Below are 53616 nucleotides of genomic sequence, written 5' to 3' on the forward strand. Positions count from 1 at the left end.
CCAATATTGTTGGAGCACACGACCCACGTAATGAAAGCTTGATCACCGCGATTCAGCAACGGTTGCATGAACACAAAGGCGATGGCAAAAAAGCCTTTGCTGAACCACTCTATAAACCTTGTAAAGAAGGCAAAGAAGCCAATGCGCCGCAAGTGCGCAGTGTGCGTTTGCTGGATACACAGAAAAGTGGCTTACCCGTTCGGGGTGGGATTGCCAATAACGGTGATATGTTGCGGGCAGATATTTTTGAGAAGGGGGGAAAGTTTTTCGCTATTCCTCTGTATGTTTCTGATGTAGCAAAACGGGAATTACCGAATAAAGCCGTTACCCGTGACAAACCAGAGTCCGAATGGGTTGTCATGGACGAAACTTACAGATTCGTATTCAGTTTATATTCCAACGATTGGGTACGAGTAACGGTGAAAGGCAAGCCAATCATTGAAGGGTATTACTCTGCGGTGAGTCGATCTACTGGAGCATTGGATATTTGGGTTCATGATCGTAACCGCCGTATTGGACGTACTGGCAAAGAGGGATTAATTGAGGGCGTTGGTATTAAAACCGCTCTTTCCGTCGAAAAATTCCATGTCGATATGCTCGGCAATCTCTATCGGGCGCGGAACGAAACCCGTCAACCCTTGAAACCCAGCAAGAAACGGTGATGAATCATGACTTGGCGCAGTGTGGTGATTACCAAACCTGCCCGACTCAGCTTCAAGAATCGGGCATTGGTGGTGGAACAGGAAGGTGAAAAGGCTTCTGTTCCGCTGGAAGATATTGCGGTTTTGGTGCTTGATACACCACAGGTAGTGCTGACTTCACAATTATTGTCGGCGTGTGTGGAGGCTGGAATTGTGACCATTACCGTCAACGCGATGCACACCCCCAACGGCGTATTAATGCCTTACTTGTCGCATAGTCGGGCGATGAAAGTGATGCGCTTGCAAATGGCACTGAGTGTTCCGGCACAGAAACGTATTTGGCAAAGCATCGTGCAGCAAAAATTGCGAAATCAGGCGGCTGTCCTTGAATTCCGTGATAGCCAGATGCTGGCAAGGCAAGTGTTGAATTTGGTCGCGCAAGTACGGTCTGGCGACCCTGATAACTTCGAGTCCCAAGGGGCGGTGATTTATTTCCCCGCCCTTTTTTATGCGGGTTTCACACGAAGGTATGATTGCTTTTACAACGCGGCGTTGAATTACTGTTACAGCATTGTGCGATCTGCCATTGCGCGGTCACTGGTCAGTTACGGCTTTTTACCGGCGTTTGGCTTGCATCATCGCAATGAGTTAAATGCCTTTAATTTGGCAGATGACCTGATTGAACCTTACCGCCCGTTAGTGGATGCGTGGATTGTGAAAAATTATCCGTTGCAACCGGAACGTGAATTAACCCCACAGGATAAAGCAACCTTGGTCAGTATCCTGCATGTGGATGCGCCACGCTTACGAGGTGATGAGGTTGAGGGTAGTAGCACCGTGTTGGCTTTGATAGATGCTACTGTTATTAGCCTTTCGCAGCGGTTGCAGGATGCGAACGTTAATCTGGTGATGCCCGGATTACCGCGCCATGAGTAAGGAGACCCGTCGATTTATGCGCTTGATGGTATTTTTCGACTTGCCTACGCTGACAAAACTAGACAAACGTGCATACGTTCTGTTTCGGCGTTTTTTGCTGAAAGACGGTTATGACATGATTCAGTGGTCGGTTTATGGGCGTGTTGTCAATGGCTCGGATGATGCGGAAACGCACCTGAAACGGCTTGCCGCTAACCTGCCACCAACCGGCTCAGTTCGTTGCCTGCAAATCAGCGAAAAGCAGTTTGCCAACATCAAGTTGATGGTCGGCACGGCAAAACTTCAGGAAAAAAAGGTCAACGCAGCCCAGTTATTACTGTTTTGATACCGTTTTTTCTATGAAAAAACCCGCTGCAAGCTAAGCCTGTAGCGGGTTTCAGCGTAGGGTATTGTAGCATTCCGGGGTGAGAGTGGGAGCTACAACTAAGGTCTGGGAAGAGGTTCTAATTCAGGAATTGTAGCATTCCGGGGTGAGAGTGGGAGCTACAACTTCGGGATAAATGTCACGTGGGTCAACGCCATTGTAGCATTCCGGGGTGAGAGTGGGAGCTACAACATGATTTGTTGGTTGTATCCGCCGACTTCAATTGTAGCATTCCGGGGTGAGAGTGGGAGCTACAACCCCCCGTGCATTGCGTCCAGCTCACCCCATATTGTAGCATTCCGGGGTGAGAGTGGGAGCTACAACAGCATTGTTGGCACTGGTGATATTGCGGTTATTGTAGCATTCCGGGGTGAGAGTGGGAGCTACAACCGCTGGTTGATCGGTGAGCTGTACCACCGTATTGTAGCATTCCGGGGTGAGAGTGGGAGCTACAACAAAAATTCCGCCTTGCGTCTCGCGGGTGCTATTGTAGCATTCCGGGGTGAGAGTGGGAGCTACAACCCAACTGCTGACGGCTGATACGTTCGCCCAATTGTAGCATTCCGGGGTGAGAGTGGGAGCTACAACAAAAATTCCGCCTTGCGTCTCGCGGGTGCTATTGTAGCATTCCGGGGTGAGAGTGGGAGCTACAACCCAACTGCTGACGGCTGATACGTTCGCCCAATTGTAGCATTCCGGGGTGAGAGTGGGAGCTACAACGGTTGTAATGCCGCTGCATCAGCAGGCTCAATTGTAGCATTCCGGGGTGAGAGTGGGAGCTACAACGTAAACGATAGCACTGGCGCATACGAAGGCATTGTAGCATTCCGGGGTGAGAGTGGGAGCTACAACACTGTCCACGACCGCAACAACATTGCAATCATTGTAGCATTCCGGGGTGAGAGTGGGAGCTACAACGACTAGGGCGAGGATGGTTTCGCCGGTTGTATTGTAGCATTCCGGGGTGAGAGTGGGAGCTACAACTTCCGCCCGGCGCTTGATACCCTGTCCCGCATTGTAGCATTCCGGGGTGAGAGTGGGAGCTACAACCCATTGGGCCACAGTAATGTTCTGCCTTCGATTGTAGCATTCCGGGGTGAGAGTGGGAGCTACAACTGGTGGGACGGCAACACCGCCAGCGATGTGATTGTAGCATTCCGGGGTGAGAGTGGGAGCTACAACGGAAATTAACGGCATAAGCTCAAGTGTTGAATTGTAGCATTCCGGGGTGAGAGTGGGAGCTACAACGGAAATTAACGGCATAAGCTCAAGTGTTGAATTGTAGCATTCCGGGGTGAGAGTGGGAGCTACAACCAGTTATTTTACGACAGGGACATCACAGGAATTGTAGCATTCCGGGGTGAGAGTGGGAGCTACAACGCCGATCATACATTTACAGGCGCAGCTCTCATTGTAGCATTCCGGGGTGAGAGTGGGAGCTACAACTTGGAGTTCTTCGCCCATTTTTATGGTGATATTGTAGCATTCCGGGGTGAGAGTGGGAGCTACAACTTGGAGTTCTTCGCCCATTTTTATGGTGATATTGTAGCATTCCGGGGTGAGAGTGGGAGCTACAACCCCAACATCATAGGCCCCGAAATACTCAGCATTGTAGCATTCCGGGGTGAGAGTGGGAGCTACAACATTCTCGATAGCGTGGTGCATAACTTCGGAATTGTAGCATTCCGGGGTGAGAGTGGGAGCTACAACTATTGGGTCAACAGTCAGTCAAAGTGCAATATTGTAGCATTCCGGGGTGAGAGTGGGAGCTACAACATTCTTTGTGGCACTGAATGCCAAACTTGGATTGTAGCATTCCGGGGTGAGAGTGGGAGCTACAACCTCGACAACTACAAGCCGGACGTGTGGATGATTGTAGCATTCCGGGGTGAGAGTGGGAGCTACAACAAACGTTGTTACGGCTGATGTGCTGATGGAATTGTAGCATTCCGGGGTGAGAGTGGGAGCTACAACCGGAATGGCATCTGTGACCAGCCTTACTGAATTGTAGCATTCCGGGGTGAGAGTGGGAGCTACAACTTCGTGGTCGGTGGGTTCGAGGTTGTGGGTATTGTAGCATTCCGGGGTGAGAGTGGGAGCTACAACTGAATCCGCACCATTCGCCACTACCGGAATATTGTAACCTGAGTTCGGGATAAGGTAAGGCGCAGCCTTTCATGGGAGAATGTGAGTAACCACACACAACATTGACCCCACCAAAGGCTGCTACTGAGATGCTAACACGGTTATTCTGTGCCATTGACGATTTTTGTCAGGACTTTCATCCCGAATGGAACAAAACGTTATTGACCCCGAAAGGCGGGCATCGTCGTCGCCACAGTGGTCTTGGCGATAGTGAAATCATGACGATTTTGGTGCATTACCACCAAGTGGGGTATCGTACTTTCAAGTGGTATTATGAGCGTCATGTCAAAGTATTTCTTAAGGGTCATTTCCCGCAACTCCCTAGTTATCAACGTTTTATTGAGTTAATGCCGCGTGTTCTTTTGCCACTAACCCTGTTTATGCAGCAACGCTGTGAAACGGGGCGAGGTATTGCCTTCATAGACTCTACCCCTTGAAAGTCTGTGAAAATTTGCGTATTCCACGTCATCACACCTTTCGCAAAGACGCAGGGCGGGGTAAATCGTCAACAGGCTGGTTTTATGGGTTCAAACTTCATTTGGTCGTGGATGACTGCGGCAATATTTTATCGTTTGCCATTACTTCGGGTAATACCGATGACCGTAAGCCCGTTCCCACGTTGCTGAAAAAAGTGGTCGGCAAAGTCTTTGGTGATCGTGGCTACATTTCCAAGGCATTGACAGAATCGTTGGCAGAGCAAGGGGTTGAATGGATTACCTCGCTGAAGAAAAACATGAAACCCGTGGCGCGTGACACGTTCGATACACTGATGTTGCGTAAACGGAGCATCATCGAAACCATCAATGATCAGTTGAAAAATATTTCACAAATTGAGCATTCACGCCACCGTTCACTCACTAACTATATGATTAACATCATTGCTGGCTTGGTGTCATATGCCTATCAAGATAAAAAACCAGCACTGGATTTAAAAACATCAGCATTGGTTGTGATCTAAATTGAGGGATGGCTTATCCCGAACTCAGGTTATTGTAGCATTCCGGGGTGAGAGTGGGAGCTACAACTTTGGGCGCTAGATTTGCAACATGGGTTAGATTGTAGCATTCCGGGGTGAGAGTGGGAGCTACAACCAACGCTGGTCAGTTCATTTGCCAGTTTGAATTGTAGCATTCCGGGGTGAGAGTGGGAGCTACAACCCGTGCGCCTGAAAGTTCTTTGCTAACCTTATTGTAGCATTCCGGGGTGAGAGTGGGAGCTACAACCGTCTCGCGGGTGCTTTCGCCCGTAACAGCATTGTAGCATTCCGGGGTGAGAGTGGGAGCTACAACTGCGATACAGGCAACCGTTGACCGCCTGATATTGTAGCATTCCGGGGTGAGAGTGGGAGCTACAACCATCACGCCATCTGCATCACATCCGCACTGATTGTAGCATTCCGGGGTGAGAGTGGGAGCTACAACATGGCTTACGATAACCATTGGCGCTTCACCATTGTAGCATTCCGGGGTGAGAGTGGGAGCTACGGGGTGCGGAGGCGGCTTGGTGGGTATAGGGTGGTGGGATGAAACCTTACCCGTACAAAACAAATGCAGTCACATAAAAATAAAATTCCACTGATAAAGCACCAAAAACTAGTTAACTTTCAAAAAAGGCGTAGCCATTCCCAACAACTTTGCTGCCCGGTTCAAGCGCAAATCGAAACAGGCAAACTGAATGGGTAATTGCGTCACTTGTTGCACATGCCTAGCCGTCGCCAGTTGCACACTGTCATAACCGCGTAACGCAAACGTATCGGCAAATTCACCTGCCAATTCCACAATCGTTTGGCTTACATCCATCACCAAGAAATCAGACCAATCAGCTTTAATGGCTAACTTTGCCTGCTCCATGCTTGGCATATCGGCGGGAACTTCCCTGCTACGCCGCGCTAATGCCGCAAACGCTTCTGCCCACGCAATGCGGCTTACCGCAACGGCTTCCGCCTGCGCGGAAAGCTCCTTCACTGCCAAGCTTTCCGCCTCAACAATATACAATTTGATCAGTGCTGACGTATCACAAAACAGAATCATCCACGCATATCCAAAATGAGGTCAGACATGCTGTATTCAGTGTGGCTAACCACCAAATTTGCCCCCGCCGGTTTACGCCCTGACCAACTAGCTCCCTGAGCTAATAACGCCTGAATACCGGGGTTCTCTGCACCAGCGACACCTTGTAAGCGGGCAATAATACGCCGATGACTGGTGATGTCGATTGCCTCACCACCACGGGTTTGCTGCAAATAATGCGACAAATGTGTCTTCAATTCACGAATAGAAACCTGCATTTTGACCTCTTTCTTGCCAACTTATACCGAATTATAGTCGCAATCGACGGCGGATTTCCAGCATACTAATCGAGCCTTCTTTACTGTTGTATCAAAAAGTTGCAGAGTAATGGGCAAATACTAATAACGATAAACACCCCCAACCGAGGAGGAAAACATGAAAACCGTCAGCGATATTCTCGCCAAAAAAGGCACTGAAATACTCAGTATCAGCCCAACTGTCACCGTGATTGATGCCGTGAAAGCAATGGCGCAACAAAAAGTCGGCGCATTGCTGGTATTGGAAGCAGGCAAACTCAGAGGCATTGTGTCAGAGCAGGATTACACCCGCAAAGTGATTCTGACCTGCCTCAATGCCGAACACATGTTAGTGCAAGACATTATGACGCGGCAGGTCGTGGTCACGCGACCCGACCAGCCGGTTCAGGAAGTGATGGCAATCATGACCGAGCGCCGTATCCGCCATTTGCCGGTGATGCACAATGGCGAATTGGTCGGGCTGGTTTCCATTGGCGATTTGGTCAAGGAAATCATCTCGGAGCAGCAGTTCATTATTGCGCAACTGGAAAACTACATTCACGGGTAAAACCCAGCGCCCTGCTGGTTCTTACAGCGCTGCTAATGTCGGATAAACCTTGCGGTATGCCGTCAGCAAACGCTGGTGCGTCTCGCAGCCGTGCAATTCCAGCGTTGGCGCGGTAATGCCCCAGAAGCGCACGCTGCCATCCAGCAAGGCTTGCGCCTGTTGCAACGCGGTTTCACCGTACAATAAACCCACATTCGGCATATAACCCGCCACATCATCCATATCCAACAAGGCTTCGATGCAACGGTACACGCGGCGGCGCTCGTCATTGATTTGCTCGAAATGGCGAATCCACTGGCAACCTTCCCGAATCGCGTCTTCATCATCCATCGCCAATGCCAGCAAGGTTTTCAACTCGCCGACCCGCAAATCCGCCCACAGCGAACCCGCATCCGGCGCTAACCCAATCAGCGCTGCCACCGGCTGGTGATCATCCAAACCCAATTCTTCGATGGTATCGAACAGCTCGGTGCATTCCTCATCTTCCAAATCCGGCAAATGCAGAATCGCCTCGCGCACCGCATTACCCGTGCTGTTATTGTCCCACTCCAAATCTTCAGCCTGATAAATTTCCGACATTTCCGGCACAATAATGCGGCAGGCATACACGCCCAAATGCTCGAAATCCATAATATAGATGTCGAAATCATCCGCATGGATGCGTTCCATCAAATGCTGGCACTCTTCCTCGGTCGTGCCACTGAAATTCCAGTCGACAAATTCATAATCGGGTTCATTCCACAAAAAATCCCAATGCATCGGACCGCTGGAATCAATGAAATGCGTTTCCAGATTTTGCGGGGAAGCTACATCGTCCAGCTCAAAACTCGGCTCAGAAAAACCCGCCAAGCGATCCAATGCCCTGCCCTGCAACAATTCCGTGAGGGAACGTTCCAACGCCACTTCAAAACGCGGATGCGCCCCAAAACTGGCATACACACCCTGATCGTCCGGGTTCAGCAAGGTCACGCACATCACCGGGTATTGCCCGCCCAATGACGCATCTTTCACCAAAATGCCAAAACCGGCTGCGCGTAATTCAGCAATACCGGCCTGAATGTGCGGATAACGTGCAATAATCGCTTCCGGTACATCCGGCAGACAGATTCCTTCCGCAATAATGCGGAACTTGATGTGGCGCTCGAAAATTTCCGATAAGGCTTGAGTACGTGCCTCAGTGCGGGTATTGCCCGCCGACATGCCGTTACTGACGTACAAATTACCGATAATATTGACCGGAAACCACACGGTTGCGCCGTCACGCTGACGTACATAGGGCAAAGCACAAACGCCGCGCTCTTCGTTACCGGAATTAATATCGACTAATTTAACCGCATCCAAACTGGTTTCTGGATCGTAAAAACTCAAAGTATCTTCATCCAGCAAACCGGCGGGCAAGTTACCGGAGTCATCCAATGCGAACCATTTTTCATCAGGATGGTGCACAAAATTGCTCTGGGCAATGGTGTTACCCAAGTAAAAATCCGCCCAGAAATAATTGGTGCTGAGGCGCTCGAAGTATTCACCCAAAGCACTGGCAAGCGCCGCTTTCTGCGATGCGCCTTTGCCATTGGTGAACAACATCGGGCAATCACGATCGCGGATGTGGACTGACCACACATTGGCAATCGGGTTCAGCCAAGAGGCTTCCTCGATATGGAAACCAAGGCGCTGTAGCTTGTCCTGCATCACGGCGATAGAAGCTTCCAGTGCGGCATCTTTGCCGGGAATAAAGGTTTGTGCTGGCATGAGGGGAACTCGGTTGGTGGTCATTGTCAAACGTTAAGTGAACCATTTTAGCGCACTGCACCAACAGGTGTCGTGTTATTCGGTATAATCGAAGGGCATTGTTATGGCAATTTGTTGCAGTCCCGATATAAAAATAGGCAAAAAGGAAATGGATATGTCACGGAGTGGCACTTCTCGTCAAAATTGGTTCATCGTTTCCCTGTTACTCATGGCATTGCTGGCGGGGATATTATTGGCGTTGCCCCATTTACGAGACGTACACGCGGACACCTCTGCGGATGGCATGGCGGAATTACGTGAACAATTATTAGCAGACCCCACCAGCATTAGTGGTAGCTGGCTGCGCACGCTGAACCCTATCGTCAAAGATGTCCAAGGGGATTTGGTCTGGAATAGCACACAACAACAAGGGGTATTACGCATTCGTGATTTACCCGACCCTAAAGCCGGTCATTTTTATCAATTGTGGTTATACGATACGCATGGTAATACGACAGATGGGGTTTCAGGCGGGGTATTAACCCAAAGCATTGGTAGCGAAGAAGTGTTTATGCCGATTAAAACGGATACGCCTGTACAAGAACCGTATAAATTTGAGTTTAAACTGCAAAACGATCAAAACGAAAATGGACAAATATTACTAATGGTTCAACCCTAATAAGTTGAAATAACTAATGAACAATTACTGTGCGTTTATTGCAAGATAAAATGATATTAATACCAAATGCAAATACCACTAATACGCCCAGCATATTAACCACTTCAGGCACGGGCAACTGCAATACGCTTAAAGCATAAAATAAAATCAGCAACATAACCGCTGACGCATTGATCAAATTATTGACAACTGATCGCATTAATTTATTGAACTCGTAAATCATCGTATCAATACCTTTAGCTGTTCCCTGCCAAGTAAACCATATTATCTATTATTGCATAATTAACAGCCTAACCAAGTGTCGTTTAACCTTACCTTAATGTTTCAATGAATTATTGTATGGCAGCCATTAGGCTATTATGCTTGCACCATTTTGAATAATTAGGCATTCCCCATGAGCGATAGCACCCCAGTTGAATTTACCGCCAGCAATGATTCCCGCCAATTGCTGAAACAGGAACTTGCGCAACGTCAGGCACAACTGATGCAACTGACCCCAGCCAGCAATCCGTTGGAACGCGCTAACGTACAATACGAAATTGCGGAAATCATGCTGGAACTGGAAGAGCCAGGAATGCGCGAAGCCGCGTGGGGCATGACGCGCGAATCATTCGAGATTTACCGTGACCGTGAATATTGGGAAGATGCCGTGCGTTGCTGCGATGTGCTGTACCGCTGTGATTTACCTGCTTCTGTACCCGCTCTGGGTAATGGTTTGTGGCTGGCGGTCACTTACCCCATCAACCCGGAAGTGACGATTATCATGCTCAATCATCTGATTGATGCCACCCCACCCAAAGCGGACGGCGCTGCTGTTGCCGCTACCGTGGCGCACTACATTGCCGATTTACGTCTAGAAGGTGAAAAACGTGACAGCATGATGTTCCTGACCAGCGCCATGCTCGGCAAAGTTGCCGAACGCCACAGCAACGTCAATTCGCAGGAAGCCATGAATCTGTGGCTCAATCGCTTGGATTTACTTAACCCCAAAGTGTTTCTGCCACGTTTGGGGCAAGTGATTGATGCCATTGTGGAAGGTCAATGGTGGTATGACCGTGAAGCGCTACGTTCACGCTTACCCGTGCATTAAACCTAGGTGGGCTTAACCTTATTGGCGATTGCCCACGAATACCAGCACATCTCTGGCAGTACTGTTCAAGGTGACGCTGTACAGTTGCCTATTACTTGGGTCAAAGTAAGCGGAGCCGGTACTGCCAGAACTTCCCCCAGCATTTCTTTCGAGACAATTGTTGCCGTAAGCCAGCGATACGCTATAGGCATTACCTCGTGGACGTGGGAATACCGTGCCGGTAAATGTACACCCATCCACCCGACTCCCCGTCAGTTGCCCCCTGGCATCAATGCTAAACGCCGTATCTCGACTGCCATTGATTAAGCTGTTGCTAGACCCCGTGTAACGTCCGCTGAGCGTAGCAATGCTAGGAGCAAGATTGTAGTTGTTGTCGTGAGTCGCACTGATGGTCACGCTGCTACCAGGAATATCGGTATAAGTTAAGGCAGCCTGCAAACGTGCACGCGGGGTATAACTGCCTTGCAGTGCAAACGGCAGTAGTGCATTGGTTTCAAAGTTGAAATCCTTCCCATTATTGGAATTGACCGTACCATTGCCTGATAAACTGTTACCAACAATAACACCCACAATATTGCCATTATTACCGGCTGCTGAGTAAAGCATCCAATAAAAACCGTTGTCCAAAATCAAGCCAGTCAGCGTGCGGCCGGTATCGCTTGTACCACGCCAAACACCTTCCGCATTGACGATACTCGTGCCGACATTGTTATCATCCGTAGTGCCAGCCCCAGTGCCAGTGGATAAGGTGACGCCCCCGCTAGTACCCAGCAGACTGCTCGTCTGGCTATTGCCTGCCGTCGTATAACTGCCTAAACCCGTACCGCCACCGCAAGCGGATAAGCCGGTAACGAGTAATACCTGACAGACAACTCCACCGATTTTCATAACCATCCCGCCCCTATTGATTTGCACAAAAGCAAACAATAGTGCGGCTATGAATTCTCCGGGAGTTTTGACTGGTTGAAGTAGCGGTAATGCCCGATGACCGGCCAGTAGAACAGGGCATCTTCGATATTCGTGCCATAGGCGACGTTATGCCCAACCAAAGGTCGCCCTTCCGGCGTGACGTAATGGCTCACAATACCGATGTGTGCCTGCCCTTTGCCCAAATCCCACGCCACCACGTCGCCAGGTTGGTAGTTGGCGGGGTTTTGGGTAATTGGCAAAGATGCACCCTTGCGCTCGAAAAAACGCATCAGGTTGTAAACGCGGCGGTGGTCGATATTAGTGTCGGGGCGCTTCAGCCCCCACTTGCGCGGGTATTCGTGGAAGGCTTTGCGCATATCCTCATGCAACTCACGTTGTAGATCAACACCTTGGGCGCGAAATGCCCGTACCACCACGTCCGCGCACACGCCAGTGGATTCAGGCACATCACCACCTGGGTATTTCAGGTTCACATAAGCAGGATCATAAGAACGGGTGACTTTCACCTGTTGGTACACTGAATCCAGCAAAGACCTGACATGCGCCGGTGGTTTTGGCTCCAGCACCGGAGGCGGCACAGGGGGCGTAATCACCGGTGGTGGAATAATCGTGACGGGCGGTGGAATCACCAATGGAGGCGGTTTAATAAAACGCTGATAAGCTTCCCATCCCAGATACAGGATCAGCAATAACAAAAACAGCCAGACGAAATACCGCATAAAATGACGCATAATGGCTTACACCGTGACCCAAATGCGCCCGTCTTCAACACTAACCGCATAGGTTTTCAATGGAATCTCAGCGGGTTCAGCCATTGGCGCACCCGTTTTGACACTGAATTCCGCGCCATGCAAGGAACATTGCACCCGATCACCGTGCAAGCAACCGAGGTACAAGGATGCATCTTCGTGGGTACACATATCATCTACCGCGTAAAATTCGCCGTCTACGTGACAGATCAGAATGCGCCTGCCGTTGCCTGCGTCAACACGTTTCATTTTTCCGGGCTTGATTTCGTTTATACTGCCAGCATCGAGTCGGGAATTATTCATGAGTGTAGCTAACCAAAATGTGTGGATTATGGGCTGTGGCGACATTGGTCGCCGCGTTGCACGGTTATACCAAAACGAGGGTACTAAGGCTATAGGCTGGGTACGCAGCGAGGAATCCTTGCAGTTGGGGCTGGCACAAGGCATTGCCATGCGCCAAGGCGATGTGGATCGTGGCAGCTTCTTCCCGATTTTCGCGCTGGATGAAGCCTTGGTGTATTGGTTCATGCCCCCGCAACCGACAGGTGAAACCGATGACCGGATACGCCGCTTTCTCAAAGGTGTCGATGCCGCCCCCAAACGGGTGGTGTTAATCAGTACCACTGGCGTGTACGGCGATTGCGACGGACGTTGGATTGACGAAACCGAGCCACTCAAACCCGTTGCCGCCCGTGCTAAACGCCGCGTTGATGCAGAAAACACCGTGCAAGAATGGGCAACCCGTTTCGGCGGTGAAAGCGTGATTTTGCGCGTCCCCGGCATTTACGCTCCCGACCGCTTGCCGCTGGAACGCCTTAAACGCGGCGAACCCGTGCTGACCGAAGCCGAAGCACCTTGGACAAACCGCATTCATGCCGACGATCTCGCAATGGTCTGCAAACGCGCAATGGAAGCCCCCCCCGCTGGCGCAATTTACAACGCTACCGACGGACACCCTTCAACCATGACCGATTATTTCAATCAAGTCGCGGATTACGCGGGATTACCACGCCCGCCGCAAATCAGCATGAGCGCAGCACAAGCCGCCATGAGTCCCGGAATGTTGTCGTATTTGCAAGAATCGCGGCGGATTCGTAACGATAAACTATTGACTGAATTAAACATCCGGTTACAGTACCCGTCCCTGACCGCTGGTCTCGGCATGTTGAAAGGATAAGCCCATGATTGATTACGCCAATGACGATGAAGAAGACGATTACATCAGCCGCAGCCACTTCAAGCGCGAAGCCGAAGCCGCGCAAGCTTTGGGCGAACGCCTGATTACCCTGCGCAAAGAGCAGCTCGACCAGTTGGATTTATCCGAAAAGCTCTACGACTCGATTTTACTGGCGCAACGCTTGACCGCGAACGGCGCAATTCGCCGCCAACGCCAATTCATTGGCAAGCTGATGCGCACCGAAATTCTCGAACCGATTGAAGCGAAACTCGCGGAATGGGATCGCGGTGGCAAAGCCGAAACAGCACGTTTGCACCGTTTGGAACGCTGGCGTGATCGCCTGATTAACAGCGAAACCATGCTGGGCGAGTGGTTAAAAGAATACCCCGACACCGATGTGCAGCGGATGCGCAGCCTGATTCGCAACGCGCAAAAGGAAGCTGAAACCAACAAACCACCGAAAAGCAGCCGTGAACTATTCAAACTGCTACGCGAAATTACCGCCGACGAATCGCTGCGTTAACCGCGTTTAATCGTATTCGGTGTCTTTCCAGATACGCAAAACAGCGAATACGTCGGCGGGCGTATGGGTTTCGCGACCGGCGATTTCCTCAGCTTTAGCGATAACTTCGGGAATATGGGTGCGCAAAAACGGGTTGGTTTCAAACTCGCGCCCCAATTCAAACGGCACGGTAGGGTGGCCCTCATCCAGTAACGCCCACGATTCTTCCAAACGCGCATCCAACGCGGGATTATCCGGCTCGACCCATTTGGCGAAACCAATGTTATCCACGGTATATTCATGGGTGCAATACACTTGGGTATCAGCAGGTAACTGTGCAATGCGTTGCAAGGATGCGTACAGATCATGCAACGTGCCATCGAACACCCGCCCGCAACCGTTAGCGAATAAGGTATCCCCACAGAACAGACTGCCTTCACCGTAATACACAATATGCCCAGCCGTATGCCCCGGCAATTCCATGACTTGGAAACGCAAACCGAGTGATTCCAAGTGGACTTCTGCACCTTCCATCAAGGGCTGATTGAGGTGCGGAATCGCCTCATTCGCGGGCCCGTAGACTGGTAAACCGGGGTAGGCTTGCAATAGCTTGTCGATACCGCCGACGTGAGCGCGGTGGTGGTGCGTAATCAAAATAGCCACTGGCTGCTTTGCCATGCGCTGAAGCGCATCCAACACCGGCGCTGCGTCACCGGGGTCAACAATCGCAACGCCTGAATTGTCAGTGTTACCGATGAGCCAGATGTAATTGTCTGTAAAAGCGGGTACTGGGGTTACTTGCATCATAATGAAACACCTTACTCGTGATTCCTGCTATTCGACTATACTGCATACTGCCTTATAATCGCATTTTTATCAGCAAAGTGGGGCAAATTTTCAGATGAACACACGCACAGGTCAGCTTTACATCGTGTCAGCCCCCTCTGGTGCTGGCAAATCCAGCTTATTAAATGCCTTACGCGAGCGCGTAAGCAATCTGGTCATATCGGTTTCACACACGACGCGCCAGCCGCGCCCCGGCGAACAAGATGGGGTGCATTACCACTTCACCCCCGTTGAAGTATTTCGCCAGCAAGTAGCAGACGGTAACTTCCTTGAATATGCGCAAGTATTCGACAATTACTACGGCACGTCGCGGCTCTCTGTCGATGCTTTACGCGAAACTGGCAAGGATGTGATCCTCGAAATTGACTGGCAAGGGGCGCAACAAGTCCGCGAACGCGCTGAATCCGCCATCAGCATTTTCATCCTCCCCCCCAGTATCGAAGCTTTGAGTTCACGTTTACACGGACGGGGGCAAGACAGTGCAGAAACCATCCAACGCCGGATGCGCGATGCCAAAAACGAAATGTCGCATTACCCCGAATACGATTACCTGATTATCAACGACGACTTTGCAACCGCACTGGATGACCTGGCCAGCATTTTCCGCAGTGAACGCCTGAAACGGGCGCAGCAATGCCAACAACATCGGGCATTATTCAATGCCTTGGTCGGCTAATGGCATTTAACGCGATTAAATTTGCGCGGCGCTGGCTGGCATTCTTGCCAGAAGGACGACGGCTGGAGCTTTATCCGCCTTGGTGGATGATGCGTATCAAAGTGCTGGCACTGGAAAATGAATGGCGGCATATCCGCATTCGCCTGCCGCTAACCTGGGCTTCGCGCAATATGGGCGGCAGCATGTTTGGCGGGTTTCAGGCATCGCTGGCAGACCCGATTGCGCCATTGGCTTGCTCGAAAGTATTCCCCGATTATCATGTATGGACGCGGCATTTGAGCGTGGACTTTGTGCGCCCCGGTATTAGCGACATGGAATTACGCTTTGATTTTCCGCCAGAAAAAGAAGCAGAGATACGCGAGGAACTGGCGCGGCGTGGACGCAGCACACCGAGTTTCGAGTACGGTTTGTACGATGGTCACGGGCGACTGTGTACCAAAGTCGTGTGCGTGGTGGCGATACGTCCGCAAGGATATTTGAAAGGCGTGGGTTCAGCAGCAGAGTAGCGGCTGAACCACAATACAGGACACAGGAGCCTCGCTAACCCCGCGTCCAAAAACGATTTTCACAATTGTAGCAGCGGTAATACGTCTTACCCCCTGAAAACAAGCGTCGCCACCAACCAATACGAACACGCCGCGCCGCCGACAAACAGTGCGAGCACGTACAAACATTTGTGATTGCCATCTGTAAACGATTTCCTTAGCCCATCAATAGTTACAACGCCGTCAACCTAGCACGAGGAATATTAGCCACGTCCACGCGGTTGCGGGCGCTTACCTGCACCGTTTGGGCGTGCCGGACTACTGGAGCGTGCGGGGCTAGCCGGACGCGCCAAACTCGACCGCCGTGCCGATGGATGACTTCCGCCAATCGCCGTGCGCCCACTGTCCACCGTTTTCATCCCCGGTCTTGCGCCAGAACGGCGTTCCGGGCGTTCGGCGGTAAAATCCGAACCGTCTTCAAACGCCATGTTCACCAAGCCATAAAGTTTGCGTAATTCGCGCACTTCTAGCTCTTTGTGATGCCCGCTGCGCAAGTAACGCGGCAAGGTGATATTGCCGTAACGCACCCGAATCAAACGGCTAATTTTCACGCTTTGCGATTCCCACAAGCGGCGCACTTCGCGATTACGCCCTTCGGCAAGCACGACGTGATACCAATGGTTCGCGCCTTCGCCGCCTGCGTCTTTGATGCGCATGAAGTTGGCTTTGCCGTCTTCCAATTCCACGCCTTCCTGCAAACGGATCAGCATTTCATTGTTGACTTCGCCCAACACGCGACAAGCGTATTCGCGCTCGATCTCAGACGATGGGTGCATGAGCTTATTTGCCAATTCGCCATCGGTCGTGAACAGCAATAAGCCGTCGGTATTGATGTCGAGACGACCGACCATAATCCAACGCCCAGCGCGGATTTTCGGCAAGCTATCAAAGACCGTCGGGCGACCGTCCGGGTCACTCAAGGTACACACTTCGCCCGCAGGTTTGTGATACATCAGCACTTTGTGGGTCGCATTGACGCGAGAACTCAAGTGCAAACGTTGCCCGCGCAAGGTCACTTGATCATTTTCGTCAATGGCTTGACCGGATTCGGCACGCTGACCGTTCACCAGAATTTCGCCAGCGTTAACCATGCGCTCGATTTCACGACGTGAGCCGTAACCAGCGCGGGAGAGGAGTTTTTGGATGCGTTCTTTCATGGCAGAGATACTAGCACGCCCTAGAGTTTCAGATAAGCTAACTTAACGGTTTCTGTACCGTAAACGCGCTCCAAACGCCGCACAATGAAATGTCCGCGACTCATGTTTTGGAAATGGTCGACAAACAGGGTATTAATCAGCGCCCCGCCCGCCGCACCCACCACGGGTAAAGACTGTGCTACCGCTTTTTGCGTCACCGGAATCCCGAACCGCGCCGCAATTTGCGTCAGCAATCGCACCAAGGGCGGTGCAGTTTTTTGCGCAACACCATGCACCGCTAAGTATTGCGTCGCTTCCGCCAATGATTTCGCCAATACCGCCCGCACCGTGAAATACCCCGACTCCACCGCATCATCGTTAGCGGCAGAACCGCCCAGCGCAAACACTTCCAAACACGCCAGACGCGCTTCGGGCGACTTGATGGATTCACCCTCACTGCGGGCAATATCGGCAATGGAGCGCAGAATAATCGCGGTAGAAACCGGCAATTCAATTGCCAACGCTGGCAAACCAAACGCCCCACCCGCCGCACCACTCAAGCCCGCAAAGGTTTTGTGCAGCCAATTAGTGGAACGCTGCGGCTCTTCATCGAGCGTATACAGGGCGAAATCCAAAGCCGTCTCCAACGCCTTGCGAGTGGTGGTGACAATCATTTCATTCGCCCCTTCAGGCAACATTGCCAAGCCTTTTTCAATGGGCGTACCCACCGCATTGCTGATGCGTGCCGCCAGACCGGGGTTTTCCAACAGTGTTTTAGCGTATTGCAGGTCAGCAAGGTCTGCTTGGGTCAACATAGCTCAACTTCCTTTCACTTTTTTCAATGAACGATCCACAATAGATCCACAGCGCATGATAGCAAATTCCCTAGTGCGTTAGGTGGTCATTCCAAACGCTTTGCCAATCTACACTACACTGGCGCGATTCGATTACCACGAGATTCGCCATGACTAACGTAGTCAAAAGCACCACCTGTTACGAATGCGATGCCAATTGCCTGTTCGATGTCACCATTGACGCCAGCGGTCGCGCCATAAAAGTAGAAGGCTTGCCGAATTGCCCACGCGGACAATTGCAGTTAGAGCGCCAATACCACCCCGACCGCCTGCTTTACCCGCTCAAGCGCGTCGGTGCAAAAGGTTCGGGCGAATTCGAGCGCATCAGTTGGGAAGAAGCCCTCGACACCATTACCGCCGCACTGCAAAAAACCAAGGCACAATACGGTGCACCCGCCGTGGGGTTTTTCGCCGGATACACCAAAGAAGCCCGCCCGCAATTGCAACGCCTCGCGCACGCTTTCGGCAGCCCCAACTACCTCACCGAATCCGGCTGCTGCTTCTCGGCAACGATGGTCGCGGAAAAACTCACCTACGGTTACAAACTCAAAACCACCTCCACCGTCGAATCACCGAAAACCCGTTGCGTCTTGGTGTGGTCAACCAACGCCTCCGGCTCAATTCCACCGTTTGAAAATCACCACCTTGCCAACCGCAAAAAAGGCCGCAAGATGATCGTGGTTGACCCGCGCCGCACCGAAACCGCCGAAATTGCCGACATTCACCTGCAAATCCGCCCCGGCACGGATGGCGCACTCGCCCTCGGTTTCCACCACCTAATTTTTGCGAATGGCTGGCAAGATCAAGCGTTTCTGGATGAATGGGCAAACGGGCTGGACGCTTTCCGCGACTACATCCAAGAATTCCCACCGCAACGGGTTGCGGCGATTTGCGGCATTAGCGAAGCCGATTTACGTGCAGCGGTGGAGCTATTTGCCACCACCAAGCCTGCGCAAATTGCCATGTCGCCCACATCCACCGTGCAACATAGCAACGGCTTCCAGAATCACCGTGCGATGATTTTGCTCTCCTCCGTCACAGGCAATATTGACCGCGAAGGCGGCAACCGCTTCTTCAACGACAAAGTATTGCCCAAACCGATTGAACTGTTCGACGTGTGCAAAAACGAATTGCCCCCGCGTATCGGCGATGAAGTCTTCCCGATTTGGACAAAATATTGGCCTGCTGCACAAAGCATGTTGATGCCGGATTGCATCCTCGAAGGCAAGCCGCAACCGCTCAAAGCCTTGCTGGCAATGGGCATTAACACCGCGATGTGGGCAAATTCCAAACGCATGGAACGCGCCTTGGGCGAACTGGAATTCTTCGCCGTCTCCGACTTTTTCCACAACCCTGCCACCCTGCAAGCCGACATCGTATTGCCTGCCGCGACCAGTTTGGAACGCACCGCGCTAATCGCCTACCCCGGCTGCGCGTATCAGGGCGAAGTGAAATACCGCCACCAAGCCCTGCCGCCACGCGGCGAAGCCAAACCTGACGGGCAAATTTTCCTCGAACTGGGTGTCAAACTCGGCATGGCGGAACAATTCTGGCACGGCAACCTTGCGGCATCGTGGGAAGAAATGGGCGAAGGTTTGCCACCCGACATCCGCAAAGAAGCGTGGGAAAATCCGGCGGGCGTGACGGTTTACAGCCCCGTGATCGAAGAATTGGTGGAAATGGGCTTTTTGGATGCGGATCGGCAATGGCGCATCAACGGCTTCCGCACCGCCACTGGCAAAATCGAATTCGATTCGGTGGAACTGAAAGCGCACGGCTACGACGGCTTGCCGACTTACCGCGAACCGGCGGAAAGCCCGTTGTCTACGCCGGAATTGCTGGCGGATTATCCGCTGGTGCTAACGTCCGGCGGGCGGCAGAAGTTTTTCACGCATTCGCAGCAGCACAATATTCCCGCGATGCTGGCGCATGACCCGTATCCACGGGTGCAAATTCACCCCGATGATGCAGCAGCGCGGGGAATTGCAGACGGTGATTCAGTCGAAATCCGTTCACGACGCGGCGCGGTGACGTTTCGGGCAGCAGTGACCGATATGATGAAACCGGGTGTGGTACATTGTTTCCACGGGTGGAATGAGGCGAATATCAATGAGTTGACCGACGATACCCAGCTTGACCCGATCAGTGGGTTTCCGCCGTTTAAGTCGTTGTTGTGTGAAGTGTCACGCCTTTAACTGGGAGATTGCCAATGCCGTTTCACGGAGTGTTACCCCACCGCCAGCATTTGTTTCAACCGGAGCCGCTGCACGATATTGGCGTTAACGATACCCATGCGTGGCGCTTAAACCCTGAGCATCGCCATGTGTACGACAAGCTGCAACTGGCTCTGGCGCAGGGGTTGCAAGCCGCACCGTGTGGGACTGACCCGCTGAGTGTCGGTATTGACGCAACAACCCCGCTATTCGTTAAGCCGATTACCAATTTGCTGGGCATGTCGCTGGATGCGCAAGCCACCACCGCAGGCGATTTGGCAAGTGGGTATACGCAGTGCGCCCCCGGCTGTTTTTGGGGTGAATACTTGGTCGGCGACCACACCAGCACCGATTGTTTGGTACTCGCGGGCAAAGTGCTGTGGTTTGCCCACACGCAAGGGGCTGCTCAGAAAGACAAGCAACGCCCAATTTACTGGCATATTGGGGTGCGTTTGCCCGCGTTAGAACCCCTGCTTCGCAATTTGATCCAAACCCAGCTTCCCGGTTACACCGGGCTGTGCAATGTGGAAATGATCGGTGGCAAAGTCATCGAAATGCATTTGCGCGGCTCCAATGGCTTTTTCGATTTTTACGGCGCACATTTTGTCCCCGCTTGGGTGGAATTGGTGGATAAACACCTCTGGCATGGGCTGGAATCCGTGCGCGAAGGCTATGTTTATTCGCTGTTTGGCGAGGGTGAGTTGCCTGCGGATTATGCCGAGGTTGCAGCGGTGCATGGGGTAACGGTTGTGCCGGATGCGGTGACGCGGGATAGGATTGCGATTTTGTATGCGGATACGCTTGATGCGGTGAAACAGGTTGCCATGCGCTTGCGCATTTAGATTAGCGTAAGAAATGTTACAGTAACTTACCTTACAGTAATTGGTTGGGTGAAATATGGATAAACGTAAGGCTTGTTGCCCTCTAGCATACAGACTATGATGATAGCCATCATTTTGGCTATAAAAGGTGCGCCATGCAAACATATTCCATCGCAGAAGCCAAAAACCAGCTTCCTCGCATTCTGCGTGATCTCACACAAGTCGGCGAAGTCCACTTGACCCGCTACGGCAAACCCATTGCGATTTTGTTATCTGCTGCTCACTATCAAGCGTTGCAACGGCGGCAAGGGCTAACTTTCAGCGATGTGTTGGCAAACGTGCGGCAACACATGAACGAAGAAGTTGGTATTGAAGACACCAGCCTGTTTGACGGCGATCGTCATCAACAACACGACAGGGACTTTGCTTTCTGATGTTACGCTACTTGCTCGATACCAATATTTTATCGGAAGCCTGTAAACCTACCCCAAATGCCAACGTCATTGCCAAGCTCGCCGAACACCGTGACATTATGGGGTTAGCCGCACAAACTTTATACGAATTGCAACGTGGGGTGAATTTGCTCCCTGACGGGCGTAGGCGCACCCACATCAGCAATTACGTGGAAGGCACACGTGCCACATTGCCTATACTACCTTATGACGAAGCAGCAGCTTGTTGGCAAGCGACAGAAATTGTGCGACTCAAAAATATCGGCATTACGCCCAGTTTTGTGGATATGCAGATTGCAGCGGTGGCAGTGGTCAATGGCTTGGTACTCGTGACCCGCAATGTGCAGGATTTTCAGCATTTTGAGGGGTTACGGCTCGAAAACTGGTTTTGATTTAGTGTTCACACAATACATAGGAAAAAGAGAGAGCATGTCTACAACTGAGGTTATTCTTGAACATTTAATCAGTGGGATATGATCAGTAAAAAGCCAGAGTGGGTTTTCTACTCCAACACACCGATGATGATTTCTTGAAAGCACATTTTAGCTACATACGAACACGCATTCGCATCGCTAGAGCGACACTCAATCCCAAGCCGAAGCAGCGTCTGGGTATGGCTCACGAGTGCGGCTATACATTTGCTCCTGCTCATTATCCGTAAAGCCTTGCGCATCAGGATACTGTTCGCGCCAACGGCTGGAGTCACTGACAATATTTGTCCAGCCAGCGCAAGCACGTTGATATTTTTCTAACGAAATCGTCACCGCTTCTGACATCGCAACACCTCCTTACAACAAAAGTATAGCCACAACCATACCAGCGCTGACCAGAAAACAAAAACCCCACAATCATGGCGAGCACCTGCTATCCAACGCAAAACGTATTACAAAGCACGAAACAATCAAGGAATGTCAGATGACTGCTGCCCTAGCTTCAGAATACCAACGCATCCGCCACACCAGCGCGGCGATTTGCGCCCCGCTTGCCCGTGACGATTACCAACTGCAAAGCATTGTCGAAACCAGTCCCCCGAAATGGCATTTGGGGCATGTAACCTGGTTTTTTGAAACCTTTTTGCTGCAAGCGTTTGTGAAAAATTACCAACCGTTTCGCGCCGAATACAACTACCTGTTCAACTCGTATTACCAAACCGTTGGCTCAATGCAACCCCGTGCCGAACGCGGCTTAATGTCACGTCCGACGGTGGAAGAAGTCTACGCCTACCGTGCTGCGATTGATGAGCGCATGATGGCATTGCTAAGCGACGCTGACCCCAGCCAAGCGCAGGAAATCGCCGCACGGGTCACGCTCGGCTTGCACCACGAACAGCAACACCAAGAACTGCTGTACATGGACATTAAGCACAACTTCTGGCGCAACCCGCTGCGCCCGATTTACTTACCCAAAACCTTGCCGGTGCGCGAAGCCGCCCCGCTAACATGGGAAACCCGCGAAGGTGGTTTGCTGGAAAGCGGTTTCGACGGCGACAGTTTCGCCTACGACAACGAACGCCCGCAACACAAAGTCTGGCTTGAACCCCACCGTCTTGCTTCACGTTTGACTACCAATGCCGAATACCTCGCTTTCATTCAAGACGGCGGCTACCAACGCGCCGAACTGTGGCTGGCGGATGGCTGGTATTACCGCAAACAACACGGCTGGCAAGCGCCTTTGTATTGGGAACAGCGTGATGGGCAATGGTACGAATTCACCCTGCACGGCTTCGAGCCGCTCAACCTCGCCGCGCCCGTCGCCCACACCAGTTATTACGAAGCCGATGCGTTTGCGCGTTGGTCAGGCAAACGCTTGCCGCTGGAAGCCGAACTCGAACACAAATTGCGCGAATTGCCGATCACTGGGCATTTCACCGACAGCAATACCTTCCACCCGCAAGCAGGCACGGGGCAACACTACGGCTCGCTGTGGGAATGGACAGCCTCGCCCTACACCGCCTACCCGCGCTTCCAACCATTGGAAGGCAGCATGGGCGAATATAACGGTAAATTCATGTGCAACCAGTGGGTATTGCGCGGCGGGGCGTGTATAACACCAGCCGACCATATTCGCCCGACGTATCGAAACTTTTTTTACCCCCACGACCGCTGGCAGTTCAGCGGTATTCGTCTCGCGGAGGACGTATGAACGCTATTTGCCCCAAAGCCACCAAGGTCAGCTTCCACGATTACCAGCCGGAGTTGGACAATTTCCGCCAAACCGTGCTGAACGGGCTGGCACACGAACACAAACAGATTCCGCCGAAATTTTTCTACGATGAACGCGGTTCGCAATTGTTTGAAGCGATTTTGGAACAGCCGGAATACTACGTACCACACGTTGAAAAACAGCTCTATCGCGATTATGCGGCGGACATGGCGGCGTTAATCGGTGAGGATACGGTGCTGATCGAACCCGGTAGCGGCAGTTGCGAAAAGGTGCAATTGTTGCTGGATGCGTTGCGCCCGGCGGCGTATGTGCCGATGGATATTTCCGGCGATTTTCTGCGCCAATCGGCAGCAACCTTAGGGGCTGCATTCCCTTGGTTGCACGTTCATGCGGCGTGTTTGGATTTCACCCGCGAATTGCATTTGCCGCAAAATGTACCCGCTGGGCGGCGCGTGGTATTTATCCCCGGCTCTAGCTTGGGCAATTTCGATTTGCCGGAAGCGCAGCATTTTCTGTTCAACATTGCGCAATTGGTCGGCAAAGGCGGCGGCTTGCTGATTGGGGTGGATCGCAAGAAAGATAAAGCGGTGCTGGAAACGGCGTATAACGATGCAGCAGGTGTGACCGCCGCGTTTAACCTCAACTTGCTGGTGCGTATTAATAACGAACTCGGCGGCACGTTTGATCTGGAAACATTCGCGCATTACGCCTGTTACAACGCGGCAATGGGGCGGATTGAGATGCACCTCACGAGCCTGCAAGCGCAGCAAGTACAGGTGTCGGGCAAAACCTTTCACTTTGCGCGAGGGGAACGGATTCATACTGAAAACTCTTACAAATACCATCCTGAGGAATTCATCGCATTGGCAACAGCGGCAGGCTTCAAATGTGAGCAACATTGGACGGATGCTGCTAACCTCTTCGGCATCTATTACTGCACCGTGTGAGCCGATCATGCCAACGCCCGAAAGCCTGTTTCCCGCCCTGCAAAACTGCTTGTATTTGAATCACGCGGCGGTAGCCCCGTGGCCGCAAGTCACCGCCGATGCGGTGCAAGCGTTTGCGGCAGAAAATGCACGCCAAGGCACGCTCAATTACCCGCACTGGCTGACGGTGGAACAAGCCTTGCGCGAACAAGCGCGGGAATTGCTGAATGCGCCCGCAGCGGGCGATATTGCGCTAGTGAAAAACACCTCGGAAGGCTTGTCATTCGTCGCCTACGGGCTGGACTGGCAAGCGGGTGATAACGTGGTGGGGATTCGTCAGGAATTTCCTTCCAACCGCTATGTGTGGCAATCGCTGGCAAACCAAGGCGTGGAATTTCGCCAATTGGATTTGCGCGAACATCCCGATGATCCCGAAACCGCGTTGCTGGCATTGTGCGATGCGCGTACTCGCTTGATCAGCATTAGTGCCGTGCAATACACCAACGGCTTGCGCATGGATTTGGCAAAAATCGGCGCGTTTTGCCGCGCTAAGGGCATTTTGTTTTGTGTGGATGCGATCCAGCAAATTGGTGCAATCCCGTTTGATGTGCAACAAGTGCAAGCCGATTTCGTGGTGGCAGATGGACACAAATGGATGTTAGGGCCGGAAGGCTTGGCACTGTTTTACGTGCGCCGTGAAATATTGGAGCAACTGCGCTTAACCCAATACGGCTGGCACATGGCGGAAGGTTTGACCGATTACACGATGGAAGACTATCAACCGGCGTTGGATGCGCGGCGGTTTGAATGCGGCAGCCCGAATATGTTGGGGATTCATGCGCTGCACGCCAGCCTTGGTGTGTTGCTGGAAACCGGCATGGTGGCGGTGTGGGAACAGCTTAGTGCGCGAGTGCAATATTTGCTGGATGGTTTGCAAGCCTTGCCGGAGATGGAGATTCTCAGTGATTTACGGGTAGAACGGCGCTCAGGGATTGTGACCTTCCGTTCCCGCCGTGAAACTAATGACGCACTGTTCAAGCGCTTGCAAACAGAGGGGATTTTCTGCGCCACACGCGGCGGTGGGATTCGCCTTTCACCGCATTTCTACACACCGTTCGCGCAATTACAGCAGGTGCTAGACATACTCAAAACAAGCCCTTGAGTTTGTTTTTCAACTCATCTTGCAAGCGTTGTTCCAGCTTGTCGACTTCGCTTTGCACGTCTTGCTGGACACCCTCTTTGACTGCTTCGCCCTTTTGCTTGAGCGCGTCGAGTTGTTCTTGCTTTTCGGTCTCGAAACGCCCCTTCAACTTGGATTTTTCCTTGTCGAGTTCGCGCTGTGCAATTGCCTTGAGCAATACATCCAGCTCCAATTCGTAGCTGGGCTTACCCCATGCGCCATAAATATGCAAAGGTGCAAACAAGCCGTCGGCCTTGTCCGGTTTGGGCTTTTCGCTAATGCGTAATTTAAAATCGAGGGATTCATCGACGATATTCACATCGCCGTTGCCTTTCACCTGAAAATGCGGGGCGAGCATCACGTTTTCATCGGTATGGAACACGCCTTGTTTAACTTGCCACTGCCCTTTCAATTGGGTGAACGTGACTTCGGTTTCGCCTGCTGCATTAACACGCTCCTTCTCAAACAACTTGACCACTTCACGGGTTTTTTGCGCAAAACTGGCATCGCGAATCGTGCCTTCATTCAAGGTGAGGTCGATAGTGCCATTGAGATTTTGCTTGAAAACATTGGCATCGCCCGCGACGGAATTCAGTTTCGCGGTCATATCCAGCGCCCCCGTAACCAAACGATCATCGGTAAGGGCGAACAGCAATTCTTCGGTACGCAATTTTTTAACCGTGTGTTCGCTGCTGAAAGTCGCCGGGGTTTGCAGGGTATCGAGGTTAATTTCACCTTGATAAGCGCCTTTGAATAAAGTCCCCGTGGGAGTGAGTTTGACTTGCCCCTCTTTAAACTGCACGCCAAGCGTGGCCTGCTGCAAGGTGAATGGGGGATAACTGAGCTGTTCTGCTTTGAACTTACCATCAACCGCACGGCTCGGTAGCAAGGGATCACGCACTTGCAAGCTGCCCATCAATTGCTGCTCGGCTGCCTTGATTACGTTGTTTGGCAAATCGAGCAAGCCTTTGCCACTCTCCAGATTCAGGCTCAATTTACCGCTGGATTGCTGCTGCAATTGCCCACCGGGAATCTCGGTGGATTTCACGTCAGCGTTGATGCTTAAGTCGGTCATGTTCAATTGCTGTTTGATAAGGTTGACGTCCAGCTTGCTGCTCAGCGTGACTTTACCCAGCCCCTCTAAAATGACGTCGGCTTGTAAATCAGGGATGCTGGCACGTTCTTTTTTCAAATTGCCTTGCAGGTTGCCGCGCAAACTCGTATCCAAGCGTTCCGGTTGCTTGACTTGCAAGCGTAGGTCGGTGAGGGAAAAGTCTTCTTGGTTTTCTGCCAATTGTGCGACGGTGGTAAGGCTTAGCTGCATTGTCAGCGGCGGCTCATTTTGGGTAAGCGCAGCATCAAGACGAAGATCAACCGGCTTGCCGGGCTGGAACGTGCCGGTTTGCAGATTAAGCGGTGCCAGCGTCACGGTTTTGCCTTGCTGATCATCTTGCCAGTGTAATTGCGAATCTTGCACGCTTACGCCGGTAATCACCATGCCGCCCAGCAAACTGGTCATGGCTTCGCCCGCACTGGCATTGGCTTTTGAGGAATTTTCCGGTAATAAATCTTGCCAGTTGGTTTTGCCGTTTTTATTGCGGTGTAAATTAAGCTTTAAGCCTTGCAAGTGCACTTCGTTGATTTTGAGCTGTTGCTCCAGCAAGGGCAAGAACTGTACGGTGACTCGTGCACTATCGGTCTCAGCGAAAAGCTCGTTCGCAAAGCCCTTGGCATTGCCGAGTTTCACCTGCCCCAATTGCAGCGCAATATCGGGATAAAACGACAAGTGAATGTCGCCGTCAATGTCGAGTTCGCGCCCGGTCTGTTCCTTGACCAAAGCCGCGAGTTCCGGTTTGTAACGATTGGCATCAAATGTCAGCGCGAATACAGCAATTGCAGCCACAATCAGCAGCAATAACGCGAATAGCCAAGCGAGTGGGCGCAATAGTGGCATAAGAGTAGTCCTTTTCTGTAGCCTTTATTATATTGCCGCCCACTATAGCCTATTGGGCTGGTGGCAGGTAGTAGCTAGGTGCTGGCGGATAGTACTGCTGCGGGTAATAAGTCGGGTAAGTTGGCGCGTACATTTGTTGTGGGTAGGGCGTGTAATAGCTGTACGGGTAAACATACGGGTAACTGTATGCACCAGTATTAAGGCTATTATAAGCCGTGTTGTAAGCCGAACCGTAAGCATTGAATTGCTGATCTTGGTATTGCGCTGCATCGCCTTGACCTTGTGCACGGCTGTCAGCATTGAACATGCTGTTTGCTTTGGCACGGAAATTCAGGTCGAAATCCATATTAATGTCGGCTTCGCCACGCCCGCGTGATTGCCCATTGGCATCGGTATTGCCATTGCCGTAAGTTTGCCCGACTGCATTGGCTTGGTGGGATTGTTCCTGACGGTTGTTGCCAAAAAAATTGCCCATGTCCCAGCCATCGAAAAAGTTAGCGGATGCGTTGCCAGCCAACAAGCTCAAAGCAGTGAAAATAATTATACGTGTGCTCATGATGGTGTCTCCTTCTAGTGGTTTCACCAGTTTATACGCATTCATAAGCATTTGCTAATTTTCTTACATGGCTATTAACGAACGACTTACCAGCTCTGCTTAAACTTGTCGATCAGCCGCCGCTCACGCTTATCCGGCTTATGCAACCTGACATTCACCCCGTGCAAGCGCCGCTCCTCGATCACCGCCTCACGCTCTTCACGGTGATGTTCCGACTCGGCATACAGCAAGCGGGCTTCACTAGCAGGGCGGCGCTGTTCGTTCAAGCCTTGCACCGTAATTGTCCAAGTCTCAAAGCCCTTTTTGATGCGCAACTTGTCGCCGATACGGACTTGCCGCGAGGGTTTAACGCGCTCCTCATTTACCTGCACATGCCCGCCATCAATGGCTTCCACTGCCAGCGGGCGAGTTTTGAAAAACCGCGCTGCCCACAACCATTTATCAATGCGTTGGCTTACATTTTCTTCTTCAGCGGCCATGTAACGACCCTATCCTCCCACTCTTCTTCCTTCACCTCAGCGGCATAGGTAAACCGCCCGATCACCGATTGTTTCATGCGGTGAATGCTTTGTTTATCGCCCGACACCAGATGATGCCATGACGGTAGATTCTTGCCCTCGTGCAACAAACGGTAGGCGCAACTCGGTGGCATCCAATACAGCTCATCCAGATTATCCGGGGTTAAATGCAAACATTCCGGCACCAGCGTTTCACGATTCGCATAATCTTTGCACTGGCAAGTTTTACCGTCCAACAAATCACACGCCACATCGGTGTAATACACCGTGCTGTCTTCCTCGTCTTCGAGCTTAATCAGGCAGCATTTGGCGCAATGGTCGCAAATGCTTTCCCATTCCGCCTCATTCATCTCGGCAAGGCTTTTTTGTTTCCACCAAGGCGGGGTGCGGGCCTCACTTGTCATTATGCGGTTTTGCCTCCAGCAATTCCTGCTTCATCGCGGCGTAATCTTGCTGACCAGTGTAATAAAGAATCTCTTTACCGTCAGTATTCATCAAAATCGCCAAGCCTTTGCTGGGGTAAAACCAATAGTCGATTCCCGCCTGCAACGAGGCAGCACGTTCCTCCGGCTCACCGAATCGCGCCACCACAATTTCAGGCTCGTAATTGATGACCGGCATGTAAATTAAACGCTGTACCCGCAAATCATTGGCAATTTTCACATCTGCTTCCGCCAAGGTGTGTTTCCACTGCCCACTCGCCATGCCTTCGCGCTTAGTAGTATTGGTTTGAAAACTGTCCAACTGCGCAGGCGTGGCTTGCAATTCGGCAATGATTTTGGCTTCAAACAAGCCTATCCGTTTCGTACCAAAATACGCTTCAAGCGTGCGTTTACCGCTTTCATGCGCAAATACCGCCATTTCAGGGAAGCTTTGCAAACGATTGATAACATCTTTCAGCGTGGCTTTACCAATGTCCAACTGGAACACCTGCGTATTGCCTTCGGCAGTGTTAGTCACTTGCCAAGGCAAATTATCGGGTTGTTGGGGAGGCGAGTCGCAGCCAGTCATACCAAGCGTCAGAGCAAGCAGGCTGGCAGCAAGAAGGTGTTTCATATCAAACATTTTCATGCTTGCTTATCAGCTTCAGCGACTGGAAACCGTTCTTTCACTTTACGAGCAGGATTCCCTGAAACAAAGCTATTGGCTTTGATTGGACTCATGACAATGGAATAAGGCGCAACAAAGCATTCGTCTTCGATAGTCACTGCGGGCAACACAACAGCACCCAAACCAATACCCACGTTATTACCGATCACGATCGGTGCGGATAACTGTGCCAATTCCCCACCCCAGCTATAACACACGCGCCGCTCTGGATTCGCCGAATCAGTAGGCAAATTGGTCAATGAATAAATTTTTGCACCAGAACCTGTACCGCAATCATTCCCAATCTGCACGCCGCCGTGCGCCTGAATCAAGGAGAACGGGGTAATATGCACATTATTACCCACGTGCAATTCACCAACTTCGTGTTGATAATTCGGATTCTCCAACACTTTCGCCCCTTGTTCTAAGGGCACTTTGCCCGCCATTAGGATGCAATAGCGGTCAATCCACACGTTATCCCCTAGGTGAATATCCCTAGCGCCCTGAATAATCACTCCCTCATCAATGACGAGGTTTTTTCCACAACTGCCAAAACGACGGCTGTAATACCAAGAACGTACTGTACGCCCAGCAGAACCACCCAATGGGCGAATCATGCTTCTCAGTAAATTATCAAAAAATAATGCGATCGACTTCAACATGAATAATCCTATTTCTAATAGCGATGGGGAAACTAGGACATTACTTGTCCGCCGTTCACGCGAATCGTTTCCCCAGTCAAATAATCGGACTGACGCGAGGCCAGAAAAGCCACGACACCCGCCACGTCATCGGGCTTGGCAATGCGCCGCAAGGGTACACGCGCTGCCGCCATTAAGCGGATACGTTCCGGCACTTCTGCTAACTGTGCGGTATCGGTCATACCGGGCGCAACCATATTTACTCGAATGCCTTTCGGGGACAGCTCAATCGCCAGCGCATGGCTAAAGCCATCCAACGCAGCCTTGGCAGTAATAAACGGCAACAAATTCCCCATCGGCGCTTCAATCAATTGCGCACTGATGTGGATAATTTTGCCGTAATTTGCCACTTCCATCTGTGGGGTAACATGACGCACCAAATGGAATGCACCTTGCAAGGCAGTCTGTAAGTGCGCCTCAAAATCCTTCCACTGCACATCTTCCCAGCGAATCGCTGCCATTGGTGCCGTGGTACAATTGACCAACACCGTAATATTACCCAAATGCCGCTGCACATAATGCGCCATATTGGCAACCGCAGCTTCATTACGAATATCCGCTGCCACCATTACCGCTTTTTGCCCCGCAGCTTCAACATCCCGCATGACGGATTCAGCATTCGCCACTTGGGTGAAATAGTGAACTGCCACATCAAAACCCGCAGCCGCAAGGTGACGGCATACCGCGCCACCAATGCCGCCCGAACCGCCAACCACCAATGCCACCGGACGTGGGGGTTCCGGCTCGATACTGGTATCGTCCTCAAACTCCACGACTTTGATTTTCGCCACACCTGTGGTGACTTTTTGACGGTGTTGATTGAAAATATCGGTTTGCAACTCAATGACTTGCATCCGATCAATCTTACGCAACACCTCTGCCCGCACCGTTAGGGTATCGCCCACCCTAACCGGCAACAGGAATTCCAGATTTTGAGCAAACCACAACGCGCCATCACCCGGCAAGCGCGTGCCGATAATGGTGGAGATAAACGATACACCCAACATGCCGTGAGCAACCGGCTTTTTAAAACTGGTGCGGGCAGCGTAAGTGGGGTCAACGTGCAAGCGATTATCGTCGCCGCTCAATTCCACAAAACGTTCCAGATCTTTATCTGTTACGACATGCTCCAGCTCGGCAACTTGCCCGACTAGAATTTCATCAAAACGCGCCATGCCCGCCCCTTCTATTGCTCAATGACTTCATGAGATTAATAATAGCTAAACAAACCATCATCAGCCGGTGCTGACGTTTCATTCTCACACTTATATAAAGTCAACGCCACAATATCAGCCGCCGTTTCCAACTGGGCAAACTCTTCTTCGGTATAGCGAATATTGAACTCTTCCTCCAACAGCAGCAGGATCTCCACCTGCTTGAGTGAATCCCAGTCCTTGCGACCGCTCATGCTTAACCATACGCCTTCATCAGCGGCAACCGGTTTACCCAAAATAGCGACCAGCGCCTGCTTCAGGGTATCCTTGATTTTTTGTGAATCCATGTCTTGTTATTCCTCAATTAATTGGACGCTTTGTACAGGCGTAAACTGTTCAAGGGTTTGTCTAGGGATGCCATTCAGCCCTTCTTGAACGGCATCAGGGGCTACTTGCAAATACCCTGCCAACCATGCCTGCGCGGGTTGGTTACGTGGGCCGTGTTGCACGCGGAAACACACTTGTTCACAGGTCTGAAACTGCGGCAAATGACGAATCGTCCACAACACAATGGTATCTTCCAATTGACGCCCCAAGGCGCGGCAACTGATGCACAGCTCCTCAATGATGAGTAAATCACCATGACGCTCAGCCACAATGACCGCAATGATACCACTATCTGATAAGCGGTCTTTCAATTGCACGCAAGCGACAGCAGAATTTTCACTGTTATAGCGCTCGGTCAACTCGGACAAACTAAACCGGCGCATCGCCAAGTTAAACTGGTTGGTTTTCTTACACAAATCAGCCAAACGTGACAAATGTTCTTGCGGCGATTGGTTGAACACCAGCGTCACCTGCAAATTGCGCAAATATTCCTCTGGATCAGTGACTTCCGTCAGCAACGCCTCACGCAAGGCATTGGCTTTCATATCCTGATTGCGCTTGACATCATCAGCGGTTACTTTCCAACGCCATAGCGCGGGGTAATACTCAAGCGCCCGACGGGTCAACTCAGCATTTTCATGTGCATGAATCGCGTGTACTTGGGGCAATTGGCTGGTCACATCGGCAAGTTCACCGATATTATCATCGACGAATAGCACCGCATCAGGGGAAATTCGCAATGCTTGTGCCACCCGTGCAATCGCACTGGCTTTACTCCCCCACGACACTTCGGTTGCCGCAAAATCATCCCATTTCAGCGGGAAATCGTCACGTTGTGCAAACAGGTCTTCCACATCCACCCGCTCATTGCGTGAGACGAGTGCGAGGAAAATACCTTTTTTCTGCAACGCTTTAACGGATTCTTGCAAGGCTTTGTGCTGCGGGGTTAATTCCACCCCTTGGATACCGTCTTCGCCCAAAATACCCTTGTGCAAGGTATTATCCAAATCCAATGCCAATGCTTTAATCGGTGGTGATAACGCCGCTGGCAACCAATGGCAAGCCAATTTACGTGCCAATAACGGCTGCGCGGCATTGCTAACGGGAGAACCAGTTGCCACGGCAATCCGCATATCCAGCAATTCCACCCCAGCTTCGGCGCACACGCTACCAATATCCGCAAAGTAAATATCCGGCAAAGTATCGACCAGCGCTTGCATCCTCTGGTATTGCTCCGCGTTTTGCAGCCAAGTCGCCACAATAATCGGCACGTTTGATGCTGCACGTAACACGCTTAAGCGCGTCAACAGCCATTCACTCCAAGCCGCAAAATCGGTATTCGCCAAATAACGGCTGCTGTCTAACCACAACAATTCCAGATCAGCGGCTTCGCGCCCCGCAAACATCAAGGAATCGTCATAATCACCGAAGTTAAACGCCACTTGCCAACGCCCAAACGCAAAATACGGTTGCGCCAAACTCACGATGGACTCCAAGGCATGGTTGCGCCAAACGTTTACGCTGACCGCACGATTTTGCGCATCCCCTAAACTCAGTTGCTGCAAAGACAAACGGGTAGGTCGCGCCGCAAACAACGTCGGCTGACTTTCCATCCGTTTGATAGTTAAAGACATTTCAGGAACCATTACATCCCGCTCCAGACAAATTTCATCAAGTATTGACACTTTTTAACATACACCCCGCTACCTTACCTGATTGTCAGGATGTAGCAACAGAATGACCCGATCAACTGTCATAAGGGGCTTTATGGACAAATGACGCTCGTTTATTATAAGTGGCGGTCAGCGCTTCAGCAACAAACTGCTTCTCTATATAGAAGCCCCCATTCAAACTTGCAACCAGAATGTCACCGGACCATCGTTTATCAAAGACACCTGCATATCCGCCGCAAACACCCCGGTTTGCACCGTCAACAACTGCTGCCGCGCCTGTGCCGTGAAATAGTTAAACAGTGCCGCACCTTGAGCAGGCGGGGCAGCAGGCGTAAAACTGGGGCGCATCCCCTTACGGGTATCAGCGGGCAAAGTAAATTGCGGCACGATCAGCAACCCACCGTTGATTTCACGTAACGAAAGATTCATTTTCCCTTGTGCATCGGGAAAAATGCGGTAGCCCAATACCCGTTCCAGTAAACGCCCTGCCTGTGCCTCGGTGTCCGCTTTTTCCACACCCAGCAATAACAGAATGCCGCGATCAATCTGACCAACGGTAACGCCATCAATCGCCACTTGCGCCTGAGATACGCGCTGTATCAAGCCAATCATGCCAAATAATCCACCAATGCATCGGTGGCTTGCACCAATGCTTGCTGAATCAACGCTTCACTCGCCGCATGACCGCTGTCAGGAATCACGTGAAAATCCGCATTAGGCCACGCCTGATGCAGCGCAAATGCCTGCTCCAATGGGCAAATCATATCGTAACGCCCGTGAATAATACTGCCCGGCAAATGCGCAATCCGATGCACATTTGCCAACAGTTGATTCGGCTCCAAGAAGCCCTTATTGATGAAATAATGTGCCTCAATTCGCGCCACACTCATCGCAGTATAAGGGTCGGTGAAATGGGACAACACACTCTCTTTCTGTTGCAAATTAGCGCAACGCGCCTCCCACGTTGACCAAGCTTTAGCCGCCTGCATTCGCGCAATTTCGTTTTCGCCCGTCAAACGCCGGTAATACGCCGCCACCATATCGCCGCGTTCCGCTTCGGGAATCGGCGCGAGATAATCGTGCCAATAATCGGGGTAAATACGCTCAATTCCCTGCCCCACTTGGTAAAACCAATCAATATCCCGTGGGCGACACAGAAAAATACCGCGCAAAATCATACCACTCACCCGCGCCGGGTGGGATTCCGCATACGCCAGCGCCAAGGTCGACCCCCACGAACCGCCAAACAATACCCACTGATCAATCCCCAAATGTTCACGGAGCAATTCCATATCCGCGACCAAATCCCACGTCGTATTGCGTTCCAAAGAAGCATGAGGCTTAGAACGCCCACAACCGCGCTGGTCAAACAAGATAATGCGGTACAAATTCGGGTCGAAAAATTGCCGATGCCAAGGCTCACAACCCGAACCGGGGCCACCGTGCAAGAACACCACTGGCAAACCGTCCGGCACGCCGCATTCTTCCACATAAAGTTCATGCACATCATCCACCTTCAGGTAAAAATGATGGTTATCACGGATCGGGGGGTAAAGCGCACTCACGCCATTCTTCTCCTTAGGTTTAAGCAATTGCTGACAGCATCGACCTAGTATAAAAGAAAATTCTCTGTCAGGTTTGTTGTATATCGGTGTAGCATACGCGCTTATCCCTATATTCCCCTTAAATATCAATAACTTATTATAAAAATACGCCTCAAAAAACACTGTAAAACTTACATTCACGCATTAACAAAAACAGACACTTGTGTGATTTTTTACAAATGGTTCTGCCCTGAATTCCAGCCAATCACCCTGTACTAAAACTTACAATATTTAGTACACATCAAGAAAGTTTGTATCAGTGCGTAGAATGCGGGTTCAAGCCGTGTCATGACTGTACTAAAAATTGTAACAAAATACAGTTAGACAACATCTAAGATATTTAGTACAATAGTTGCAAGTTAAGTTACAGTTTTTACACAACATGCTACGGCATGAACCAAACAAGGGGTTTTGAAGGCTATGTTTATGCGAATCGGATATGCAAGGGTTTCCAGCCTTTCACAAGATTATGAAAATCAGGTTGCACGGCTGAAAGAGTCAGGATGTGAGGAAATCTTTTCTGAGAAGCAAAGCGGCAAATCCGCAGACAATCGGGAGCAGCTTCAAGCAGCATTGAAGTGGTGCAGAAAGGGCGATACCCTGATTGTGGCGAAGCTTGACCGTTTAGCGCGTAACACTGAGGACTTGCTGAAAATCATTCGCCAGTTGCAAGAGAAAGGCGCTCACTTCGTTGCCTTGGATAACCCGACAATTGACACCACGTCGCCCCAAGGCGAATTCATGTTAACCATTCTTGCAGCGGTGGCTAAGTTTGAACGTTCGCTTATCAATTCTCGCTGTGACGAAGGACGCAAAGCGGCAAAGCTCAAAGGTGTGCAGTTTGGCAGAAAGGCGAAATTGACCGATGAACAGCTTGAAGCACTGAGGGAGGATGTTCGGGCTGGCAACATGAGTATGCAAGCCATTGCCGATAAGTACGGTGTAGCGCGTAACAGTGTTTACCGACTGGCAGGCAGCAAAGAAGCGGCATAGATCACGCACTATCGTCACGAATCAAGAGCCGCGCCTGATGCGGCTTTTTTGTGTCCGTCACATTCCCTGAATTCTGCACACGTTCAAAGTTCATCACAGTCATCACAGTCATCACACCCTTAATAAAATCAAGCACTTGAAAAAATGCCTTCATCACAAGTCCGTCACAAGTCCGTAACAAGCATCACAGCGAGGGGGAATAACGGCGCATTTCCTCAAAGCTCAATAACGAGAAGCAACCCAAATCCGCCAAAATGAGCGCATCAAACCACTTAATGAGGTGCGCAAGTGATCGAAGACCGACACGCGGAAAACGTGCTTAGACTTATCGAAAAATCAAAATCGAACTGGGGTGAACTGATGCGGGATATTCGCGCCAGATTCTGCGAATACATGAACCGAGGATTTTCACCCGCTGATAGTTGCATGTTAGGAATGGTTCATGGTGCGGGCGGTTTGCAGTTTTACGTACCAAAACCCGAAACAATGACACACCGTCCCACACTGATTGAATCCAGAACCCGACCGCAAATCACTGAGGCGGCATTGGCGGAACTGAGGAGCGACCTTGCGGAACTGGCAAAACGTCACGCTCACGGGCATATCCCATACGAGTGCTATGTCGACCTATCACATAAATATTCCACGCCAATCAACACCGTTCAGGGAGTTGCGCGTCAAGTGCGTTACGACTTGGGGATAAAGCCAACCAGACCCTCAAAGAAGGCAGCAAACCCATGAAACTAACCGACTTTGAAGAGCTTGAAACCGCTCTTTCCCCATTCGCAACACCACAAGGCACGACCACACTTGACCCGACCACGCGCCAGAATCTTGCGACTAAATACAAAATTGACCCGACCGAAGTTGACGGATTTGCCCGTGAGGTTGCGCAAATCAAAAAGCTCAGTTATTTGAGGCAGGCGGTTCGCAAACAACTGGGGTTAGTCAAATGATACACCCCAAAGTATTAGCGTCGGGTTTGCCGTTTGAGTTCTCAATTCCGTTACCCAGTGAAGAATGGCTTAACGAGACTGAGAGGTATGTCACGAATGAACTGGCAAGATTAGAGGGTGTTATTTGGGATAATCTCATACGTGAATACCATTCCCGCGAACTGGCAAAAATGACCGCACGTCGTTACGTGGGCAAGCTCACGGAAATGCTGGACGGTGAAGCCAATGGATAGCCTGATTTTTATCGCGTTAATCGTGGCGGCATCACAAGCCGATGTGCTGCTGTTGGTAATCCAGCATTACATCGGGCGATTGCTGGACGGTGGCAAGTGAATCCGGTGCTTTTGACCGTGGCAATCTCTGAGGCGGTTCAATCCCGTGGTTTCCTGCACTCGCTGTACTGGCATTTACACGCAACCCACGGGCAGAGCGCGGCTAATGATGCGATTCAGCACCTACTCACCCAGCACGGCGGCAAGCGTCTGGCAGTTCCAACCGTGGCGGAATTGGTGGAGCGCAACAAAAAGCGGATTGCCGACCATTGCCCCGCGTATGAGGATTTGATATGAACGACCTGAAAACAATTCTCGAATGGCTGGAAACTGCCAACACCAGAGAGTTAGCCGCGCTGCTGGTGCGTGTTGAACTGAAACTATTAATACCAAGGAACGATACGAAATGACCGACTTAAACCCGACAATCGAAGAACTTGTGGTGGTGTGTGAGCTACGGATGCAGCGCAACCTGCGCAAGGTAGGCAGCGTTTGCCACGAATGGGTATTCCCGTACTCTACCAAGTTCAACCGCACCGATACCGACCTAACAAAAACCATGCTGGCAGAGGCGCGTAATCAGCTTGACGAATTTGAAAGCCTGCTGGAAAGACTTGAGCAGCTAAACCAAGCGGTTTTGAAAGTGCGGGATTAATCCCAACCCCCAATGGGGATTGATTGATGAACGAGCCGCCCAGTGAGGTGGCTTTTTTGCATCCACTCAAACTGAGAGCTTCAACGTTTCCATCCTCAATCTGAGGGTGAACAAGTACACCACTACGAATTCATCGTACTTGTCGGATTGGCTGCATTTTTCGGACACCCAATGTCTACGGTGTCATTTTCGGGCATCGTGAACAAGTTCCCCAGTGGGGTACTTCAAACCACCAATGATGGGCGGGTATCGTTTCCGAAAACGCCACCACCAACAAATCCATTTTTGGATGGTCTTGATTGCAAAGACGTTTCCACCACTGGGGGAATCGTGGGCGAATCTTCGGGGTGATTGCCCGCGAAACTCTCAAAGAATCGCCTACGTTCGGCTTTTTTCCACCAAACCGGATAACAAACCGTACAACGTTATCCGGTAATTACGAAAAACAGCTTTAAAACCAGTGCTTTGCAGAGATTAATCTACTAATGGTGGATAATAATGATTGCTGTACGCCATTGGTTGCGGCTGTACGTGGCTGTATGGGAAACCGGATAAAATGGGGCGACTATTTGCGCTTATCTACTACTTGCTGCATTGAATCCCTTGCAACGCTCAATGCTTCATCCGGCGTTATGTCTTTGACCGGCTTAAGCCCTGCTTTGAGCAAATTTTCATACATCTTTCTGAACTCCTCTTCCATGAATGCCCTTGCATCCTGAACCGTCATGTATTCCTCGCTCACCGGTATTGCTTCAGGGTTTAGCTGCAAGAAATTATCAAGAATCAAGGCTATCTGGGCATTCAGCGACCTACCGTTAGCCTTGGCTATGGCTTCAAGTTTTGCGCGTGTTTCTGCCTCGATGCGCAAAGGGAAAGGCGGGTTTTGCTTGCTCATGCACTCATTCTCTTAAAAGAATCATTTCGATTCAATGAATCAATTAGACTCTAGTGATTCACGTCAACTATGATTCTTAGAATCAATATGATTCACAGGATTACTTATGAGCGAGAAGCAACAAATCAACCCATTCCCTGTACGCCTTGAACCCGAACTATCACAGTGGGTGAAAGCACGGGCGAAAGCTGGCGACAGGTCAATGAACGCGGAACTTAATAGATTGATTAAACAGGCAAGAGAAGCCGAACAGAAACAAACGGAGGTAACAAACCCATGATGACCATGCACCAGCTAATTGCAAAGCTGAGCGTATCGAAAACATCCATTTATGAGTGGATTAAAACAAGCGGTTTCCCCGCTCCCTACAAGTTCGGCAGTGCAAGCCGCTGGAAAGAATCGGAGGTGAACGACTGGATAGAAGCGCGGCGTAATGCTGCATAAACGAAAACGCCCTACCCGATAAAGGATAAGGCGCTCAAGGGCTGAATGAGACTACGACCTCTCAGACAGCCAAGTTACTGAACCTTGAAGAGATTAACAGCATGTTAAAGAATACCAAAATCACGCCTGCAAAGGCTATCGACGTTCGCGCAATTTCCAGCGCTGCACAAGCCGACATTGCAGCAATCAAGTGCATCATCGACCAATTCCTATCCCTGAATGAGCAACCGGAAACCGAAGCACTGCATGGTGCTATGAAGTTGCTTAGCATGTTGAGCCGCGACCTCGAACCGCTGTACGACGTTGAAACCCAAACAGACCCCGACCATTTCCCGAATTATTGCCGTGAAAGTCTGGCAGCGTTTGAGCTTGTGAGCAATTTACCCAAAAACGAAAGAAAACGCGCTGTAGCGGTGTTTCGTGGCGTTTTGGCAGGTATTGAGGGGGCGCAATCATGAGCGACCTGAAGCAAACCCTGCAAGACATCAACCGCGCAGCAAACAGCCTAGAGATTTACTCATATTCTGCCCTTTCGGCAATGAACGGCACGCTTTTGGGCGCGTATGGCACTGAGAACGCTACCGCCTACACCCAACGTCGCCTTGATGACGTGCTGATGATGTTGCGCGAACTGGAACAACTCCATGCCAACCTGAAGCAGGCAATGGAGGTGCAACCATGAAATTCTATATCAAAGTTGAGCTTATCAACGGCTTGCGTCTAATCACAGGATGCACCACAGACCGCGAATATGCCGCTACTCATTGGGGATTAGGCGCATACAGCGCGGTCTACGCTGACAACGCGCATGAAGTCAAAGCGGAAAGTATCCGTGCTGGCTTGACTGATGCAGCGGGGGTGAATCATGGCTAAGCCACTCAATCAACTAGACCTGTTTGCACTGTCAACAGTCGCACCAGTAACGCCAGAGCCAACCATCAGCGGTTTGCACTGGTACAAACCCGACGGTTCACCGCTAACCATGCGCAGCATTCACACGGGCAAGCTCTACCCGCACGATACGAATATCAGGGCGTGGTGTGGTCAGGTCGCGGGCGTATGCCGTGGGTAATCGACTGCTATCAGCACGATCAACACAAGCGCAACCGTGAAGCGGCGTTTGCTGCTATTGAGGCGGATATGTTGAAACGTGGTTATCGGAGGGCTTCATTATGAACCAACCCAACCACCTAACCGTATCCCCTTCCAAGATCGAAAAAACCCACGGGCATGTAGGCACGGCTGGCAATCTATTCCGTCACGTCGCTGATTTTGCGGCACGTGCGGAACTGTTTAAGCACGTTACCAATGGAATCGGCTCACTGGCGGTTCTTTTCTATGCCGTGAACTTCTCAGACGTGGTGGCAGGCGATAACTACATTTACGCGGTTTATCAACTGTTCCCAGTATTCGCAGCACTGGCAATTGTGACAACGTTATGGACAACACCGGCAAATAGCCTGCTACGTGTTTTATACATCGTCGGTCTTTACACAATTTCATGGATGGGGGTTTAATCATGAATCTGAATAACGCTTACCCTCTTTTCCAAGAGATCACCAGTTCAACCGCGCAATTGGAACAGCACAAAGCTGATTTGCACGGCATTAAAACTTCTCAGTCAATATGGAGTATTGCGACGTTTTTCATATACCTATCGTTTACCAGCGTATTATTTGCTGGCGTGTCGGTATTCGCCCTGCAAGATTACCTATTTGCTAATAAGACCAATGTTGTGGGGATGCTATGGGTGATTATCGTCACTCTAAGCGTACCAGCGGCGTTAAGTCTGGCGAAGCACTTCACTAAACAACCACCAGCTAAAGCTGGTGGGTTTTTTTGCTACGGACTGAAAGTCCCGGATACACGTCGGCTAAACGACGTGTCGGTACGCTTACTCCGGTTCCATCTTGAAATGGTCGTTTGGATTTGGCTCAAAGTGATGCTCCAAATACTGTTTGATCATCTCTTCCGTCATTTGACCCACGGTGGCGCAGAAATACCCGCGTGCCCAAAAATGCCTTCCCCAGTAACGTTTCTTCACATGGGGGAACTCCTCAAACAGCCGACTGGATGTCCTTCCCTTGATCCGACGCATGATTTCACTCGGTGCTAGTTCCGGCGGGCAACTCACCAAGATATGCACATGGTCTTTGCTCACCACGCCTTTGACTATCCTGATCTCAAATGCCTCGCAAGTCTGCCGAACAAGCTCACGCACACGCTGCGCTACTTCTCCCGTCAACACCTTGTAACGGTATTTCGTCACCCAAACAAAGTGATACTCAATCTGATAGACCGTGTGACTGCCATAGCGGTAATCCATGCTGCACCTCGCTTCGTTCATACAGCGCATTATCGCAGCTAAAGCTGACCGGCTAAAGCCGGTGGTTTAAACCTTGTGATTGAAAATTACAAGGCGATAGCGAAAGATGGCTTTAATGACCGCCGGAAGATTCAAACCATTATCTATTTCATTATTGCACTAGCGATTATTAGCGGCATTTACTACGAAAGCATTTCTGCAAGTACCAATTTGCAGGTAAAGAGTTTTCATGCAGCGGATAATAGCGCAATGGGTAAATCACTCACCAATGCAACCATTGTTAATAGTGGCGCGTCTGGAATGGCTGAATCTATTGCTAAGGCTCAAAAGTCTTATAACGCTTGTTTGGTTAAACTCGAACAAGCTAAAAAGACCAATCCTGAAACAAGGTTTCATTGCAATGGCGATAAAGGCATGGTTGATTCTTTAAAGGAGCAGGCTAATGCTGAACGTGCAAGCAATGCTGAAGCAACCTCTAAGGCGCAAGCGGTTAACCATGAATTGATGAAAGCTGAACGTACAGAACAAGCTATCCCTCCTGCTAAATTCGCTAGTCAGATTTTCAATACGTCTATTGATGGTGGCGTGATGATTATTACCCTAATAGCGGCATTGCTACTGGAATTGATACACGTCACGACAATTTTCAATGAATCCAGAACATTGAAAAACATTCGCCATTACACCGATATACTGAAGGATTTGAACGGTTCATATTTCAAAATGACGGGCAAAACATTTTCACCAGATGATTTTACAGATGACCGTGTTATTGATTTATCGAAGGATGAATTAAAGCAACAAGCACCTGAACCGGCTTTTAAAGATGAATCTTTTGAAATCAGAACTAAGGGTGTCCCCTACTCTGACAACAAAACCGGATTCGGCTTTGTCCCCCAAACGGCGAAACTGTTCAAATGGCAGGACGAACCCAGCCTACCCGCCAAACCGGAAAAGCAAGGATTCGGATTCATCCCTACCCGCTCACCTGAGCGCTTGGATGCAGAGAACCGGCGCAAGTACCCGCAAGAAATCGTTATGCCAATGACCGACCGCCCTACCCCAAGCGACTATGGTGCAGTACCGCGTAAGGAGAGCGTACACGCATCAACAGAGAAGCCCTTACACGAACGTGTAGGCGATTCTAAGCCCTTACACGAACGTGTAGATACACGCATCAACGAAGCGGCGTACACGCAAGCTGCTGAGGCGAAAGCAGGGACTTATGTTGACTGCCCACAATGCGGCGCAAACTTCCGCAAGGCGAACAAATGGCACACGTTCTGCAAATCCACTTGTAAGGATGATTGGCACAATACGAAAGACCCGACGCGATTGGAGGCATTAAAAGCGAAGTCTAGGAGGCGTAAGGCTTAATGAAATCGGCAGGGCAGGGCTTAACCGCCTTGTTCTGCCCACTTAAAAAAACCTCATTAATTCCCTGATGAATTAGCATGAACATACCTGTTACAATGATTAAACCTTATCGGCGGGACGACTTAAATCATAGTCGAGCAAGGCTTCCAATAGATTGGATACCAGTCGATAAAAACCCTCTGTATTTTGCGCTAATGGCGCAAGCAATCAACCTGACCAGATTAGTAGGCGGTAGATGCAAAACAAGGATAACTCTGTACCAGCTACAGGCTCTTTTTTTGTTTTTTGCCGCGCTCAATTACCCAAATATCAGGATGCGCGGCTTAATGGAGTACACCATTATGACCGACCAAAACCAAAATAATCGAATTATCCGCGTACCGGAAATGGTTAAGCGTAGCGGCGTATCGCGCCTAACACTCGACCGCTGGGAGAAAGTTGGCAAATTCCCAAAACGTCGCAAGCTGGGAAGCTGGCTTGTGGGCTGGCTGGAATCCGATTTTCTGGAATGGCTGAATGACGGAGGCTCAAAATGATGACCGCTCAACATTTAACGCCCCCAAAACGAATAAACCCCACCAGCTGGCAAACTGGCAGGGCGGAAAGTCAAAAACATTACACGGCGAATTATAGCAAACCTGATGCAGATAATCAGTACCTTAGCTTCTCTATTTGCCGTCAAGCCGCTCACGGCAAATGGGAGAGCATTCACCGCGCATTAGGTATCCAGCTTAAAACCACGTCTCACGCAAAGCATACAGCCTGCCAAGGTTGCGGCGGAAAAGACCGTTTTCGGGTAATGGCTGATTATGGCAATACTGGCAAGTGGTTCTGCGGCGGCGGTGGCGACCAACAGTCGGGCGATGGATTCAGCCTATTAGGGCATGTTTTCGGCTGGACTCCACAAGAGCAACTAAAAGCCGTTGCTGATTATCTCGGTTTGTCCACGCTGGACAACAAAGAGCGCGATAAAATCAGGGCGATTGCCGAAAAGCAGGCAAAAAACTTGCTAGCCGCTATTGCCAAAAAAGACGAACAGGCAAGACGTGACAGCAATGTATTAACCATGCTCGAAAATCTGATTGATGAAATCCGCCATCGTCAATACCTACAGCGCCAAGCGGTGCGCTTTAACGGCGGTTATATTGCAGAGCCTACCATTGACGAAGTAAACACGGCGCAAGAGCTTAACGCGGCAATACTCGAAGCCTACGCACATAAAAGCGGGGTGGATTATGTTTAAGTCATTCGCAGACCACGAAGCCGAAACAATCCCGAACACCGATATTGACGGCGAACTTCCACAAAATAAACTTGCCAGTGCTATTGCTGAAAAGCTGCTTAAACGTATCCGTTGGGATGACAGCACACAGCAATGGTTCAGCAAATCAGGCAATATCTGGAAACCATCCCGCGAAATTGCCACACAGAAACTTATTAAACGCGAATTGGATAAAGCAAAATCTGAAACTGGATATGCCTTTAATCTGGTATCAAGCATTGAAAAGTTTATGCGCATTGATTTGCAGGTTGAGCAATGGGAAACAAGCCGTCATCTGTTGCCAATGGCTAACGGTGTGCTGAATCTACGCACCAAGGCGCTAGAGCAATATGGTGAACGGCTTTTTGATTGGCAGCTACCATATAGTTTTGACCCGCTGGCAACTTGCCCAACAGTCAAACGCTACCTTGTGACCGCAACAGGCGGCGATAGGTCGGTTATTCGCTTTTTGCTGGCGTGGATGTATGCCGTTCTCACTGGCAGAAGTGACCTGCAAAAATACCTTGAACTCACTGGTTCAGGCGGTACGGGTAAAAGCACCTTCTTAGACCTTTGCTCTATGCTTGTGGGCGATGAAAACCGCGTGATTACCGACTTGAAGCAACTGGAAAAAAGCCAGTTTGAAACCGCGAACCTGAAAGGCAAGCGTCTTGCACAGATCACAGATTCAGGCAGGCACGGCGGCGAAGTTGCTGTACTAAAAGCCATTACAGGCGGCGACCCTTTGCGATATGAAAAAAAGGGCATTCAAGCGGCTGAACCATTCGTATTTAGCGGTCTTGTCATGATTGCCTCTAATGAATCAATCCAGTCTAGCGACTACACAAGCGGAATCGCACGTAGAAAAGTCCCTGTCCAGTTTGAACACCGCGCAACTGAAAAGCAAAAGCGTCGTTACCGCAAGCAAGGCGGAATTATCAAGGTGATGCAAGGGCAAATGTCAGGGCTGGTGAATTGGCTTCTCTCGCTGGATGAATCCGAAGTGGTAGAGCTTATTAACAATCCAGACGGTGAAATGATGCGCCAGAAGATCGAGGCGGAACTGAAAGTTAATCCCTTGCTCGCGTGGCTGAATCAGAACGTCGTGAAATGCACAGCAGGGCAGGAGGAAGATTACATCGGCGACAAAAAAGCACGCCCAACGGAATGCCTTTATCCGAATTATGTTGACTGGTGCGAACGGCAAGGCAGAGAGCCGCTATCTACTACCAGATTCGGCGGTTTGGTTATCGACAACTGCAAAACATACGGTATTGATGCCGCCCACAAAAGCGGCGCACGGCTGAAAACAAAAGCTCACATTCAGGCACAAGGCGCGATCTTCAAGAATTTGCGCTTACGTCTCCCAGAATTTGACATTAACAAACCACCATTAATTTTAAGTAGCTGTGATGACTTAGAGGTAGTTTGTGATGACTATGTGATGACTACACCCCGCAGTAGTGATGGATGTGATGACTGTGATGAACTTAAAACGTCTACAGTATTCGGGCATAAAAAGGCGGTGAATTTATGAGTAATCCGGTGCAGCGTTTTATCAATGACATCACCGCTACTGGTGCGCGTTTCGTGGTGGATGCTGGCGATGTGTGGCTTGATCGTCCCATACCGGACGATTTGCTAGAGATTGCACGGCAACAAAAAGAGCCGATAAGGCAAGAGCTTGAAGCACAAATAGCCGCAATCAGGCTAAACGGCGTTGAACCGCTATCAATGGCGGCGCAAGGCTTGCCCCTAGACTTTGCCGAACTATTAGCATTCTTTGATGGCGATTTGCTGGACTTTGGGGGCGGCGGTGTTTCGCCTGCTGGTATCCGCAAGGCTTGCGAGTGGTTTGCGCGGAACAAGGTCGCTCTACCCCAAGAGCCTGATACCCGCGTCACCTGCACCACATGCAGGCAAACAGGTTGCCCGTATCCTCTGACCTATGGTCGGCACAACTCACCACAACCACGCAATTGCAATGCATGGAGTGCTGCACAATGAAAAAATTATTGACCTTGGAAGCATGGGCAGCATTGCGCTACTCAGAACAAGTGCCAAGCATTAACACCTTGCGTCTGTGGGCAAGGGAAGGACGCATTCAGCCGCAACCTGTAAAGCATGGTCGGACGTATCGTGTTCTCGAAAATGCAAAATACTATTGCCCGTTCACAGGTGAGAGTGCATGAAGCGGAAACCAGCGGGATTACACCATGCAAAAGGCGCGAATGGTAAAATTTACTATTCGTGCATCCATCCGATCACTGGGAAGCGTCATGGCTTAGGGAGCGACTTTGTAACCGCTTGCAAGGTGTTGCACCGTCTGCAAGCTGCACACCCGAAAGACCGTGAGACCGCGCTATTTGAGCGCATAGAGGGCAGAGGCAAGACCTTTGGTGCTTTCACGGAAAAGTTCAAAGAAGCGCTACAGGAGCGAAATCTAAAGCCTAACACGCTAAAAATGCGCTATCACATTCTCGACAAGGTGCTAATGCCGCGCTTTGGTAGCTGGCAATTGAAAGACGTGGATACTGAGGCGGTTAGCAACTTGCTCGATGAATTCAAAAATCAGGGCAAGAACCGCATGGCGCAAGCTGTACGCTCAGTGCTGGTTGATTTTTTCATGGAAGCCGTTTCTACGGGGTGGCTGAAGGCTAACCATAATCCGGCAAGCTTGACCCGTAACCCGACTGCTACCGCAAAACGCTCTAGGTTATCGCTGGAACAGTTCAATGTGATTTATTCACTCGCTGATGACTGGATGCAGCGGGCGCTAGAACTGGCGATTCTGACAAGTCATGCAGGTGCAACGGAATTAACCGCCATGCAAAAGCCTGTAGATGGATATTTGCAGGTTCAGCGCACCAAGACCGATGTTCGTATCAAAATCCCCGTGACGCTGAAATTAGACGCTCTAGGCTGGACATTGGAAGACACTATTGGCAAGTGCTTCACCAGCGGCATTGAATCGCTGTATCTGCTGCATATCGGCAACGGGGATAAGATGCTACATTACCGTGTCACACGCGCATTCACTGAGATTGTGAGACGTTCGGGTATTGTCTGGGAAGAAGGCAAGCAACCGGCGACACTTTACGAAGTGCGGTCATTATCCCAACGGCTGTATAGAAAGCAGGGTGTTGACGTTAAGACGCTGCTAGGTCACAAGGACTCCCGTTCGACTGAGAGATATGACGATGTGCGGGGTGATGATTGGCTTATCTTGGAAGTTTGACGTAACAAGGTAGCTACAAATAGCTTACTAATAGTTGGTAAGCTATTGATTAATAAACACTAAATACAATTATTGTTTGCCGGTGTAGCATACGCCGCCATACATAAATCAATACTAATCAGGAGTTTTGCATGGCAGGTGGAAGCCTTTTAGCCTTACTCGATGACATCACCACCGTTTTAGATGATGTTTCCCTCATGACCAAAGTCGCTGCGAAAAAAACCGCTGGCGTATTGGGCGACGACCTCGCATTAAATGCGCAACAAGTAGCCGGTGTCCAAGCTGAGCGCGAATTACCCGTGGTGTGGGCGGTTGCCAAAGGCTCATTCCTCAACAAACTGATCCTCGTGCCTGCGGCACTGCTAATCAGTGCGGTTGCGCCTTGGCTGATTACCCCCTTGCTGATGATCGGTGGCGCATTCTTGTGCTACGAAGGCTTTGAAAAAATTGCCCACAAACTGTCGCACCACCACGAGAAAGATCAAGCCGAACTGCTCGAAGTCGTGCGTAACCCCGCTGTCGACATGGTGGCGTTTGAAAAAGACAAAATCAAAGGCGCAATCCGCACCGACTTTATCCTCTCCGCTGAAATCATTGTGATTGCGCTCGGCACGGCACAAGGCGCGTCGTTTGCCATGCAAGCGGCGGTGGTGTCTGGCATCGCGATTATTATGACCATCGGCGTATACGGCTTGGTCGCAGGTATCGTCAAACTCGACGACCTCGGTTTTCACCTCATCAAAGACAACGCCACCGGTTTCCGCCGCGCATTGGGGAATGGCATTTTGTGGTTCGCGCCTTGGCTGATGAAAACCTTATCGGTGGTGGGCACTGCCGCGATGTTCCTTGTCGGTGGCAGTATTTTGCTGCATGGCATCCCGCATTCGCACGATTTCCTGCACGGCGCAGAACTGTTTGTGCAACAAGTCGGCGGTATAGGCAGCGCACTCAAAGCCATTGCGCCCACATTGCTAAGCGGGGTATTTGGCGTATTGGCGGGTGCGGTAGTGCTGGCAGTGGTTGCGCCCACGACTGCCTTGATCAGCAAGTTTAAACCCGCCAAGGCTACTTAAGCTGCCCCAGCAATGCTTTCAGCCGCCGGGTCGCCTGTTGCCCGTCGGCTGACGGCGCATAACAAATCCCTTCATACACCTGCGTAAACTCGCGGATTACCCCTGCCACCGCAGGCAAAGCTTCAGCCGCTTGTGCCGCAAACACTCCCGGTGCATCCCCCGGTTCACGCAACACCCCACGTTTTGCCAATGCCGCACAGAAACGCCGGTACAATTGGTGTTCCAACGCCTCACGCTCCCGCCGTGGCGTCATCCCCAACAGCACCAGCCACAGCAAACCAATTGCCGCCAGTAAACCGCCCATCAGCAACGCCACCCCTTGCACCGAAAACGTTCCCAGCAACGACTTTAACAGCGCTGCCTGTTCCGCCCCGTCATACCCCAACACCCAACGCCGCCAGCCGTATTGCACGGTATCAAGTTGCTGCCGGATGCCGTTCAACCAGGCAATCTTACGCACCGAAAACATCGAATCTGCCAGAAAACTGCCTTCTGCTTGCATTGCGGCTTCCAAGCCTTGCTCGGTACGGCTCGGTGCAACCACCGTGGTCGGGTCAACCCGCACCCAGCCTTGCCCCGTCAACCACACTTCCGCCCACGCATGAGCGTCGTATTGGTGAATCGCCAGATACTCACCCGCCGCATTCCATTCGCCGCCCTGATAGCCCACCACGACCCGTGCCGGAATGCCTGCCGCCCGCATCAGAAACACGAAGCTGCCCGCGTAATGCGAACAAAAACCGCGCTGCGACTCAAACAAAAACGCATCAATCGTATCGCTTGCGCCTAAGGTTGGCGGTTTCAGGGTGTATTCAAAGCGCTGATCCCGAAACCGCGCCAACACCCTATCCAAATACGCCTGTTCCGTGCCGGTTTCGCGCCATAACTGTTGTGCTAAGGCACGAGTCCGCGCATCGCCCGTTTCCGGCAACTCCAACGCCAACTGCCGCAATTCCGGGGCAAGCTCAAGATCACGCTGCGAATCGGGGTAACTCACCGCCTTCAATAAAAACGGCGCTTGCAACGCTTGCCGCGCCATCACCCGATAATCGGCACCGCGTAATACCTCACCGTCGACTTCCATTGCTGGGGTCAGGGTAAATAACCAAGGCTGCCCGGTTTTTTCATACACAACCTCATAAGCAATCGGTTCGCCCTGCACCTTTATCGCATCCGCTTGCCAACGGTAGTTCGTCAGCAACGCACTTTGCACTTGCTGGGAATCAATATCCTGTTCAAACTGCCGCCATTCGCGCCCGTCAAAATGGTTGAACACCAAGCCACGCCAATACAATTCATGCTGAGCCGGTTTTCTGCCCTTAAACGTTACCCGAAACGCCAGCGCATCCGACTGGCTAAGCTTCTCAATATCGCCGGGAGCCATCCGATCCGCCACGCCCGTTTTCACCTGTTGGGTGGTCATGGGCAACGACCACAATGGTGCTAAACGCGGGGCAAATACAAAAATAACAACCATCAACGGCAAACATTGCAGCAACATAAACACTGACAAACGCAAATTGAAGCGCACCTGTTGCGCCGCCGAAAACTCAGCCACCGACTGTTGCACCCCAACCAGCGCCCCCGTCAGCACGATCATCGACACCATGCCATACAGCGCCGCCGTGATGGATTGCGCATACAGGAAATGCAGCGCCACCAAAAAATACCCGATGAAAATCACCACAATCGCATCACGCCGCTGCGCCACTTCTAACGATTTGAACGCAAACCCCAGCAGCAACAAGGTCGCCATCGCATCCAATGACGGAAATTTCAAACCGCTTAATACCAAACCGCCAATGCCCAACCCGATCAGCAATGCTTTGGTCACATTTCCCGGTTGCAACGCTGCGCCCGATAACACCCGCAAACGCCAACCTGCCGCAAACAACAACACCGGAATCAACCACAATGGCAAATCAAACACAAACGGCAACATCACCACCAATTGCGCCGCCAGCAACCAAATCATGCCGGTGTAGGTAATCTGCTTATGCATCCTGCACCCCAAACAGCGCCAACGCCTGCAAGCAGCGGGCTTTGTGCGCCTCGCCTTTGCCCGGTTCAATCAGCGTGCCGGGAATCCGCAAGCCGTATTCGCGCTGTTCCTGATGAAATTCCAGTACCTTACGGCACAAATGCGATAACCGCACCTCGATACCGGGCATCGGCAGTTCATCCCATTCCAACCACAGCGCATGACTGGCGTAATCGACGAAAGTTTTGGTATAGAGCTTGCCAGTTTGCGCATATTTAGCCCAATGAATGCGTTTCGAGCCATCACCCTGCTGGTAATCGCGAATACCGCCGAAATCATTGCTGCCACCGGCAATTTCACGCCCATCTTCAACATTTTCACGCTGGGCATTGCCACTGGGCTGAAAGGCTTTTTCAATCGGCGCGGGGTAGACCACACCGCGCACATCAACAGTCACATACGACCACGCCACCGCTAATCCGGTGGGAAAATGGGTCGCAACCCGCAGCCGAGGTGGTTTGAAATAGCCACGCCCTGTGGTGCTGTGTGACAGTTTTACTCGCAAAGTTTGTGCCGTCACCAAATCCACTTGCACCTGATCTTCGCCTTCCCACGCCAATTCCAGTGCGTATTTGGGCTGATGGGCGGGGCGTGTCAGCTCCATTTCCAATACCACTTTTTCGCCCGCAAAACACGGTTCCACGCCGAGCGCAGTGATCGTTAGCCCTGCGAGATTGCGCCATGTGTAAAAAATGGTGAGTAGCAGCAATGACAGCAACCAGAAACAAATAATGTACACCAGCGAATTCTGGAAATTAATCCCCAACAAAAACAGCAGCGCGATCAGCACCAATAGCCCCACGGCAGTTTTGCTGGGTACAATAAAAATCTTGCGCTGAGTCAGTGTGGTGACACGGGATGCGGGCAAACGTTGCTGGACCCAGCTTTCCCAGTGTCCGCGCAGTGCCTCAACCATGTTTGCCGCCGACCACATCGACCTTGCTGAGAATTTGGCGGGCTAGTTGTTCGCCTTGCGCTTCTTGCCGCCCGACGAGGCGATGCCCTGCGACTGCCACGAATACCGCTTGCACATCTTCTGGCAATACATGCCCGCGTGCTTGCAGCAATGCCCACGCTTGCGCACTTTTCACCAGTGCCAATGCGCCACGCGGGGATAGCCCTAACTGGCAGATGTCCGGCTGGCGGGTGCAGGCGATTAAGCGTTGCACATAATCCAGCAGGGTATCGGTCATTTTCACCTGTGGCACGAGCGTTTGCAGCGCTTTGAGGCGGGATTCATTCAACACTTGCTGCATACTCGCGAGCAAGACGCGCCCATTACGCCCTTTCAGCAATTCACGTTCCGCCGCTGCTTCGGGGTAGCCCAATGACAGACGCATCAGGAAACGGTCCAGTTGCGATTCGGGCAGCGGAAAGGTTCCCGACTGGCTTTGCGGGTTTTGGGTGGCGATCACGAAAAACGGGGCGGGCAAAATATGCGTCGTGCCATCGACACTCACTTGGCGTTCTTCCATCGCTTCCAGCAAAGCGCTTTGGGCTTTGGGGGTGGCACGGTTCAACTCATCCGCAAGGAAGACTTGGCTGAAGACAGGTCCTGGGTGAAAGCGGAATTTACCCGCTTGCGTCTCGAAAATTGCCGCTCCAATCAAATCGGCAGGTAGCAAATCACTGGTGAATTGCACACGCTTGTATTCCAAACCGCACACCTGCGCCAGTGCGTGCGCGAGCGTGGTTTTACCCATACCGGGCAAGTCTTCCAACAGCAAATGACCGTTTGCCAACAAACAGGTGAGCGCGAGTTGTATCTGCTGCGGTTTGCCGTGAATGACCTTGTTCAATTGCGCAAGCGTAGCCTGAATCAATTGCGGGGCTGCGGTTGTCATGGTGTGTCCGTTATTGTTATTGATTGGGGTTTGGGTGGGACTTTACCTGATGCTGAATGGCTTGCCTATGGCGAGGCGACGGGCTGCGTTAGCTAACATCAGGAATCATTACTGGTCTATCAATAAAGCACAACCCATCATGCTCATGCTTTTTTAATGTCGCAACAAATTGATCTCTCAATGCGCCAACATCTTGGTCTGCTTCTCGTAGTGCCAAGGTTTCCTTTGCATAAAGCGTCGCTATTGGCAACATACGCACCTCGCCATAGGGCGTTGAAAAGGAAGAGGGAATACGCGGTGATGAATAACCTAAAATAACACCAACATGCCCTTCATCTGTTGTATGAAAAACCTCAGGCATACACGGGGCAGAAGATTCGAGAGAAATACAGGAATAATGTTGAAACAGATTCAGGTTGGCAGGCTCATAAGCAATATCATCACACACTGCTCTAACCAATTTGAATAAACAGGATGACATTGCCGCTTCGATGTCTAGATTTCCGGGCATTTCCGCGCAAATTTCCACGCCAAAACCAAGAGGAGTGCCACCATCCCAGTAGGTGTCGCTCATGCCGTCACTGGCAATGATGACGGAATCAGGGCGGTTAATAATAGTCCAAGCGGGCTTTTTACCTGGCCATACTTGACCATCCCCCAGAAAACAGGGGTGATTAAGTGTCGTCAGAACAAAAGGGCATACCTCACCAAGGCTGGCATAAAACGCAGCTCGCGCTTTATCCGTTTGTACGCTGGAATCGCTCGCTGTGGTGTCACAAGATTGTTCTTTTATGTCCATTGTTTACCTATCCATTTGTAATGTTAAGAATTTGCCCGATTGGCAACTAACCTCACTCGCTCGCGATTCAGTGAATGTCTACCGCTGCCACTCACTGGCAATTTCCTCGTATTTCGCATCGACCACACCCTGCTCATCAACACACGCAAACAGTGCCACTTGCAGCGCAGAATATTGCTG

The 53616-nt window shown here is 51.0% G+C and carries 66 protein-coding genes, 1 pseudogene and 2 CRISPR repeat arrays (2 of these 69 cut by a window edge); of the genes and pseudogenes, 39 read left to right on the forward strand and 28 right to left on the reverse strand.

Features of this window, described 5'->3' with window-relative positions:
- The 4 genes and pseudogenes from cas9 to L2Y54_RS21950 form a co-directional block, all read left to right on the forward strand.
- Positions 1–662, forward strand: the 3' portion of a protein-coding gene (gene cas9 / locus L2Y54_RS01555) for a type II CRISPR RNA-guided endonuclease Cas9 (protein ID WP_236499434.1). Its footprint begins 2536 nt before the window's first position; the window shows 662 of its 3198 coding nt (coding positions 2537–3198); its start codon lies beyond the left edge, outside the window; the stop codon is at positions 660–662.
- 6 nt (positions 663–668) lie between these two features.
- Positions 669–1577 carry a type II CRISPR-associated endonuclease Cas1 gene (gene cas1 / locus L2Y54_RS01560; protein WP_236499436.1) on the forward strand — a complete coding sequence of 303 codons (909 nt, stop codon included), beginning with the start codon at positions 669–671 and terminating at the stop codon, positions 1575–1577.
- Positions 1570–1902, forward strand: a complete 333-nt coding sequence (cas2, locus tag L2Y54_RS01565; protein ID WP_236499438.1) for a CRISPR-associated endonuclease Cas2 — start codon at positions 1570–1572, stop codon at positions 1900–1902. Before cas1 ends, cas2 begins: the two co-directional genes overlap by 8 nt.
- 63 nt (positions 1903–1965) lie before the next feature.
- A CRISPR array of direct repeats spans positions 1966–4048; the repeat unit is 36 nt; unit sequence ATTGTAGCATTCCGGGGTGAGAGTGGGAGCTACAAC.
- A 127-nt stretch (positions 4049–4175) separates the two neighbouring features.
- Positions 4176–5044: pseudogene (locus L2Y54_RS21950) on the forward strand (IS982 family transposase).
- Positions 5045–5075: 31 nt separating this feature from the next.
- A CRISPR array of direct repeats spans positions 5076–5573; the repeat unit is 36 nt; unit sequence ATTGTAGCATTCCGGGGTGAGAGTGGGAGCTACAAC.
- 105 nt (positions 5574–5678) lie between these two features.
- On the opposite strand, the gene L2Y54_RS01580 reads toward L2Y54_RS21950, so the two are convergent.
- Both L2Y54_RS01580 and L2Y54_RS01585 read right to left on the reverse strand, forming a co-directional pair.
- Complete coding sequence (locus L2Y54_RS01580; protein ID WP_236499440.1) at positions 5679–6116, reverse strand: type II toxin-antitoxin system VapC family toxin; 438 nt, start codon at positions 6114–6116, stop codon at positions 5679–5681.
- Complete coding sequence (locus L2Y54_RS01585) at positions 6113–6373, reverse strand: type II toxin-antitoxin system Phd/YefM family antitoxin (protein WP_236499441.1); 261 nt, start codon at positions 6371–6373, stop codon at positions 6113–6115. The genes L2Y54_RS01580 and L2Y54_RS01585 overlap by 4 nt, the downstream gene beginning before the upstream one ends.
- Before the next feature lie 157 nt (positions 6374–6530).
- Between L2Y54_RS01585 and L2Y54_RS01590 the strand changes: the two genes are divergently transcribed.
- A complete protein-coding gene (locus L2Y54_RS01590; protein WP_236499443.1) occupies positions 6531–6959 on the forward strand; it encodes a CBS domain-containing protein in 429 nt (142 codons plus the stop codon).
- Positions 6960–6980: 21 nt separating this feature from the next.
- Here the strand turns inward: L2Y54_RS01590 and ycaO are convergent, their stop codons facing one another.
- Positions 6981–8708 (reverse strand): 30S ribosomal protein S12 methylthiotransferase accessory factor YcaO, encoded by a 1728-nt coding sequence (ycaO, locus tag L2Y54_RS01595; protein WP_236499445.1) that lies wholly within the window; start codon positions 8706–8708, stop codon positions 6981–6983.
- Between the two features lie 154 nt (positions 8709–8862).
- Between ycaO and L2Y54_RS01600 the strand changes: the two genes are divergently transcribed.
- Both L2Y54_RS01600 and L2Y54_RS01605 read left to right on the forward strand, forming a co-directional pair.
- Positions 8863–9366: an anti-sigma factor gene (locus L2Y54_RS01600; protein WP_236499447.1), complete on the forward strand. Its 504-nt coding sequence runs from the start codon at positions 8863–8865 to the stop codon at positions 9364–9366.
- A gap of 394 nt (positions 9367–9760) precedes the next feature.
- Complete coding sequence (locus tag L2Y54_RS01605; protein WP_236499449.1) at positions 9761–10456, forward strand: hypothetical protein; 696 nt, start codon at positions 9761–9763, stop codon at positions 10454–10456.
- 18 nt (positions 10457–10474) lie between these two features.
- Here L2Y54_RS01605 and L2Y54_RS01610 read toward each other — a convergent pair whose 3' ends face one another.
- From L2Y54_RS01610 to L2Y54_RS01620, 3 genes are read right to left on the reverse strand one after another with little or no spacing between them, the layout of a single operon-like run.
- Positions 10475–11344, reverse strand: a complete 870-nt coding sequence (locus L2Y54_RS01610) for a hypothetical protein (RefSeq protein ID WP_236499450.1) — start codon at positions 11342–11344, stop codon at positions 10475–10477.
- Positions 11345–11391: 47 nt separating this feature from the next.
- Positions 11392–12117, reverse strand: coding sequence for a DUF1287 domain-containing protein (locus tag L2Y54_RS01615; RefSeq protein WP_236499452.1), 726 nt, complete (start codon positions 12115–12117; stop codon positions 11392–11394).
- Between the two features lie 6 nt (positions 12118–12123).
- A complete protein-coding gene (locus L2Y54_RS01620) occupies positions 12124–12438 on the reverse strand; it encodes a non-heme iron oxygenase ferredoxin subunit (RefSeq protein WP_236499453.1) in 315 nt (104 codons plus the stop codon).
- Between L2Y54_RS01620 and L2Y54_RS01625 the strand changes: the two genes are divergently transcribed.
- Together L2Y54_RS01625 and yjgA are read left to right on the forward strand one after the other, a co-directional pair.
- Positions 12437–13312: an SDR family oxidoreductase gene (locus L2Y54_RS01625; protein WP_236499454.1), complete on the forward strand. Its 876-nt coding sequence runs from the start codon at positions 12437–12439 to the stop codon at positions 13310–13312. The genes L2Y54_RS01620 and L2Y54_RS01625 overlap by 2 nt on opposite strands.
- 4 nt (positions 13313–13316) lie before the next feature.
- On the forward strand, positions 13317–13835 hold the full coding sequence (gene yjgA / locus L2Y54_RS01630; RefSeq protein WP_236499455.1) for a ribosome biogenesis factor YjgA: 519 nt from the start codon (positions 13317–13319) through the stop codon (positions 13833–13835).
- 6 nt (positions 13836–13841) lie between these two features.
- On the opposite strand, the gene gloB is transcribed toward yjgA, so the two are convergent.
- Positions 13842–14621 (reverse strand): hydroxyacylglutathione hydrolase, encoded by a 780-nt coding sequence (gloB, locus tag L2Y54_RS01635; protein WP_236499456.1) that lies wholly within the window; start codon positions 14619–14621, stop codon positions 13842–13844.
- A gap of 94 nt (positions 14622–14715) precedes the next feature.
- Between gloB and gmk the strand changes: the two genes are divergently transcribed.
- On the forward strand, positions 14716–15336 hold the full coding sequence (gmk, locus tag L2Y54_RS01640) for a guanylate kinase (protein ID WP_236499457.1): 621 nt from the start codon (positions 14716–14718) through the stop codon (positions 15334–15336).
- A complete protein-coding gene (locus L2Y54_RS01645) occupies positions 15294–15842 on the forward strand; it encodes a PaaI family thioesterase (RefSeq protein ID WP_236499458.1) in 549 nt (182 codons plus the stop codon). Before gmk ends, L2Y54_RS01645 begins: the two co-directional genes overlap by 43 nt.
- A 242-nt stretch (positions 15843–16084) precedes the next feature.
- Here the strand turns inward: L2Y54_RS01645 and rluB are convergent, their stop codons facing one another.
- Together rluB and L2Y54_RS01655 are read right to left on the reverse strand one after the other, a co-directional pair.
- Positions 16085–17038, reverse strand: coding sequence for a 23S rRNA pseudouridine(2605) synthase RluB (rluB, locus tag L2Y54_RS01650; protein WP_236499459.1), 954 nt, complete (start codon positions 17036–17038; stop codon positions 16085–16087).
- A 20-nt stretch (positions 17039–17058) separates the two neighbouring features.
- Positions 17059–17832, reverse strand: coding sequence for an EcsC family protein (locus L2Y54_RS01655; protein WP_236499460.1), 774 nt, complete (start codon positions 17830–17832; stop codon positions 17059–17061).
- A gap of 149 nt (positions 17833–17981) precedes the next feature.
- Between L2Y54_RS01655 and L2Y54_RS01660 the strand changes: the two genes are divergently transcribed.
- The 4 genes from L2Y54_RS01660 to L2Y54_RS01675 all read left to right on the forward strand — a co-directional run bounded on the left by L2Y54_RS01660 (position 17982) and on the right by L2Y54_RS01675 (position 21749).
- Complete coding sequence (locus tag L2Y54_RS01660; protein ID WP_236499461.1) at positions 17982–20066, forward strand: molybdopterin-containing oxidoreductase family protein; 2085 nt, start codon at positions 17982–17984, stop codon at positions 20064–20066.
- Positions 20067–20080: 14 nt separating this feature from the next.
- The gene (locus L2Y54_RS01665) at positions 20081–20926 is read left to right on the forward strand and encodes a hypothetical protein (RefSeq protein WP_236499462.1); all 846 of its coding nucleotides are present in this window, start codon (positions 20081–20083) and stop codon (positions 20924–20926) included.
- Positions 20927–21060: 134 nt separating this feature from the next.
- Complete coding sequence (locus L2Y54_RS01670; RefSeq protein ID WP_236499463.1) at positions 21061–21339, forward strand: type II toxin-antitoxin system Phd/YefM family antitoxin; 279 nt, start codon at positions 21061–21063, stop codon at positions 21337–21339.
- Positions 21339–21749 carry a type II toxin-antitoxin system VapC family toxin gene (locus L2Y54_RS01675; RefSeq protein WP_236499464.1) on the forward strand — a complete coding sequence of 137 codons (411 nt, stop codon included), beginning with the start codon at positions 21339–21341 and terminating at the stop codon, positions 21747–21749. Before L2Y54_RS01670 ends, L2Y54_RS01675 begins: the two co-directional genes overlap by 1 nt.
- 192 nt (positions 21750–21941) lie before the next feature.
- Here L2Y54_RS01675 and L2Y54_RS01680 read toward each other — a convergent pair whose 3' ends face one another.
- Positions 21942–22133 carry a hypothetical protein gene (locus L2Y54_RS01680; RefSeq protein WP_236499465.1) on the reverse strand — a complete coding sequence of 64 codons (192 nt, stop codon included), beginning with the start codon at positions 22131–22133 and terminating at the stop codon, positions 21942–21944.
- Between the two features lie 139 nt (positions 22134–22272).
- Between L2Y54_RS01680 and egtB the strand changes: the two genes are divergently transcribed.
- The 3 genes from egtB to L2Y54_RS01695 are packed head-to-tail and all read left to right on the forward strand — an operon-like array spanning position 22273 to position 25608.
- Positions 22273–23499 carry an ergothioneine biosynthesis protein EgtB gene (gene egtB, locus L2Y54_RS01685; protein WP_236499466.1) on the forward strand — a complete coding sequence of 409 codons (1227 nt, stop codon included), beginning with the start codon at positions 22273–22275 and terminating at the stop codon, positions 23497–23499.
- Complete coding sequence (gene egtD / locus L2Y54_RS01690) at positions 23496–24467, forward strand: L-histidine N(alpha)-methyltransferase (RefSeq protein ID WP_236499467.1); 972 nt, start codon at positions 23496–23498, stop codon at positions 24465–24467. Before egtB ends, egtD begins: the two co-directional genes overlap by 4 nt.
- Positions 24409–25608 (forward strand): aminotransferase class V-fold PLP-dependent enzyme, encoded by a 1200-nt coding sequence (locus L2Y54_RS01695; RefSeq protein ID WP_236499468.1) that lies wholly within the window; start codon positions 24409–24411, stop codon positions 25606–25608. The genes egtD and L2Y54_RS01695 overlap by 59 nt, the downstream gene beginning before the upstream one ends.
- Here the strand turns inward: L2Y54_RS01695 and L2Y54_RS01700 are convergent.
- From L2Y54_RS01700 to pip, 11 genes are all read right to left on the reverse strand, one after another.
- Positions 25592–27580, reverse strand: coding sequence for an AsmA family protein (locus tag L2Y54_RS01700; protein WP_236499469.1), 1989 nt, complete (start codon positions 27578–27580; stop codon positions 25592–25594). The two genes, L2Y54_RS01695 and L2Y54_RS01700, sit on opposite strands and share 17 nt — an antisense overlap.
- Before the next feature lie 49 nt (positions 27581–27629).
- The gene (locus L2Y54_RS01705) at positions 27630–28136 is read right to left on the reverse strand and encodes a hypothetical protein (protein ID WP_236499470.1); all 507 of its coding nucleotides are present in this window, start codon (positions 28134–28136) and stop codon (positions 27630–27632) included.
- 86 nt (positions 28137–28222) lie between these two features.
- A complete protein-coding gene (locus L2Y54_RS01710; protein ID WP_236499471.1) occupies positions 28223–28615 on the reverse strand; it encodes an RNA-binding S4 domain-containing protein in 393 nt (130 codons plus the stop codon).
- The gene (locus L2Y54_RS01715; protein ID WP_236499472.1) at positions 28591–29058 is read right to left on the reverse strand and encodes a YcgN family cysteine cluster protein; all 468 of its coding nucleotides are present in this window, start codon (positions 29056–29058) and stop codon (positions 28591–28593) included. Before L2Y54_RS01715 ends, L2Y54_RS01710 begins: the two co-directional genes overlap by 25 nt.
- Entirely contained in the window at positions 29048–29710 is a 663-nt protein-coding gene (locus tag L2Y54_RS01720) for a hypothetical protein (protein ID WP_236499473.1), read from the reverse strand. Before L2Y54_RS01720 ends, L2Y54_RS01715 begins: the two co-directional genes overlap by 11 nt.
- 11 nt (positions 29711–29721) lie before the next feature.
- On the reverse strand, positions 29722–30405 hold the full coding sequence (locus tag L2Y54_RS01725; RefSeq protein WP_236499474.1) for an acyltransferase: 684 nt from the start codon (positions 30403–30405) through the stop codon (positions 29722–29724).
- Positions 30406–30437: 32 nt separating this feature from the next.
- Positions 30438–31619, reverse strand: coding sequence for an SDR family oxidoreductase (locus L2Y54_RS01730; RefSeq protein WP_236499475.1), 1182 nt, complete (start codon positions 31617–31619; stop codon positions 30438–30440).
- 35 nt (positions 31620–31654) lie between these two features.
- Entirely contained in the window at positions 31655–31945 is a 291-nt protein-coding gene (locus L2Y54_RS01735) for a phosphopantetheine-binding protein (RefSeq protein ID WP_202715695.1), read from the reverse strand.
- 6 nt (positions 31946–31951) lie between these two features.
- Positions 31952–33619 (reverse strand): HAD-IIIC family phosphatase, encoded by a 1668-nt coding sequence (locus tag L2Y54_RS01740; protein ID WP_236499476.1) that lies wholly within the window; start codon positions 33617–33619, stop codon positions 31952–31954.
- A 213-nt stretch (positions 33620–33832) separates the two neighbouring features.
- Positions 33833–34270: a D-aminoacyl-tRNA deacylase gene (gene dtd, locus L2Y54_RS01745; protein ID WP_236499477.1), complete on the reverse strand. Its 438-nt coding sequence runs from the start codon at positions 34268–34270 to the stop codon at positions 33833–33835.
- Positions 34267–35223, reverse strand: a complete 957-nt coding sequence (gene pip, locus L2Y54_RS01750) for a prolyl aminopeptidase (RefSeq protein ID WP_236499479.1) — start codon at positions 35221–35223, stop codon at positions 34267–34269. Before pip ends, dtd begins: the two co-directional genes overlap by 4 nt.
- Before the next feature lie 465 nt (positions 35224–35688).
- Here pip and L2Y54_RS01755 point away from each other — a divergent pair, with 465 nt between their 5' ends.
- The 6 genes from L2Y54_RS01755 (at position 35689) to L2Y54_RS01780 (ending at position 38489) form a co-directional block, all read left to right on the forward strand.
- Positions 35689–36255, forward strand: coding sequence for a recombinase family protein (locus L2Y54_RS01755; RefSeq protein ID WP_236499481.1), 567 nt, complete (start codon positions 35689–35691; stop codon positions 36253–36255).
- 737 nt (positions 36256–36992) lie between these two features.
- Positions 36993–37211, forward strand: a complete 219-nt coding sequence (locus tag L2Y54_RS01760) for a hypothetical protein (protein WP_236499483.1) — start codon at positions 36993–36995, stop codon at positions 37209–37211.
- Positions 37208–37444, forward strand: a complete 237-nt coding sequence (locus L2Y54_RS01765) for a hypothetical protein (protein WP_236499485.1) — start codon at positions 37208–37210, stop codon at positions 37442–37444. The genes L2Y54_RS01760 and L2Y54_RS01765 overlap by 4 nt, the downstream gene beginning before the upstream one ends.
- A gap of 117 nt (positions 37445–37561) precedes the next feature.
- A complete protein-coding gene (locus L2Y54_RS01770; protein ID WP_236499486.1) occupies positions 37562–37780 on the forward strand; it encodes a hypothetical protein in 219 nt (72 codons plus the stop codon).
- Positions 37781–37889: 109 nt separating this feature from the next.
- The gene (locus L2Y54_RS01775; RefSeq protein ID WP_236499488.1) at positions 37890–38138 is read left to right on the forward strand and encodes a hypothetical protein; all 249 of its coding nucleotides are present in this window, start codon (positions 37890–37892) and stop codon (positions 38136–38138) included.
- A 171-nt stretch (positions 38139–38309) separates the two neighbouring features.
- Complete coding sequence (locus L2Y54_RS01780) at positions 38310–38489, forward strand: hypothetical protein (RefSeq protein WP_236499490.1); 180 nt, start codon at positions 38310–38312, stop codon at positions 38487–38489.
- A 214-nt stretch (positions 38490–38703) separates the two neighbouring features.
- Here L2Y54_RS01780 and L2Y54_RS01785 read toward each other — a convergent pair whose 3' ends face one another.
- Positions 38704–39033, reverse strand: a complete 330-nt coding sequence (locus L2Y54_RS01785) for an Arc family DNA-binding protein (protein ID WP_236499492.1) — start codon at positions 39031–39033, stop codon at positions 38704–38706.
- Between the two features lie 106 nt (positions 39034–39139).
- Here L2Y54_RS01785 and L2Y54_RS01790 point away from each other — a divergent pair, with 106 nt between their 5' ends.
- From L2Y54_RS01790 to L2Y54_RS01820, 7 genes are all read left to right on the forward strand, one after another.
- Positions 39140–39313 (forward strand): Arc family DNA-binding protein, encoded by a 174-nt coding sequence (locus L2Y54_RS01790; RefSeq protein WP_236499493.1) that lies wholly within the window; start codon positions 39140–39142, stop codon positions 39311–39313.
- On the forward strand, positions 39310–39477 hold the full coding sequence (locus L2Y54_RS01795; RefSeq protein WP_236499495.1) for a helix-turn-helix transcriptional regulator: 168 nt from the start codon (positions 39310–39312) through the stop codon (positions 39475–39477). Before L2Y54_RS01790 ends, L2Y54_RS01795 begins: the two co-directional genes overlap by 4 nt.
- Before the next feature lie 101 nt (positions 39478–39578).
- The gene (locus L2Y54_RS01800; protein WP_236499497.1) at positions 39579–39935 is read left to right on the forward strand and encodes a hypothetical protein; all 357 of its coding nucleotides are present in this window, start codon (positions 39579–39581) and stop codon (positions 39933–39935) included.
- Positions 39932–40159, forward strand: a complete 228-nt coding sequence (locus tag L2Y54_RS01805) for a hypothetical protein (RefSeq protein WP_236499499.1) — start codon at positions 39932–39934, stop codon at positions 40157–40159. The genes L2Y54_RS01800 and L2Y54_RS01805 overlap by 4 nt, the downstream gene beginning before the upstream one ends.
- Complete coding sequence (locus tag L2Y54_RS01810) at positions 40156–40350, forward strand: hypothetical protein (protein ID WP_236498116.1); 195 nt, start codon at positions 40156–40158, stop codon at positions 40348–40350. The genes L2Y54_RS01805 and L2Y54_RS01810 overlap by 4 nt, the downstream gene beginning before the upstream one ends.
- Entirely contained in the window at positions 40343–40549 is a 207-nt protein-coding gene (locus L2Y54_RS01815) for a hypothetical protein (protein WP_236499501.1), read from the forward strand. The genes L2Y54_RS01810 and L2Y54_RS01815 overlap by 8 nt, the downstream gene beginning before the upstream one ends.
- 100 nt (positions 40550–40649) lie before the next feature.
- The gene (locus tag L2Y54_RS01820) at positions 40650–40994 is read left to right on the forward strand and encodes a hypothetical protein (RefSeq protein WP_236498114.1); all 345 of its coding nucleotides are present in this window, start codon (positions 40650–40652) and stop codon (positions 40992–40994) included.
- A gap of 377 nt (positions 40995–41371) precedes the next feature.
- Here L2Y54_RS01820 and tnpA read toward each other — a convergent pair whose 3' ends face one another.
- Positions 41372–41803, reverse strand: coding sequence for an IS200/IS605 family transposase (tnpA, locus tag L2Y54_RS01825; protein ID WP_236501979.1), 432 nt, complete (start codon positions 41801–41803; stop codon positions 41372–41374).
- A gap of 75 nt (positions 41804–41878) precedes the next feature.
- On the opposite strand from tnpA, the gene L2Y54_RS01830 reads away from it, so the two are divergent.
- From L2Y54_RS01830 to L2Y54_RS01865, 8 genes are all read left to right on the forward strand, one after another.
- Positions 41879–43180 carry a hypothetical protein gene (locus L2Y54_RS01830; protein ID WP_236499503.1) on the forward strand — a complete coding sequence of 434 codons (1302 nt, stop codon included), beginning with the start codon at positions 41879–41881 and terminating at the stop codon, positions 43178–43180.
- A gap of 326 nt (positions 43181–43506) precedes the next feature.
- On the forward strand, positions 43507–43716 hold the full coding sequence (locus tag L2Y54_RS01835; RefSeq protein WP_236499504.1) for a helix-turn-helix transcriptional regulator: 210 nt from the start codon (positions 43507–43509) through the stop codon (positions 43714–43716).
- The gene (locus tag L2Y54_RS01840; protein ID WP_236499506.1) at positions 43713–44423 is read left to right on the forward strand and encodes a primase-helicase zinc-binding domain-containing protein; all 711 of its coding nucleotides are present in this window, start codon (positions 43713–43715) and stop codon (positions 44421–44423) included. Before L2Y54_RS01835 ends, L2Y54_RS01840 begins: the two co-directional genes overlap by 4 nt.
- Positions 44416–45978: a DNA primase family protein gene (locus L2Y54_RS01845; protein ID WP_236499508.1), complete on the forward strand. Its 1563-nt coding sequence runs from the start codon at positions 44416–44418 to the stop codon at positions 45976–45978. The genes L2Y54_RS01840 and L2Y54_RS01845 overlap by 8 nt, the downstream gene beginning before the upstream one ends.
- Positions 45975–46448 carry a hypothetical protein gene (locus L2Y54_RS01850; protein WP_236499510.1) on the forward strand — a complete coding sequence of 158 codons (474 nt, stop codon included), beginning with the start codon at positions 45975–45977 and terminating at the stop codon, positions 46446–46448. Before L2Y54_RS01845 ends, L2Y54_RS01850 begins: the two co-directional genes overlap by 4 nt.
- Positions 46445–46633 (forward strand): excisionase, encoded by a 189-nt coding sequence (locus tag L2Y54_RS01855; protein ID WP_236499512.1) that lies wholly within the window; start codon positions 46445–46447, stop codon positions 46631–46633. Before L2Y54_RS01850 ends, L2Y54_RS01855 begins: the two co-directional genes overlap by 4 nt.
- A complete protein-coding gene (locus L2Y54_RS01860; RefSeq protein WP_236499514.1) occupies positions 46630–47679 on the forward strand; it encodes a tyrosine-type recombinase/integrase in 1050 nt (349 codons plus the stop codon). Before L2Y54_RS01855 ends, L2Y54_RS01860 begins: the two co-directional genes overlap by 4 nt.
- A gap of 131 nt (positions 47680–47810) precedes the next feature.
- Positions 47811–48752, forward strand: a complete 942-nt coding sequence (locus L2Y54_RS01865) for a DUF808 domain-containing protein (RefSeq protein ID WP_236499515.1) — start codon at positions 47811–47813, stop codon at positions 48750–48752.
- Here L2Y54_RS01865 and L2Y54_RS01870 read toward each other — a convergent pair.
- From L2Y54_RS01870 to L2Y54_RS01890, 5 genes are all read right to left on the reverse strand, one after another.
- On the reverse strand, positions 48745–50754 hold the full coding sequence (locus L2Y54_RS01870) for a transglutaminase TgpA family protein (protein ID WP_236499516.1): 2010 nt from the start codon (positions 50752–50754) through the stop codon (positions 48745–48747). The two genes, L2Y54_RS01865 and L2Y54_RS01870, sit on opposite strands and share 8 nt — an antisense overlap.
- A complete protein-coding gene (locus L2Y54_RS01875) occupies positions 50747–51709 on the reverse strand; it encodes a DUF58 domain-containing protein (RefSeq protein WP_236499517.1) in 963 nt (320 codons plus the stop codon). Before L2Y54_RS01875 ends, L2Y54_RS01870 begins: the two co-directional genes overlap by 8 nt.
- Positions 51702–52637 (reverse strand): AAA family ATPase, encoded by a 936-nt coding sequence (locus L2Y54_RS01880; protein WP_236499518.1) that lies wholly within the window; start codon positions 52635–52637, stop codon positions 51702–51704. Before L2Y54_RS01880 ends, L2Y54_RS01875 begins: the two co-directional genes overlap by 8 nt.
- Positions 52638–52725: 88 nt before the next feature.
- Complete coding sequence (locus tag L2Y54_RS01885; protein WP_236499519.1) at positions 52726–53436, reverse strand: hypothetical protein; 711 nt, start codon at positions 53434–53436, stop codon at positions 52726–52728.
- A 78-nt stretch (positions 53437–53514) separates the two neighbouring features.
- A protein-coding gene (locus tag L2Y54_RS01890) for a hypothetical protein (RefSeq protein WP_236499520.1) crosses the window boundary here: on the reverse strand, positions 53515–53616 show its 3' end. The gene runs 318 nt beyond the window's last position; only the last 102 of its 420 coding nucleotides appear in the window; its start codon lies off the right edge, out of view — the gene reads right to left on this strand; its stop codon occupies positions 53515–53517.

Origin of the sequence: Thiothrix winogradskyi (assembly GCF_021650935.1) — a bacterium.
GTDB lineage: Bacteria > Pseudomonadota > Gammaproteobacteria > Thiotrichales > Thiotrichaceae > Thiothrix > Thiothrix winogradskyi.

Bases quoted from the DNA above. Each gene is read 5' to 3' on its own strand.
- cas1 (WP_236499436.1), top strand. From the start codon at position 669: ATGACTTGGCGCAGTGTGGTGATTACCAAACCTGCCCGACTCAGCTTC.
- cas2 (WP_236499438.1), top strand. From the start codon at position 1,570: ATGAGTAAGGAGACCCGTCGATTTATGCGCTTGATGGTATTTTTCGAC.
- L2Y54_RS01580 (WP_236499440.1), bottom strand. From the start codon at position 6,116: ATGATTCTGTTTTGTGATACGTCAGCACTGATCAAATTGTATATTGTT.
- L2Y54_RS01585 (WP_236499441.1), bottom strand. From the start codon at position 6,373: ATGCAGGTTTCTATTCGTGAATTGAAGACACATTTGTCGCATTATTTG.
- L2Y54_RS01590 (WP_236499443.1), top strand. From the start codon at position 6,531: ATGAAAACCGTCAGCGATATTCTCGCCAAAAAAGGCACTGAAATACTC.
- ycaO (WP_236499445.1), bottom strand. From the start codon at position 8,708: ATGCCAGCACAAACCTTTATTCCCGGCAAAGATGCCGCACTGGAAGCT.
- L2Y54_RS01600 (WP_236499447.1), top strand. From the start codon at position 8,863: ATGTCACGGAGTGGCACTTCTCGTCAAAATTGGTTCATCGTTTCCCTG.
- L2Y54_RS01605 (WP_236499449.1), top strand. From the start codon at position 9,761: ATGAGCGATAGCACCCCAGTTGAATTTACCGCCAGCAATGATTCCCGC.
- L2Y54_RS01610 (WP_236499450.1), bottom strand. From the start codon at position 11,344: ATGAAAATCGGTGGAGTTGTCTGTCAGGTATTACTCGTTACCGGCTTA.
- L2Y54_RS01615 (WP_236499452.1), bottom strand. From the start codon at position 12,117: ATGCGTCATTTTATGCGGTATTTCGTCTGGCTGTTTTTGTTATTGCTG.
- L2Y54_RS01625 (WP_236499454.1), top strand. From the start codon at position 12,437: ATGAGTGTAGCTAACCAAAATGTGTGGATTATGGGCTGTGGCGACATT.
- L2Y54_RS01620 (WP_236499453.1), bottom strand. From the start codon at position 12,438: ATGAATAATTCCCGACTCGATGCTGGCAGTATAAACGAAATCAAGCCC.
- yjgA (WP_236499455.1), top strand. From the start codon at position 13,317: ATGATTGATTACGCCAATGACGATGAAGAAGACGATTACATCAGCCGC.
- gloB (WP_236499456.1), bottom strand. From the start codon at position 14,621: ATGATGCAAGTAACCCCAGTACCCGCTTTTACAGACAATTACATCTGG.
- gmk (WP_236499457.1), top strand. From the start codon at position 14,716: ATGAACACACGCACAGGTCAGCTTTACATCGTGTCAGCCCCCTCTGGT.
- L2Y54_RS01645 (WP_236499458.1), top strand. From the start codon at position 15,294: ATGCCAACAACATCGGGCATTATTCAATGCCTTGGTCGGCTAATGGCA.
- rluB (WP_236499459.1), bottom strand. From the start codon at position 17,038: ATGAAAGAACGCATCCAAAAACTCCTCTCCCGCGCTGGTTACGGCTCA.
- L2Y54_RS01655 (WP_236499460.1), bottom strand. From the start codon at position 17,832: ATGTTGACCCAAGCAGACCTTGCTGACCTGCAATACGCTAAAACACTG.
- L2Y54_RS01660 (WP_236499461.1), top strand. From the start codon at position 17,982: ATGACTAACGTAGTCAAAAGCACCACCTGTTACGAATGCGATGCCAAT.
- L2Y54_RS01665 (WP_236499462.1), top strand. From the start codon at position 20,081: ATGCCGTTTCACGGAGTGTTACCCCACCGCCAGCATTTGTTTCAACCG.
- L2Y54_RS01670 (WP_236499463.1), top strand. From the start codon at position 21,061: ATGCAAACATATTCCATCGCAGAAGCCAAAAACCAGCTTCCTCGCATT.
- L2Y54_RS01675 (WP_236499464.1), top strand. From the start codon at position 21,339: ATGTTACGCTACTTGCTCGATACCAATATTTTATCGGAAGCCTGTAAA.
- L2Y54_RS01680 (WP_236499465.1), bottom strand. From the start codon at position 22,133: ATGTCAGAAGCGGTGACGATTTCGTTAGAAAAATATCAACGTGCTTGC.
- egtB (WP_236499466.1), top strand. From the start codon at position 22,273: ATGACTGCTGCCCTAGCTTCAGAATACCAACGCATCCGCCACACCAGC.
- egtD (WP_236499467.1), top strand. From the start codon at position 23,496: ATGAACGCTATTTGCCCCAAAGCCACCAAGGTCAGCTTCCACGATTAC.
- L2Y54_RS01700 (WP_236499469.1), bottom strand. From the start codon at position 27,580: ATGCCACTATTGCGCCCACTCGCTTGGCTATTCGCGTTATTGCTGCTG.
- L2Y54_RS01705 (WP_236499470.1), bottom strand. From the start codon at position 28,136: ATGAGCACACGTATAATTATTTTCACTGCTTTGAGCTTGTTGGCTGGC.
- L2Y54_RS01710 (WP_236499471.1), bottom strand. From the start codon at position 28,615: ATGGCCGCTGAAGAAGAAAATGTAAGCCAACGCATTGATAAATGGTTG.
- L2Y54_RS01715 (WP_236499472.1), bottom strand. From the start codon at position 29,058: ATGACAAGTGAGGCCCGCACCCCGCCTTGGTGGAAACAAAAAAGCCTT.
- L2Y54_RS01720 (WP_236499473.1), bottom strand. From the start codon at position 29,710: ATGAAACACCTTCTTGCTGCCAGCCTGCTTGCTCTGACGCTTGGTATG.
- L2Y54_RS01725 (WP_236499474.1), bottom strand. From the start codon at position 30,405: ATGTTGAAGTCGATCGCATTATTTTTTGATAATTTACTGAGAAGCATG.
- L2Y54_RS01730 (WP_236499475.1), bottom strand. From the start codon at position 31,619: ATGGCGCGTTTTGATGAAATTCTAGTCGGGCAAGTTGCCGAGCTGGAG.
- L2Y54_RS01735 (WP_202715695.1), bottom strand. From the start codon at position 31,945: ATGGATTCACAAAAAATCAAGGATACCCTGAAGCAGGCGCTGGTCGCT.
- L2Y54_RS01740 (WP_236499476.1), bottom strand. From the start codon at position 33,619: ATGTCTTTAACTATCAAACGGATGGAAAGTCAGCCGACGTTGTTTGCG.
- dtd (WP_236499477.1), bottom strand. From the start codon at position 34,270: ATGATTGGCTTGATACAGCGCGTATCTCAGGCGCAAGTGGCGATTGAT.
- L2Y54_RS01755 (WP_236499481.1), top strand. From the start codon at position 35,689: ATGCGAATCGGATATGCAAGGGTTTCCAGCCTTTCACAAGATTATGAA.
- L2Y54_RS01760 (WP_236499483.1), top strand. From the start codon at position 36,993: ATGAAACTAACCGACTTTGAAGAGCTTGAAACCGCTCTTTCCCCATTC.
- L2Y54_RS01765 (WP_236499485.1), top strand. From the start codon at position 37,208: ATGATACACCCCAAAGTATTAGCGTCGGGTTTGCCGTTTGAGTTCTCA.
- L2Y54_RS01775 (WP_236499488.1), top strand. From the start codon at position 37,890: ATGACCGACTTAAACCCGACAATCGAAGAACTTGTGGTGGTGTGTGAG.
- L2Y54_RS01780 (WP_236499490.1), top strand. From the start codon at position 38,310: ATGTCTACGGTGTCATTTTCGGGCATCGTGAACAAGTTCCCCAGTGGG.
- L2Y54_RS01785 (WP_236499492.1), bottom strand. From the start codon at position 39,033: ATGAGCAAGCAAAACCCGCCTTTCCCTTTGCGCATCGAGGCAGAAACA.
- L2Y54_RS01790 (WP_236499493.1), top strand. From the start codon at position 39,140: ATGAGCGAGAAGCAACAAATCAACCCATTCCCTGTACGCCTTGAACCC.
- L2Y54_RS01795 (WP_236499495.1), top strand. From the start codon at position 39,310: ATGATGACCATGCACCAGCTAATTGCAAAGCTGAGCGTATCGAAAACA.
- L2Y54_RS01800 (WP_236499497.1), top strand. From the start codon at position 39,579: ATGTTAAAGAATACCAAAATCACGCCTGCAAAGGCTATCGACGTTCGC.
- L2Y54_RS01805 (WP_236499499.1), top strand. From the start codon at position 39,932: ATGAGCGACCTGAAGCAAACCCTGCAAGACATCAACCGCGCAGCAAAC.
- L2Y54_RS01810 (WP_236498116.1), top strand. From the start codon at position 40,156: ATGAAATTCTATATCAAAGTTGAGCTTATCAACGGCTTGCGTCTAATC.
- L2Y54_RS01815 (WP_236499501.1), top strand. From the start codon at position 40,343: ATGGCTAAGCCACTCAATCAACTAGACCTGTTTGCACTGTCAACAGTC.
- L2Y54_RS01820 (WP_236498114.1), top strand. From the start codon at position 40,650: ATGAACCAACCCAACCACCTAACCGTATCCCCTTCCAAGATCGAAAAA.
- tnpA (WP_236501979.1), bottom strand. From the start codon at position 41,803: ATGGATTACCGCTATGGCAGTCACACGGTCTATCAGATTGAGTATCAC.
- L2Y54_RS01835 (WP_236499504.1), top strand. From the start codon at position 43,507: ATGGAGTACACCATTATGACCGACCAAAACCAAAATAATCGAATTATC.
- L2Y54_RS01840 (WP_236499506.1), top strand. From the start codon at position 43,713: ATGATGACCGCTCAACATTTAACGCCCCCAAAACGAATAAACCCCACC.
- L2Y54_RS01845 (WP_236499508.1), top strand. From the start codon at position 44,416: ATGTTTAAGTCATTCGCAGACCACGAAGCCGAAACAATCCCGAACACC.
- L2Y54_RS01850 (WP_236499510.1), top strand. From the start codon at position 45,975: ATGAGTAATCCGGTGCAGCGTTTTATCAATGACATCACCGCTACTGGT.
- L2Y54_RS01855 (WP_236499512.1), top strand. From the start codon at position 46,445: ATGAAAAAATTATTGACCTTGGAAGCATGGGCAGCATTGCGCTACTCA.
- L2Y54_RS01860 (WP_236499514.1), top strand. From the start codon at position 46,630: ATGAAGCGGAAACCAGCGGGATTACACCATGCAAAAGGCGCGAATGGT.
- L2Y54_RS01865 (WP_236499515.1), top strand. From the start codon at position 47,811: ATGGCAGGTGGAAGCCTTTTAGCCTTACTCGATGACATCACCACCGTT.
- L2Y54_RS01870 (WP_236499516.1), bottom strand. From the start codon at position 50,754: ATGCATAAGCAGATTACCTACACCGGCATGATTTGGTTGCTGGCGGCG.
- L2Y54_RS01875 (WP_236499517.1), bottom strand. From the start codon at position 51,709: ATGGTTGAGGCACTGCGCGGACACTGGGAAAGCTGGGTCCAGCAACGT.
- L2Y54_RS01880 (WP_236499518.1), bottom strand. From the start codon at position 52,637: ATGACAACCGCAGCCCCGCAATTGATTCAGGCTACGCTTGCGCAATTG.
- L2Y54_RS01885 (WP_236499519.1), bottom strand. From the start codon at position 53,436: ATGGACATAAAAGAACAATCTTGTGACACCACAGCGAGCGATTCCAGC.